Source organism: Thiohalobacter sp. COW1 (assembly GCF_016629505.1).
GTDB lineage: Bacteria > Pseudomonadota > Gammaproteobacteria > Thiohalobacterales > Thiohalobacteraceae > Thiohalobacter > Thiohalobacter thiocyanaticus_A.
Map to the genome: position 1 here is coordinate 3,373,720 of NZ_AP024239.1, position 55,633 is coordinate 3,429,352.

General features: G+C 65.0%; 53 protein-coding genes (2 of these 53 running past the window's edge). 33 read left to right on the forward strand and 20 right to left on the reverse strand.

The window, feature by feature from the left end; genetic code table 11:
• From COW1_RS16015 to COW1_RS16035, 5 genes are all read right to left on the reverse strand, one after another.
• On the reverse strand, nt 1-37 hold the start of the coding sequence (locus COW1_RS16015) for a hypothetical protein (protein WP_201344755.1). 1,937 nt of this gene lie to the left of the window's left edge; 37 of the gene's 1,974 nt are visible here — the first part of the coding sequence; its start codon is at nt 35-37; its stop codon lies off the left edge, out of view.
• A 69-nt stretch (nt 38-106) separates the two neighbouring features.
• Nucleotides 107-532 carry a pilin gene (locus COW1_RS16020; protein ID WP_201344757.1) on the reverse strand — a complete coding sequence of 142 codons (426 nt, stop codon included), beginning with the start codon at nt 530-532 and terminating at the stop codon, nt 107-109.
• A gap of 310 nt (nt 533-842) precedes the next feature.
• The gene (locus COW1_RS16025) at nt 843-2,192 is read right to left on the reverse strand and encodes a sigma-54 dependent transcriptional regulator (protein ID WP_201344759.1); all 1,350 of its coding nucleotides are present in this window, start codon (nt 2,190-2,192) and stop codon (nt 843-845) included.
• Between the two features lie 278 nt (nt 2,193-2,470).
• A complete protein-coding gene (locus tag COW1_RS16030; RefSeq protein ID WP_201344761.1) occupies nt 2,471-4,093 on the reverse strand; it encodes an ATP-binding protein in 1,623 nt (540 codons plus the stop codon).
• On the reverse strand, nt 4,090-4,329 hold the full coding sequence (locus tag COW1_RS16035; RefSeq protein ID WP_201344763.1) for a PP0621 family protein: 240 nt from the start codon (nt 4,327-4,329) through the stop codon (nt 4,090-4,092). The genes COW1_RS16030 and COW1_RS16035 overlap by 4 nt, the downstream gene beginning before the upstream one ends.
• Before the next feature lie 227 nt (nt 4,330-4,556).
• Here COW1_RS16035 and sucC point away from each other — a divergent pair, with 227 nt between their 5' ends.
• From sucC to COW1_RS16055, 4 genes are all read left to right on the forward strand, one after another.
• Nucleotides 4,557-5,741, forward strand: a complete 1,185-nt coding sequence (sucC, locus tag COW1_RS16040) for an ADP-forming succinate--CoA ligase subunit beta (RefSeq protein WP_201344765.1) — start codon at nt 4,557-4,559, stop codon at nt 5,739-5,741.
• A 92-nt stretch (nt 5,742-5,833) separates the two neighbouring features.
• The gene (gene sucD, locus COW1_RS16045; RefSeq protein WP_201344767.1) at nt 5,834-6,703 is read left to right on the forward strand and encodes a succinate--CoA ligase subunit alpha; all 870 of its coding nucleotides are present in this window, start codon (nt 5,834-5,836) and stop codon (nt 6,701-6,703) included.
• 13 nt (nt 6,704-6,716) lie between these two features.
• Complete coding sequence (locus tag COW1_RS16050; protein ID WP_201344769.1) at nt 6,717-8,369, forward strand: NAD+ synthase; 1,653 nt, start codon at nt 6,717-6,719, stop codon at nt 8,367-8,369.
• 284 nt (nt 8,370-8,653) lie between these two features.
• On the forward strand, nt 8,654-8,992 hold the full coding sequence (locus tag COW1_RS16055; protein ID WP_096367034.1) for a P-II family nitrogen regulator: 339 nt from the start codon (nt 8,654-8,656) through the stop codon (nt 8,990-8,992).
• Nucleotides 8,993-9,189: 197 nt separating this feature from the next.
• Here COW1_RS16055 and COW1_RS16060 read toward each other — a convergent pair whose 3' ends face one another.
• Nucleotides 9,190-9,942: an outer membrane protein assembly factor BamD gene (locus COW1_RS16060; RefSeq protein WP_096367033.1), complete on the reverse strand. Its 753-nt coding sequence runs from the start codon at nt 9,940-9,942 to the stop codon at nt 9,190-9,192.
• A 94-nt stretch (nt 9,943-10,036) separates the two neighbouring features.
• Here COW1_RS16060 and rluD point away from each other — a divergent pair, with 94 nt between their 5' ends.
• The 5 genes from rluD to def all read left to right on the forward strand — a co-directional run bounded on the left by rluD (nt 10,037) and on the right by def (nt 14,076).
• Nucleotides 10,037-10,999, forward strand: coding sequence for a 23S rRNA pseudouridine(1911/1915/1917) synthase RluD (gene rluD, locus COW1_RS16065; protein ID WP_370590873.1), 963 nt, complete (start codon nt 10,037-10,039; stop codon nt 10,997-10,999).
• Nucleotides 10,996-11,733 carry a peptidoglycan editing factor PgeF gene (pgeF, locus tag COW1_RS16070; RefSeq protein WP_201344773.1) on the forward strand — a complete coding sequence of 246 codons (738 nt, stop codon included), beginning with the start codon at nt 10,996-10,998 and terminating at the stop codon, nt 11,731-11,733. The genes rluD and pgeF overlap by 4 nt, the downstream gene beginning before the upstream one ends.
• A 287-nt stretch (nt 11,734-12,020) precedes the next feature.
• Nucleotides 12,021-12,815: a ZIP family metal transporter gene (locus tag COW1_RS16075; RefSeq protein WP_096367030.1), complete on the forward strand. Its 795-nt coding sequence runs from the start codon at nt 12,021-12,023 to the stop codon at nt 12,813-12,815.
• 204 nt (nt 12,816-13,019) lie between these two features.
• Nucleotides 13,020-13,541: a glycine cleavage system protein R gene (locus tag COW1_RS16080; protein ID WP_201344775.1), complete on the forward strand. Its 522-nt coding sequence runs from the start codon at nt 13,020-13,022 to the stop codon at nt 13,539-13,541.
• Between the two features lie 25 nt (nt 13,542-13,566).
• Complete coding sequence (def, locus tag COW1_RS16085) at nt 13,567-14,076, forward strand: peptide deformylase (RefSeq protein ID WP_096367028.1); 510 nt, start codon at nt 13,567-13,569, stop codon at nt 14,074-14,076.
• A gap of 138 nt (nt 14,077-14,214) precedes the next feature.
• Here def and COW1_RS16090 read toward each other — a convergent pair whose 3' ends face one another.
• On the reverse strand, nt 14,215-14,808 hold the full coding sequence (locus COW1_RS16090; protein ID WP_157745682.1) for a DUF502 domain-containing protein: 594 nt from the start codon (nt 14,806-14,808) through the stop codon (nt 14,215-14,217).
• 248 nt (nt 14,809-15,056) lie between these two features.
• On the opposite strand from COW1_RS16090, the gene clpB reads away from it, so the two are divergent.
• From clpB to COW1_RS16105, 3 genes are all read left to right on the forward strand, one after another.
• The gene (clpB, locus tag COW1_RS16095) at nt 15,057-17,657 is read left to right on the forward strand and encodes an ATP-dependent chaperone ClpB (protein ID WP_096367026.1); all 2,601 of its coding nucleotides are present in this window, start codon (nt 15,057-15,059) and stop codon (nt 17,655-17,657) included.
• Nucleotides 17,658-18,051: 394 nt separating this feature from the next.
• Nucleotides 18,052-19,215: an alkaline phosphatase family protein gene (locus COW1_RS16100; RefSeq protein WP_201344776.1), complete on the forward strand. Its 1,164-nt coding sequence runs from the start codon at nt 18,052-18,054 to the stop codon at nt 19,213-19,215.
• A gap of 147 nt (nt 19,216-19,362) precedes the next feature.
• Nucleotides 19,363-19,581: a hypothetical protein gene (locus COW1_RS16105; RefSeq protein ID WP_096367024.1), complete on the forward strand. Its 219-nt coding sequence runs from the start codon at nt 19,363-19,365 to the stop codon at nt 19,579-19,581.
• Nucleotides 19,582-19,675: 94 nt separating this feature from the next.
• Here the strand turns inward: COW1_RS16105 and COW1_RS16110 are convergent, their stop codons facing one another.
• The 4 genes from COW1_RS16110 to COW1_RS16125 all read right to left on the reverse strand — a co-directional run bounded on the left by COW1_RS16110 (nt 19,676) and on the right by COW1_RS16125 (nt 24,027).
• On the reverse strand, nt 19,676-20,515 hold the full coding sequence (locus tag COW1_RS16110; protein WP_201344778.1) for an SDR family oxidoreductase: 840 nt from the start codon (nt 20,513-20,515) through the stop codon (nt 19,676-19,678).
• 152 nt (nt 20,516-20,667) lie between these two features.
• Nucleotides 20,668-21,318, reverse strand: a complete 651-nt coding sequence (locus COW1_RS16115; protein ID WP_096367022.1) for a DUF1614 domain-containing protein — start codon at nt 21,316-21,318, stop codon at nt 20,668-20,670.
• Nucleotides 21,318-22,220 carry a ribose-phosphate diphosphokinase gene (locus COW1_RS16120; RefSeq protein ID WP_242466453.1) on the reverse strand — a complete coding sequence of 301 codons (903 nt, stop codon included), beginning with the start codon at nt 22,218-22,220 and terminating at the stop codon, nt 21,318-21,320. Before COW1_RS16120 ends, COW1_RS16115 begins: the two co-directional genes overlap by 1 nt.
• A 241-nt stretch (nt 22,221-22,461) precedes the next feature.
• Nucleotides 22,462-24,027: a thymidine phosphorylase family protein gene (locus tag COW1_RS16125; RefSeq protein ID WP_096367021.1), complete on the reverse strand. Its 1,566-nt coding sequence runs from the start codon at nt 24,025-24,027 to the stop codon at nt 22,462-22,464.
• Nucleotides 24,028-24,348: 321 nt separating this feature from the next.
• Between COW1_RS16125 and pomA the strand changes: the two genes are divergently transcribed.
• From pomA to COW1_RS16140, 3 genes are read left to right on the forward strand one after another with little or no spacing between them, the layout of a single operon-like run.
• Nucleotides 24,349-25,116 (forward strand): flagellar motor protein PomA, encoded by a 768-nt coding sequence (gene pomA, locus COW1_RS16130; protein WP_096367020.1) that lies wholly within the window; start codon nt 24,349-24,351, stop codon nt 25,114-25,116.
• Nucleotides 25,117-25,146: 30 nt separating this feature from the next.
• On the forward strand, nt 25,147-26,262 hold the full coding sequence (locus COW1_RS16135) for a MotB family protein (protein ID WP_201344780.1): 1,116 nt from the start codon (nt 25,147-25,149) through the stop codon (nt 26,260-26,262).
• A 17-nt stretch (nt 26,263-26,279) separates the two neighbouring features.
• A complete protein-coding gene (locus COW1_RS16140) occupies nt 26,280-26,897 on the forward strand; it encodes a PilZ domain-containing protein (RefSeq protein ID WP_096367018.1) in 618 nt (205 codons plus the stop codon).
• A gap of 38 nt (nt 26,898-26,935) precedes the next feature.
• Here the strand turns inward: COW1_RS16140 and COW1_RS16145 are convergent, their stop codons facing one another.
• On the reverse strand, nt 26,936-28,282 hold the full coding sequence (locus COW1_RS16145; protein ID WP_201344782.1) for a porin: 1,347 nt from the start codon (nt 28,280-28,282) through the stop codon (nt 26,936-26,938).
• A 28-nt stretch (nt 28,283-28,310) separates the two neighbouring features.
• On the reverse strand, nt 28,311-28,769 hold the full coding sequence (locus tag COW1_RS16150) for a hypothetical protein (RefSeq protein WP_231971516.1): 459 nt from the start codon (nt 28,767-28,769) through the stop codon (nt 28,311-28,313).
• Between the two features lie 153 nt (nt 28,770-28,922).
• Here COW1_RS16150 and COW1_RS16155 point away from each other — a divergent pair, with 153 nt between their 5' ends.
• Together COW1_RS16155 and COW1_RS16160 are read left to right on the forward strand one after the other, a co-directional pair.
• Nucleotides 28,923-29,474: an RNA polymerase sigma factor gene (locus tag COW1_RS16155; protein ID WP_201344784.1), complete on the forward strand. Its 552-nt coding sequence runs from the start codon at nt 28,923-28,925 to the stop codon at nt 29,472-29,474.
• Nucleotides 29,471-30,175: a hypothetical protein gene (locus tag COW1_RS16160; protein WP_096367015.1), complete on the forward strand. Its 705-nt coding sequence runs from the start codon at nt 29,471-29,473 to the stop codon at nt 30,173-30,175. Before COW1_RS16155 ends, COW1_RS16160 begins: the two co-directional genes overlap by 4 nt.
• A 225-nt stretch (nt 30,176-30,400) precedes the next feature.
• Here the strand turns inward: COW1_RS16160 and COW1_RS16165 are convergent, their stop codons facing one another.
• Entirely contained in the window at nt 30,401-32,215 is a 1,815-nt protein-coding gene (locus COW1_RS16165; RefSeq protein WP_096367014.1) for an ABC transporter ATP-binding protein/permease, read from the reverse strand.
• 115 nt (nt 32,216-32,330) lie between these two features.
• Here COW1_RS16165 and COW1_RS16170 point away from each other — a divergent pair, with 115 nt between their 5' ends.
• From COW1_RS16170 to aspS, 3 genes are all read left to right on the forward strand, one after another.
• The gene (locus tag COW1_RS16170) at nt 32,331-32,612 is read left to right on the forward strand and encodes a hypothetical protein (protein ID WP_201344786.1); all 282 of its coding nucleotides are present in this window, start codon (nt 32,331-32,333) and stop codon (nt 32,610-32,612) included.
• A 120-nt stretch (nt 32,613-32,732) separates the two neighbouring features.
• Nucleotides 32,733-33,020, forward strand: coding sequence for an FmdB family zinc ribbon protein (locus COW1_RS16175; RefSeq protein ID WP_096367012.1), 288 nt, complete (start codon nt 32,733-32,735; stop codon nt 33,018-33,020).
• Between the two features lie 171 nt (nt 33,021-33,191).
• Nucleotides 33,192-34,988, forward strand: coding sequence for an aspartate--tRNA ligase (gene aspS, locus COW1_RS16180; protein ID WP_096367011.1), 1,797 nt, complete (start codon nt 33,192-33,194; stop codon nt 34,986-34,988).
• A gap of 132 nt (nt 34,989-35,120) precedes the next feature.
• Here aspS and COW1_RS16185 read toward each other — a convergent pair whose 3' ends face one another.
• Both COW1_RS16185 and COW1_RS16190 read right to left on the reverse strand, forming a co-directional pair.
• Nucleotides 35,121-36,815 carry a proline--tRNA ligase gene (locus tag COW1_RS16185; RefSeq protein WP_201344788.1) on the reverse strand — a complete coding sequence of 565 codons (1,695 nt, stop codon included), beginning with the start codon at nt 36,813-36,815 and terminating at the stop codon, nt 35,121-35,123.
• Between the two features lie 222 nt (nt 36,816-37,037).
• Nucleotides 37,038-37,487: a DUF4124 domain-containing protein gene (locus COW1_RS16190; RefSeq protein WP_201344790.1), complete on the reverse strand. Its 450-nt coding sequence runs from the start codon at nt 37,485-37,487 to the stop codon at nt 37,038-37,040.
• A 292-nt stretch (nt 37,488-37,779) separates the two neighbouring features.
• Here COW1_RS16190 and COW1_RS16195 point away from each other — a divergent pair, with 292 nt between their 5' ends.
• The 6 genes from COW1_RS16195 (at nt 37,780) to pssA (ending at nt 42,813) form a co-directional block, all read left to right on the forward strand.
• Nucleotides 37,780-39,474: an acetolactate synthase 3 catalytic subunit gene (locus COW1_RS16195; RefSeq protein ID WP_096367008.1), complete on the forward strand. Its 1,695-nt coding sequence runs from the start codon at nt 37,780-37,782 to the stop codon at nt 39,472-39,474.
• A 155-nt stretch (nt 39,475-39,629) separates the two neighbouring features.
• A complete protein-coding gene (gene ilvN, locus COW1_RS16200; RefSeq protein WP_201344792.1) occupies nt 39,630-40,121 on the forward strand; it encodes an acetolactate synthase small subunit in 492 nt (163 codons plus the stop codon).
• Nucleotides 40,122-40,306: 185 nt separating this feature from the next.
• Nucleotides 40,307-41,323 carry a ketol-acid reductoisomerase gene (gene ilvC / locus COW1_RS16205; protein ID WP_096367006.1) on the forward strand — a complete coding sequence of 339 codons (1,017 nt, stop codon included), beginning with the start codon at nt 40,307-40,309 and terminating at the stop codon, nt 41,321-41,323.
• Between the two features lie 44 nt (nt 41,324-41,367).
• Nucleotides 41,368-41,607 carry a hypothetical protein gene (locus tag COW1_RS16210; RefSeq protein WP_201344794.1) on the forward strand — a complete coding sequence of 80 codons (240 nt, stop codon included), beginning with the start codon at nt 41,368-41,370 and terminating at the stop codon, nt 41,605-41,607.
• Nucleotides 41,582-42,013, forward strand: coding sequence for a phosphatidylserine decarboxylase (locus tag COW1_RS16215; RefSeq protein WP_201344796.1), 432 nt, complete (start codon nt 41,582-41,584; stop codon nt 42,011-42,013). The genes COW1_RS16210 and COW1_RS16215 overlap by 26 nt, the downstream gene beginning before the upstream one ends.
• A 14-nt stretch (nt 42,014-42,027) precedes the next feature.
• A complete protein-coding gene (gene pssA / locus COW1_RS16220; RefSeq protein WP_369801208.1) occupies nt 42,028-42,813 on the forward strand; it encodes a phosphatidylcholine/phosphatidylserine synthase in 786 nt (261 codons plus the stop codon).
• 5 nt (nt 42,814-42,818) lie between these two features.
• Here the strand turns inward: pssA and COW1_RS16225 are convergent, their stop codons facing one another.
• Both COW1_RS16225 and COW1_RS16230 read right to left on the reverse strand, forming a co-directional pair.
• On the reverse strand, nt 42,819-44,876 hold the full coding sequence (locus COW1_RS16225) for an HD domain-containing phosphohydrolase (RefSeq protein ID WP_201344798.1): 2,058 nt from the start codon (nt 44,874-44,876) through the stop codon (nt 42,819-42,821).
• Nucleotides 44,877-44,891: 15 nt separating this feature from the next.
• Nucleotides 44,892-45,521: a transglutaminase-like cysteine peptidase gene (locus tag COW1_RS16230; RefSeq protein ID WP_096367003.1), complete on the reverse strand. Its 630-nt coding sequence runs from the start codon at nt 45,519-45,521 to the stop codon at nt 44,892-44,894.
• A 186-nt stretch (nt 45,522-45,707) separates the two neighbouring features.
• On the opposite strand from COW1_RS16230, the gene COW1_RS16235 reads away from it, so the two are divergent.
• The 7 genes from COW1_RS16235 to COW1_RS16265 all read left to right on the forward strand — a co-directional run bounded on the left by COW1_RS16235 (nt 45,708) and on the right by COW1_RS16265 (nt 53,249).
• Nucleotides 45,708-46,982 (forward strand): tetratricopeptide repeat protein, encoded by a 1,275-nt coding sequence (locus COW1_RS16235; protein WP_201344800.1) that lies wholly within the window; start codon nt 45,708-45,710, stop codon nt 46,980-46,982.
• 266 nt (nt 46,983-47,248) lie between these two features.
• Complete coding sequence (locus COW1_RS16240; RefSeq protein WP_157745680.1) at nt 47,249-47,674, forward strand: hypothetical protein; 426 nt, start codon at nt 47,249-47,251, stop codon at nt 47,672-47,674.
• 110 nt (nt 47,675-47,784) lie between these two features.
• The gene (locus COW1_RS16245; RefSeq protein ID WP_096367001.1) at nt 47,785-48,387 is read left to right on the forward strand and encodes a VPLPA-CTERM sorting domain-containing protein; all 603 of its coding nucleotides are present in this window, start codon (nt 47,785-47,787) and stop codon (nt 48,385-48,387) included.
• A gap of 351 nt (nt 48,388-48,738) precedes the next feature.
• Nucleotides 48,739-50,286: a 2-isopropylmalate synthase gene (locus COW1_RS16250; RefSeq protein ID WP_201344802.1), complete on the forward strand. Its 1,548-nt coding sequence runs from the start codon at nt 48,739-48,741 to the stop codon at nt 50,284-50,286.
• Nucleotides 50,286-51,023: a uracil-DNA glycosylase family protein gene (locus tag COW1_RS16255; RefSeq protein ID WP_201344804.1), complete on the forward strand. Its 738-nt coding sequence runs from the start codon at nt 50,286-50,288 to the stop codon at nt 51,021-51,023. Before COW1_RS16250 ends, COW1_RS16255 begins: the two co-directional genes overlap by 1 nt.
• Before the next feature lie 38 nt (nt 51,024-51,061).
• Nucleotides 51,062-51,487 carry a ribosomal protein S18-alanine N-acetyltransferase gene (gene rimI / locus COW1_RS16260; RefSeq protein WP_201344806.1) on the forward strand — a complete coding sequence of 142 codons (426 nt, stop codon included), beginning with the start codon at nt 51,062-51,064 and terminating at the stop codon, nt 51,485-51,487.
• A gap of 181 nt (nt 51,488-51,668) precedes the next feature.
• Entirely contained in the window at nt 51,669-53,249 is a 1,581-nt protein-coding gene (locus COW1_RS16265; RefSeq protein ID WP_096366998.1) for a peptide chain release factor 3, read from the forward strand.
• A gap of 314 nt (nt 53,250-53,563) precedes the next feature.
• Here COW1_RS16265 and glgC read toward each other — a convergent pair whose 3' ends face one another.
• Together glgC and COW1_RS16275 are read right to left on the reverse strand one after the other, a co-directional pair.
• Nucleotides 53,564-54,793: a glucose-1-phosphate adenylyltransferase gene (gene glgC, locus COW1_RS16270; RefSeq protein WP_172844305.1), complete on the reverse strand. Its 1,230-nt coding sequence runs from the start codon at nt 54,791-54,793 to the stop codon at nt 53,564-53,566.
• 289 nt (nt 54,794-55,082) lie between these two features.
• On the reverse strand, nt 55,083-55,633 hold the 3' portion of the coding sequence (locus COW1_RS16275; RefSeq protein ID WP_096366997.1) for a YSC84-related protein. The gene runs 10 nt beyond the window's last position; the window shows 551 of its 561 coding nt (coding positions 11-561); the start codon falls outside the window, past its right edge — the gene reads right to left on this strand; its stop codon occupies nt 55,083-55,085.

Sequence of the window (55,633 nt, forward strand, 5' to 3'; positions counted from 1 at the left end):
TGGTCAGGTCTCGTAGATTGATTGTTTTGTGGTTCATGTTGGTTACGGGTAAAGCGAGAAAAGCCCCCGTTTGGAGGCTTTTCTCTGTGTGACTTATCCGCTGTGCTTAGCGGCAGTTTGCCGGCAGATATTTTGCGTCGACAGTGCCCGTATTACAGGTCCAGCTAACGCCTGTTGACGCTCCGGTTCCTACAAATACGATGGTGCCAGTTGCTGCGCCGAGGTTAGTAACAGTGTATGTGAGTTGGCCCTCGGTCGTGCTATTTTGAGCATATGCGATGTTCGACACATACGTGCTCTGACCTGCGTCTGTGCTGACACCCGACTGCGCAACAGTGGGCATCTGTCCCATGGAGATGTAATATTCCGAAACGCTCGACTTGTCCTTGGCAGCCAGGCCCATGATTTCTGAGACTTTCGCCCGGATGGTGTAATCCTGATAGGCCGGGATTGCGATGGCGGCCAGGATGCCGATGATCGCGACCACGATCATGAGTTCGATAAGGGTAAAACCCTGCTGTGTCTTCTTCATGGTGAATCTCCCAAAATTTATGTGTCGGTGGCGACGGCGGGGCCATGCTGGCGCCGGTCGTGGTCTCAGGGAAGCATGAGGTGTGCCATGTGGCTGGCCACTCTTTCCGGCATAGAATTAATATTATTAAAAACAGATAGATAATTATTTAAAGCGTTGTGGGTTGGGGCTGTTCTGGGCCTGCGCATGTGACGCCGGTCACAAAATTCCGTGGGTCCAGGTGACAAATTTTGTCACCTGGGTGACGTGTTGTGTCGCTGCGCTGAAGGGGGTGCAGTTGTGGGCATTCTGGGGATGACGGGCAGGGGACTCAGTCCAGTCCCAGCTTCTTAAGGCGGTAGCGCAGGGCGCGGAAACTCAGGCCCAGCAGTTCGGCGGCGGCGGTCTTGTTCTGATGGGTCTGTTCCAGGGCATCCAGTATCGCCTGTTTCTCGATCTCGCCCAGGTAGTCCTCCAGCGGGACGCTGCCGGGCGGCGGTGGATTACCGGCCGTGGTCGGTTGCTCGCTTGCCGTGTTCGTCTGCAGGTGCAGGTCTTCGACCTCGATCACCTCGCCTTCGGCCATGGTGACAGCGCGTTCCAGGATGTTTTCCAGCTCGCGCACGTTGCCGGCGAAGTCGTAGGCCTGCAGGGCCTGCACTGCGGTGTCGCTCAGCCGGTGCCGGGCGTCGTGGCCGAGCTTGTTCAGCAGGTGCTCGACCAGCCGGGGGATGTCTTCGCGCCGCTCGCGCAGGGGCGGGACCTTGAGTTCGATCACGTTGATGCGGAAGTACAGGTCCTGGCGGAAGTGGCCGTCGCGCACCAGCTGCTCCAGGTTCTTGTGGGTGGCGGTCAGCACCCGTACATCCACCGGCGCCTCGCGCTGCTCGCCCACCGGGCGCACGGCCTTCTCCTGGATGGCGCGCAGCAGCTTGACCTGCATGTGCAGGGGCAGTTCGGCGACCTCGTCCAGGAACAGGGTGCCGCCGCTGGCAGCCTGGAACAGCCCTTCCTTGTCGCCGGCCGCGCCGGTGAAGCTGCCTTTTTTGTGACCGAAGAACTCGCTTTCCATCAACTCGGCCGGGATGGCGCCGCAGTTCACGGCGATGAAGGGCTGTTCGGCGCGCGGGCCCTTGTCGTGGATCAGCCGGGCGACCAGTTCTTTGCCGGTGCCGGATTCGCCGCTGATGTAGACCGGCGCCTGGCTGCGGGCCAGCTTGGCGATCAGGGCGCGGATGCGCTGCATGGGGGCAGAGTCGCCGATCAGTTCGTCGCGGGAGCGACGGTCGCGCGCGGGAAAGCTGCGGGTATCGGAGAGTTTCAGTGCGGTGCCCACCAGGTTGCGCAGCACCTGCAGGTCCACCGGCTTGGAGACGAAGTCGAAGGCACCGGCCTTGAGCGCCTGCACAGCGGTGTCCATGTTGCCGTAGGCGGTGATCACGGCCACCGGCAGGTCGGGGCGGCCGGCCTGGATCTCGGCGACCAGGTCCAGGCCTGAGCCGTCGGGCAGGCGCATGTCGGTCAGGCACAGGTCGAAGCGTTCACCGTTGCCGAGTTGCGCGCGCGCCGCGGCCAGATCGGCGGCGGCGGTGGTGTCGATGCCCATGCGCCCGAGCGTGATCTCGATCAGCTCGAGGATGTCGGGTTCGTCATCGACAACGAGTGCGCGGTAGCGGGGCATGCGGGTTCCTGCGGTTGTGAGAATGCGCCACGAAATCCACTAAATCATAACATGTCTGATACGCAGCGCAGGATGGGTAGAGGCGTTGTGTGCCGTAACCCATCACAGGCGCGATGGGTTGCGCTTCGCTTCACCCATCCTACGGTACTTCAAAGAGCACCACGGAACACACGGAAAACACGAAAGGTTGAAAGCAATGCCGCCGGCGCGCAGCGCGCCGGCTAAGATAATGGATTTGTCCGTGCTTTCCGTGTATTCCGTGGCGCTCTTTCAGAATCTTAATCCACCCTCGCGAAGGTGATGCGGAAACAGCTGCCGCCTTCTTCACGCTCGATGTAGTTCAGCCGGGCGCGGTTGATTTCGGCCAGTTCGCGCGCCAGGTACAGTCCCAGGCCGGTGCCGTTGGCCGAGGTGGTGAAGAAGGGCTCGAAGATGCTGCCAAGGGCCTCGCTGTCGATGCCCGGGCCGTTGTCGATCACATCCAGGCAGGGCGCGCCGGATTCGGCGATCCGCCCGACCAGTTTCACCTCAAGTGTCTGGCCGCTGCGGCTGCCGTGGTTGAGCGCGTTCTGGATCAGGTTGCATACGAGCTGATTGAGCTGGCCCGGGTCGAACTCGATCTGCAGGTCGACCGGGTCGATGTCCACCGTGACGGTGTCGCTGTCCAGGTTCTGGTAGTTGATCATGTCGTCGACGAACTCGTTCAGCCAGTCGGCCAGCAGCAGTCGCTGCGGCTGGGTGGTGCCGCGGCGGGAGAGCTGCAGCACGTTCTCGACTATCCCGTTGACCCGGTCGGCGTGACTGGCAATGATCTCGACCAGCCGCCGGTCGGCGTCCCCGAGGTTCGGGCTCTCGCCCAGGAGTTGATCGGCGTGGCTGATCGCCCCGAGCGGATTGCGGATCTCGTGGGCGATGCTGGCGGTGAGCCGGCCCAGGGCCGCGAGCTTCATCTGCTGGGCCTGCTGGGCCATGAGTGCGGTGTCCTCCAGATAGATCAGGGTGGCCGCATCGGTGCCGCTGCCCAGGCGGGTGAAGCGCGGCTGCAGCACCGCCTCCGAGCGCGGCGGCTGGAAGACCTCCGGTTCCCGGCCGGGATTCTGCTGCCAGGTCCGCAGGGCCGCGGCCAGTTCCGGTGACAGGGCGGCCAGGCTTTCGGGCCGGGCTTCGGTGGGGATCTGCAGCATCACCCAGGCCGCGTCATTGATCAGTCGTATCCGTTCGCGGTGGTCCACCACCACAATGCCTGACTGCAGCCGTTGAACGATATATTCGTTAAGCCGGGCCAGGTTGGCCAGGTCCACGCCGCGCTGTTCGGCCAGGGCCTCGCTCTCGCGGATCCTTTTGGCCAGCAGCCAGGCCAGGCTGGCGGCGGTGAACAGGGTGATGCCGAGCAGGCCGACACGGGTGAACTGGGACGAGTCCAGGCCGGCATAGGTCAGGTAGCGGTAGGCGAATTCGGCCATCAGGGCCAGGGTGGCGACGGCGGCGAAGAAGAAGGCCATGCGCCCCGGCATCAGCATGGCGCCGGCGATCACGGCCAGCACCAGCAGGATGCCCAGTCCGCTGTCCAGCCCGCCGCTGGCATACATCAACAGCACGATGGCGAGGATATCCACCGTGATCTGCAGCAGCACCTGCAGCTGGAAACCCGGGCGGCGCAGCCGGGTGCTGAAGCCGACCACCAGGGCGAACAGGAAGTAGCCCAGGCTGACTACGGCGTAGAGCCAGGGGTTGTCGCTGCCCAGGTTGCGTGCGCCGGGGAGCAGGAAGAACAGCAGCACCAGCAGTGCGGCCAGCACCAGACGGTAGAGGGTGAGAAAGCGCAGCGGCTTCCAGGTCAGTGAATCCTGCCGGTCGGCGTTGCGCAGGGCGGAGGGGACGGCGTAGCCGGTCCGCTTCATTGATCCCTGCCGTCGGCCAGGCGGTGCGCCTCGGAACAGTAGTGGCGGCCGTTCGCCTCGATGGCCTCGTCCTTCGGCACGAACAGACCACAGTAGTCACAGCGCGCCATGCTGCCGTCGATACGCTTGTCCCGGGTGTGTGAAACCCGGCTGGACGGCTTGTTCTGCCAGCGCTTGATCAGCTGCCAGACGAGGTAGACGACGATGCCGAGGATGATGAGGCGGATGAGTCCCATCGCGCTAGTTTCCCGTGTCTGGGCGTTGCAGGCAAGCGTGGGTGGTGCGCAGAAACGCCCCTTCCCCTCAATCCTCTCCCACGAGGGGGAGGGGAAGCTGTCTTCCTCCCCCTTGACGGGGGAGGATTGAGCAGGGGGCGACAGGGTATACCAGCAGACGTCGCTTTTGCGCCCGAAGCCGGAATGTTCCAGAATAGCCGCCACAATAACAGTCAGGACGCCTCGCGATGAATCTGCACGAATACCAGGCCAAGCAGCTGTTCGCCGAATACGGCATCCCGGTGCCGCCGGGGTTGATCGTGCGCAGCGCCGACGAGGCCGCCCAGGCCGCGGACAAGCTCGGCGGCAGCCGCTGGGTGGTCAAGGCCCAGGTGCATGCCGGCGGCCGCGGCAAGGCCGGCGGGATTCACATCGTCGACAGCCCGGCGGCGGTGGGCGAGGCCGCGGATTCCCTGCTCGGCAGTCGGCTGGTCACCCACCAGACCGGCCCCGGGGGACTGCCCATCGAGACCCTGCTGGTCGAGCAGCCCAGCGCGGTGGCGCGCGAACTCTATGTCGGTGCCCTGGTCGACCGCGCCGCCGAGCGTTTGGTGGTCATGGCCTCGGCCAGCGGCGGCATGGACATCGAGCAGGTCGCCGCCACCGATCCCGCCGCCATCCTGACCGAGCACGCCGATCCGGCCGCCGGCCTGCAGCCCTACCAGTGCCGCAAGCTGGCCTTCGCGCTGGGACTGGAAGGCAAACAGATCGGCGCCTTCACCCGCATCCTGCTGGGCCTGGCGCGGCTGTTCCAGGACCGCGATCTCAGCCTGGTCGAGATCAACCCGCTGATCGTCACCGAGGCCGGCGAACTGGTCGCGCTGGATGCCAAGATCAATGTCGACGACAACGCCCTCTACCGGCAGACGGCGCTGGGCGAGATGTACGACCCCAGCCAGGAGGACGAGAAGGAGCGCCGTGCCCGCGAGCACGACCTCAACTACATCACCCTGGACGGCAACATTGCCTGCATGGTCAACGGCGCCGGTCTGGCCATGGCTACCATGGACCTGATCAAGCTGCACGGCGGCGAGCCGGCGAACTTCCTGGATGTGGGCGGCGGCGCGACGGCCGAGCGGGTGGCCGAGGCCTTCAAGCTGATCCTGTCCGATCCCAAGGTCGAGGCCATCCTGGTCAATATCTTCGGCGGCATCGTGCGCTGCGATCTCATCGCCGAAGGGATCATCCAGGCGGTGCGCGAAGTCCATGTGCAGCTGCCGGTGGTGGTGCGGCTGGAGGGCACCAATGTCGAGCGCGGCCTCGAACTGCTGGCCGAGTCCGGGTTCAATATCACGACAGCAGAACACCTGACCGATGCGGCCGACAAGGTCGTTGCGGCCGCCGCACGGGGGGAAGCGAGTAGGTCGGGTTAGCGCAGCGTAACCCGACGATGTGCGGCCAAGGTGTCGGATTACGCCCTTCGGGCTAATCCGACCTACGGGAGTTACAACCTGGAACTATATTCATGAGTATTCTGGTCGACAGCAGCACCCGCGTCATCTGCCAGGGCTTCACCGGCAAGCAGGGGACCTTTCACTCCGAACAGGCCATCGCTTATGGAACAAACCTGGTCGGCGGCGTCACCCCCGGCAAGGGCGGCCAGACCCACCTGGACCGGCCGGTGTTCGACACCGTCAGCCAGGCCGTGGCCGAGACCGGTGCCGACGCCAGCATGATCTATGTGCCGCCGGCCTTCGCCGCCGATGCCATCCTGGAGGCGGCCGACGCCGGCATCCGCGTGATCGTCTGCATCACCGAAGGCATCCCGGTGCAGGACATGCTGAAGGTGAAGGCCGCCCTGCGTGGTAGCGGGGTGGATCTGATCGGTCCGAACTGCCCCGGCGTGATCACGCCCGGCGCCTGCAAGATCGGCATCATGCCCGGCTTCATCCATAAGCCGGGCGGCATCGGCATCGTCTCCCGCTCCGGCACGCTCACCTACGAGGCCGTCTACCAGACCACCCTGGCCGGGCTGGGCCAGACCACCTGTGTGGGCATCGGCGGCGATCCCGTCCACGGGCTGGAGTTCATCGACTGCCTGCAGCGTTTCGAGGCCGACCCCGATACCCGCGGCATCATCCTGGTCGGTGAGATCGGCGGCAGCGCCGAGGAGCAGGCCGCCGAGTTCATCCAGGCGCAGGTGAGCAAGCCGGTGGTGGCCTACATCGCCGGTGTGACGGCGCCGAAAGGCAAGCGCATGGGCCACGCCGGGGCCATCATCAGCGGCGGCAGCGGCACGGCCGAAGCCAAGATCGCTGCGCTCGAGGGCGCCGGCGTCACCGTGGTGCGCTCCCCGGCGCAGATGGGCCAGGCCATGGCCGGTCTGCTCGGTTAGCGGGACGCAATCCATGAGCCGCAGCCTGCGTCTGGTGATGGCCCAGATGGACTTCCTGGTCGGGGACGTCCACGGCAATGCGCGCGAGGTGGTCGCCGCCGCCCTGCGTGCCCGCGACGAGTTCCAGGCCGATGCGGTGCTGTTCCCGGAACTGGCCCTGACCGGCTATCCGCCCGAAGATCTGCTGCTGCGCCCGGGGCTGCACATCCATGTGCTGGAGGCGCTGGAGTATATAAAGAAGCGGGTCGAAGGCATCCATGTCATCGTCGGCCATCCCCAGCAGAGCCCGGCCGGGCTGCACAACGCGGCTTCGGTCATCCGTGACGGGCGCATCCTGGCCACCTGCTTCAAGCAGCACCTGCCCAACTATCTGGTCTTCGACGAGGTGCGCTACTTCGCCCCGGGCGAGGGCGGCTGCGTGGTCGGGATCAATGGCGCGAAGCTGGGCGTGACCATCTGCGAGGACATCTGGAGCCCCGGCCCCTGCGCCCGACTCCGGGAGCAGGGCGCGGATCTGATCGTCAACATCAATGCCTCCCCCTTCCATGTCGGCAAGAGCGCCGAGCGCGAGGCGGTGGTGCGCGACCGGGTCAGGGAAACCGGTCTGCCGGTGGTCTACGCCAACCTGGTCGGCGGCCAGGACGAACTGGTGTTCGACGGCGAGTCCTTCGTCATGGACGGGGCCGGCACCATCACCCAGCGCGCGCCGGCCTGCACGGCCGGGCTGTATCCGGTCGAGTTGCGCGACGAGGGCGAGGGCTGGCGGCCGGTGCCGGGCGAGGTCACGCCGCTGCCCTCGGTGATCGAGAGCGTCTACAGGACCCTGGTGCTGGGCGTGCGCGACTATGCGCACAAGAACAGCTTCCGCGGCGCGGTGCTGGGCCTGTCGGGCGGCATCGACTCGGCCGTGACCCTGGCCGTGGCGGTGGATGCGCTCGGCCCGGATCAGGTCGAGGCGGTGCTGATGCCCTCGCGCTTTACCGCCGACATGAGCATCGAGGACGCCCGCGCCGAGGCCGATACCCTGGGTGTGACCCACCGCACCATCCCTATCGAGCAGCCCTTTGCCGCCTTCCTCGGGGTGCTGGAAAAGGAGTTCGCCGGACGCGAACCGGACGTGACCGAGGAGAACATCCAGGCCCGCTGCCGCGGCATCATCCTGATGGCTATCTCCAACAAGTTCGGGAAGATCCTGCTGTCCACCGGCAACAAGAGCGAGGTGGCGGTGGGCTATTCCACCCTCTATGGCGACATGGCCGGCGGCTTCGCCCCGATCAAGGACGTGCCCAAGACCCGGGTCTATGAACTGGCCGAATACATCAACCGCGAACGCGAGATCATTCCGCACCGGGTCCTGGTGCGCCCGCCCTCGGCCGAGCTGGCCCCCGACCAGCAGGACCAGGACAGCCTGCCGCCCTACCCGGTGCTGGATGCCATCCTGGAGCGCTATGTCGAGCGCGACCAGGGCATCGGCGACATCGTCGCCGAGGGCTACGACGAGGCAATAGTGCGCCGGGTGGTGTGGCTGGTGGACAAGAACGAGTACAAGCGCCGCCAGGCCCCGCCCGGGGTGCGCATCACCGGGCGCGCCTTCGGCCGCGACCGACGCTATCCCATCACCTCGGGCTATCTCGCTACCCAGCTGCAGGACAAGCAGGATGTGTGACAAGAGCGCCACGGAATACACGGAAGGCACGGAAAATCCCACAAAAATAAAAATTGGCTCCGTCATTGCGAGGCGCACAGCGCCGTGGCAATCTCTTGCCGACTGGTGCTTCATTACGAGATTGCCACGCTGCGCTCGCAATGACGTGGATGATTTTTTTATTTGTCCGTGCTTTCCGTGCCTTCCGTGTATTCCGTGGCGCTCTTGATTGTATGCCGGGCGCTTTTCCCGCAACCCGCTTTGCGGTATCGTGCCCGGATTCCCGCATCCGCCGGAGATGAGTAATGAAAAAAGTCGAAGCCATCATCAAGCCGTTCAAGCTCGACGACGTGCGCGAGGCCCTGTCGGAGATCGGTATCGCCGGCATGACCGCCATCGAGGTCAAGGGCTTCGGGCGCCAGAAGGGACACACGGAGTTGTACCGGGGGGCGGAGTACGTAGTCGACTTCCTGCCCAAGGTGAAGCTCGAGATCGTGGTCAACGAGGACCAGGTCGAGCGCTGCATCGAGGCGGTCACCAACGCCGCGCGCACCGGCAAGATCGGCGACGGCAAGATCTTCGTCACCGAGGTCGAAAAGGTCGTGCGCATCCGCACCGGGGAAGAGGATCAGGAAGCGATCTGAAGGAAGTTCAAGAGCGCCACGGAATACACGGACAAAGTGATCAGGATGCATCCGTAGGTCGGGTTAGCCCGAAGGGCGTAACCCGACGTAGCTGCCAGGCCTGTCGGGTTACGCTGCGCTAACCCGACCTACATGTCCCGAAACGGGCAACATGAAATCTTCCGTGCCTTCCGTGTATTCCGTGGCGCTCTTGCTCTTTACAGCTCCGCCGCCCGCTCCGGATAGTTCAGGCGATAGATGCGCAGGGTATCCGCGGCCAGTTCGTCCAGCCCCAGCTTGCGATAGCCCCGTACCATGATCTCCAGCGCCCCGGGGATTGCCGGGGTGTTCTGGAAATTCCTGATCACCCGTTCGGCGCGGTTGACCGCGGCGACATAGGCCCCCCGGCGCATGTAGTAATCGGCCACATTCACTTCGTGCTGGGCCAGGTTGTTGCGCAGGTGACGCATGCGCAGGGTGGCATCCTCGGCGTAGCGGCTGTCGGGGAAGCGCCGGACCAGTTCCTGGAAGTCGAAGAAGGAATCCCGCGCCGCGCCCGGGTCGCGTTCGGATTCGTCCTGCGGCAGTATCCGGTCGATGATGTTGCGGCCGCGGTTGAAGTTCGCCAGTCCCTTCAGATAGTAGGCATAATCCAGGTGCGGATGGCGTGGGTAGGTCTTGATGAAGCGGTCCAGGGTGGCGATGGCCGAGTCCGGCTCGTCATACTTGTAATAGGCGTAGGCCGACTCCAGCAGCGCCTGCTGGGCGTAGCGGCCGAAGGGGTAGCGGGCCTCGAGCTTCTCGTACAGGTCGATGGCCTGCTCGTAATTCTTGCTCTGCAGCGAGTCCCGGGCCTCGGTGTAGAGCTTCTGCGCCGACCAGTCCCGGGTCTTGTCGATCTTGTCGGGCAGCAGGCCGCAGCCGGCCGTCAGACTGATCAGGACGAGGAGGCAGAGGATTTTTCGCAGCATGGATGTCGGACTCGCTGGCCTGCTGGGTGACGAACCGGCAGTATAACTGAATCGGTATCGCCTCGTCGCCCGTGGGCGGGAAATGGAAGCAACGGTGAACGAACGTATACAGCTGCAGGCGACCCTGCCGCCGGAGGCGGCCGGCAAGCGCCTGGACCAGATCCTGAGCGAGGTCTTCGCTGACTACTCGCGCAGCCGCATCCAGCAGTGGATCCGTGCCGGCGAGGTGCGGCTGGACGGAACCGTATGCGCGCTGCCGCGCCAGCGTCTTGCGGGCGGCGAGCGGGTTGAGATCGCCGCCGAGCTGCCCCGGGCCGGGCCGGTCGAGGCCCAGGCCATCCCGCTGGAGATCGTGCACGAGGATGCGGCCCTGCTGGTGATCAACAAGCCGCCCGGCCTGGTGGTGCACCCGGCCGCCGGCAATCCCGACCGGACCCTGCAGAATGCCCTGCTGCACCATGACCCGGCGCTGGCGCACCTGCCGCGGGCCGGTATCGTGCACCGGCTGGACAAGGACACCAGCGGCCTGATGGTGGTCGCCCGTACCCTGCCGGCGCATCACGCCCTGGTCGCGCAATTGCAGGCGCGCAGCGTGACCCGCGAATACCTGGCCCTGGTGCAGGGCATGCTGACGGCCGGCGGCACGGTGGAGGCCAACATCGGCCGCCACCCGGTGGACCGCAAGCGCATGGCGGTGCGCCGCAACGGCGGCAAGCCGGCCGTGACCCACTACCGGGTCGAGCGGCGTTTCCGCGGTCACACCCTGCTGCGGGTGCGGCTGGAGACCGGGCGCACCCATCAGATCCGGGTGCATATGGCGCATCTCCGCCATCCCATCGTCGGTGACCCGGTCTATGGCGGGCGGATGAAACTGCCGGCCGGTGCCGGTGAGGCGGCGCGCGCCGCGCTGCAGGGCTTTCGCCGCCAGGCCCTGCACGCCGAACGCCTGGCCCTGGTGCACCCGGCAACCGGTGAGGCCTGCGCCTGGGAGGCCCCGATGCCCGCGGACATGCAGCGTCTGATCGAGGTGCTGGACGCGGACCGGGAGGCCTCATGACGCGCGGTCATGACTGGATCGTCCCCGACTGGCCGGCCCCGGCCGGCGTGCAGGCAGTGAGCACCACCCGTGCCGGCGGTGTGAGCACCGGGCCCTATGCCAGTCTGAACCTGGCCGGGCATGTCGGGGACGATCCGGCGGCGGTTGCCGCCAATCGCGCCCGCCTGCGCGAAGCCCTCTCACTTCCGACGGAGCCGGCCTGGCTGGAACAGGTACACGGTACCGGCATCCTCGACCTGGACAGTGCCGCACCCGGTCCGGCCGACGGGGCCGTGGCCGGGGGGGCGGGACGGGTCTGTGTGGTGATGACGGCCGACTGTCTGCCGTTGCTGCTGTGCGCGCGCGACGCTGACCGGGTCGGGGCGGTCCATGCCGGCTGGCGCGGCCTCGCCGCCGGAGTGATCGAGGCCGGGCTGGACCGGCTGGGCGTTCCCGGCGGATCGGTGCTGGCCTGGCTGGGGCCGGCCATCGGTCCGGCGGCCTTCGCCGTGGGTGAAGAGGTGCGGGAGGCCTTCGTCAGCCAGGATCCCCATGCCGCGCAGGCGTTTCAGCACCGGGATGGTGAACTGTATGCCGATCTCTATGCGCTGGCACGTCAGCGCCTGGAGGCGCGCGGCGTAACGGCTATCTACGGCGGCGGCCGCTGCACCTGGAGCGAGCCGGAACACTTCTATTCCTACCGCCGCGACGGTGCCACCGGGCGCATGGCCAGCCTGATCTGGCTGGGTGGATGAGCCGGGCAGCGGTGACAATAACGCTGAGGATGCAGAGGCGCGGAGACGCAGAGATTTTTTATATTCATGAAGGCCCTGATTTCTCCGTCATGCCGGCGAAGGCCGGTATCTGTATGTCTTAACCCTCTGGATCCCGGCCTTCGCCGGGATGACGAAATGGAAATGGATCATAGTTCCTCTGCGTCTCTGCGCCTCCGCGTCCTCTGCGTTCACGCCGCCACCCCGGGATTACTCCGCACGCCCGCTGCGGTATGATCCCGGTTTCGCCGTAGAATAATGTCGATGCCATGCCGTTACTGAGTTGGATCCTGCTGTTCTGCCTGCTGGGCGGCGCGCTGAGCGTGATTGCCGCCGGCGCCTACCTGCTGTTCCCCGAGCGGGTCAGAACGGCCCTGCTGCCGCACCTGGTCAGCTTCGCCATCGGCGCCCTGCTGGGCGCGGCCTTCCTGGCCCTGCTGCCGCATGCCCTGGCCTCGCCCGGGATCGACGATTACCACATCATCTCCGGCACTGTGCTGCTGGGCGTGCTGGGCTTTTTCCTGCTGGAGAAACTGGTGCTGTGGCGCCACTGCCACGAGGCCCACTGCGAGGTCCATGCCGTCGACGAGCCCGAGGCGCACGACCACGGCCACAGCCCGGCCGCCGGCACCCTGATACTGGTCGGCGATGCCGTGCACAACCTGGTCGATGGCGTGTTGATCGGCGCGGCCTTCCTGACCGATATTCATCTGGGAATCGTGACCAGCCTGGCGGTGGCCGCCCACGAGATCCCGCAGGAGGTGGGTGATTTCGCCATCCTGCTCAACAACGGCTACAGCCGCCTGCGGGCCTTCGTCTTCAATATCATTTCCAGCCTGGCGACCCTGGTCGGCGGCGTGATCGCCTATGTCAGCCTCAAGCAGGCCGAGGCCGCACTGCCCTTTGTGCTGGCCATTGCCGCCTCCAGCTTCATCTATGTCGCCGTGGCCGACCTGATCCCGGGCCTGCACAAGCGGGTGCACGCTGCCGCCACCGCCCAGCAGGTGGTCCTGATCGCCGCCGGCGTGCTGGTCATCTACGCCGCCCACGCGACGTTGCATTGAGGAGAAAAAGCGCCACGGAAAACACGGAAAGCACGGACAATTGCATGTTCCTTGCTGCAGCATCTGTAGGTCGGGTTAGCGAAGCGTAACCCGACGCAGTCCGCGGTTCGTGTGTCGGGTTATGCCCTGCGGGCTGATCCGACCTACGCATCATTGACTTCATATTTTCCGTGCTTTCCGTGGCCATTTTTTACGGAGAAACTTATGAGCGGATGGTTCATGGTGACGCTGGTCGGCGCGGACCGGCCCGGGATCGTGGCCAAGGTGGCCTCGGCCCTGTTCGAGGGCGGGGCCAACCTCGGCGAGGCCTCGATGATGCGCCTGGGCGGCAACTTCACCATCATGCTGATGGTGAGGTTCGGCGGCAGTGTGAAGCAGCTGCAGTCGCTGCTGGACAACGAGGCCGAATCACTCGGTCTGCGTCTGCATGTGGACCGGATCGAGGGCGGTCTGCATCGGCACCATATTCCGGATGTGCGGGTGACCGTCTACGGCGCCGACCGCGCCGGGATCGTTGCCCAGGTCACTTCGGCCCTGGCCGAGGCGGGCCTGGATATCACCGATCTGCAGTCCGACGTCGGCGGCAGCGAGACCGAACCGCTCTATGTCATGACCATCGAGGGTCGGGCCCGCGAGGGCATCGAGGCCCTGCGCTCGGCGCTGGAGATCGTGCATCGCGAGGGCATGGACGTGGACATCGAGCCGATCGAGACGCTGATCGGGTGAGGCAGCGTTTACCCGGAACCCAAGCATGGCTGTTTTTGACATCCTGACCTATCCCGACGAGCGCCTGAAGCAGGTCTCCGAACCGGTGGCCGCGTTCGATCAGTCGCTGCGTGATTTCATCGCCGATCTGGAACAGACCCGCCGCACCGGTCCCGGGGCGGTGGGCATCGCCGCGCCGCAGGTGGGACAGTTCATCCGGGTGGTGATCGTGGATGTGTCGCAGATGAAAAAGCCGGTGCCGAATCACGGCTACCTGGTGCTGGTCAATCCCGAAATCACCGAGTGGGAGGGCTATGCCCTGGGGCGGGAAGGCTGCCTGTCGGTGCCGGACTACACCGGCAACGTGATCCGGGCCGAACGCGTCCACCTGGAGGCGTGCGATCCCGACGGCAATCCGCTGACCTTCGACATGGAGGGGTTCGAGGCACGCGCCGTGCAGCACGAGATGGACCACCTGGACGGGCTGCTGTTCCTCGACCGGCTGGTCAGCCGGCGCAACGACCTGTTCCGGCGCAAGGTGTACAAAAAATCCTGAGAGCGCCACGGAATACACGGAAAATTGCGTGTAGACAATGCCGGCCTGTTGCCCGGCGCGCAGCGTCGGGGCAACATATTGATATTCTCATGTCCGTGTTTTCCGTGTTTTCCGTGTATTCCGTGGCGCTCTTGAACTTCATTTCTCCCCACCCTTCACCCCCGCGGTGATGACGAACCGCAGCGCATCCTCCATCGGCATGTCCACCGGCTCCAGCCGGTCGCGGTTGATCAGCAGCGTGTAGCCACCGAGCTGGTAGCTCATGGGCAGGTAGACCAGCACCCGCTGGCTGTCGCCGCCCTCCGCGTTGTTTGCCAGCTTCGGATCCGGGTCCGTGACCAGGCCGATCACTTCGGTATCATCCCAGAGCCTGACCTTCACCGGTCGCCCGGTGTCCTGACGGTCCTGCATATGGGCAACGAAATCGGTGAAGTCGCTGATGGTGGAGTAGAGCGTCTTGATGATGGGAATTCGGCGGAACACGGCGTCGTTGAGCCGCAGCAGCAGCTTCATCAGCGGCAGCCGCACCACCAGGCCGATGATCGTGATGACGATCAGGGCCAGCACCAGTCCGGTGCCCGGCCAGTACCAGCCCTCCGGCAGCAGCAGCCGTACTGCCCGCCCCATGATGCGTTCCGCGCCCATGGCGAGCAGCCAGGCCAGGTAGAGGGTCAGGGTCACCGGCAGCACGGTCGCCAGGCCCTGCAGGAATGCCTTGCCGATCTGATTCATAAGCCGTTCCTCCGCTTGCCGGCGATGCCCGGTCGAGCCGCCCGTGGGGCCGATCATACCCATCCCGCCGCCCGCGAGACAGCCGCCGGGGTCACGTTCTGCTGAGTTGAATCAATGCGTTTCCGCCGCTATCTGCTATATCTGACAGAAAACAGGCCGCCGGGAGCCGCCAGCATGGCTTGAAATGTTCCCGTTGCCGCCCCATCTGTAGGGTAATCAGAAATCAGGCGAGTGGAGAGACGAAAATCATGCGGATGGACAAGCTGACCAGCAAGTTCCAGATGGCGCTGGCCGACGCCCAGAGCCTGGCCGTGGGCCAGGATCACCAGTTCATCGAACCGGTGCATGTGCTGATCGCGCTGCTGGACCAGGAGGGCGGTTCGGTCCGCCACCTGCTGACCCAGGCCGACGTCAATGTCAACCTGCTGCGCTCGCAGCTGGGCGAGGCACTGGAGAAACTGCCCCGGGTCGAGGGCAGCGCCGGCGAGGTGCACATCTCCAACGATCTGGGCCGGCTGCTCAATATCACCGACAAACTGGCCCAGCAGCGCAAGGATCAGTACATCTCCAGCGAGCTGTTCGTGCTGGCCGCGGTCGAGGACAAGGGCGCGGTCGGCGAACTGCTGCGCAAGGCCGGTGCCAGTAAGGGACTGCTCGAGCAGGCCGTCGACAACATGCGCGGTGGCGCCAGGGTCGACGACCCGAATGCCGAGGACCAGCGCCAGGCGCTGGAGAAATACACCATCGACATGACCGAGCGGGCCGAGCAGGGCAAGCTGGATCCGGTCATCGGCCGCGACGACGAGATCCGCCGCACCATCCAGGTGCTGCAGCGCCGCACCAAGAACAACCCGGTGCTGATCGGCGAGCCCGGCGTGGGCAAGACCGCCATTGTCGAGGGCCTGGCCCAGCGCATCGTCAATGGCGAGGTGCCGGACGGCATCAAGGGCAAGCGCCTGCTGTCCCTGGACATGGGCGCGCTGATCGCCGGGGCCAAGTTCCGCGGCGAGTTCGAGGAACGCCTCAAGGGCGTGCTCAACGACCTGGCCAAGCAGGAAGGCCAGGTCATCCTGTTCATCGATGAGCTGCACACCATGGTCGGCGCCGGCAAGGCCGAGGGCGCGATGGACGCCGGCAATATGCTCAAGCCCGCGCTGGCTCGCGGCGAGCTGCACTGCGTGGGTGCGACCACCCTGGATGAATACCGCAAGTACATCGAAAAGGACGCCGCCCTGGAACGTCGGTTCCAGAAGGTGCTGGTCGATGAACCCAGCGAGGAGGACACCATCGCCATCCTGCGCGGGCTGAAGGAGAAGTACGAGGTCCACCACGGGGTGGAGATCACCGATCCGGCCATCGTCGCCGCGGCCACCCTGTCGCACCGCTACATCACCGATCGCCAGCTGCCCGACAAGGCCATCGACCTGGTCGACGAGGCCGCCTCGCGCATCCGCATGGAGATCGACTCCAAACCCGAGGAGATGGATCGTCTGGAGCGGCGCATGATCCAGCTCAAGATCGAGCGCGAGGCGCTGAAGAAGGAAAGCGACGAGGCGTCCAGGAAGCGCCTGACCACGCTGGAGGAGGAGTTGGTTCGGCTGGAGCGCGAGTTCTCCGACCTGGAGGAGATCTGGAAGGCCGAGAAGGCCTCGGTCCAGGGCACCCATCATGTCAAGGAGGAACTGGAGCGCGCCCGCAAGGAACTGGAGACCGCCCAGCGTGCCGGGGATCTCACCCGCGCCGGCGAACTGCAGTACGGCAGGATCCCGGAGCTGCAGAAGCAGCTGGACCTGGCCACTCAGGCCGAGATGCAGGAGATGAAACTGCTGCGCAACCGCGTCACCGACGAGGAGATCGCCGAGGTGGTCTCCAAGTGGACCGGCATCCCGGTGTCCAAGATGCTGGAGGGCGAGCGCGAGAAGCTGCTGCGTATGGAGGAAGCCATCCGCGACCGCGTGGTGGGCCAGGACGAGGCGGTCAAGGCCGTCTCCGACGCCATCCGCCGCTCGCGCGCCGGCCTGTCGGATCCCAACCGGCCCAACGGCTCGTTCCTGTTCCTGGGTCCGACCGGTGTCGGCAAGACCGAGTTGACCAAGGCACTGGCCAATTTTCTGTTCGACACCGAAGAGGCCATGGTGCGCATCGACATGTCCGAGTTCATGGAGAAGCATTCGGTCGCGCGCCTGATCGGCGCCCCGCCCGGCTATGTCGGCTACGAGGAGGGCGGCTACCTGACCGAGGCGGTGCGCCGCAAGCCCTACTCGGTGATCCTGCTCGACGAGGTCGAGAAGGCGCATCCGGACGTGTTCAACGTGCTGCTGCAGGTGCTGGACGACGGGCGCCTGACCGACGGCCAGGGCCGGACCGTGGATTTCCGCAACACCGTGATCGTGATGACCTCCAACCTGGGCTCCGAGCAGATCCAGCAGCTGTCCGGCGAGGAGAACTACGACCGGATGAAGTCCGCCGTGATGGAGGTCGTGGGCGGCTACTTCCGGCCCGAGTTCATCAACCGCGTCGACGAGGTGGTGGTGTTCCATCCGCTGGGGCGCGAGCAGATCCGCGAGATCGCCAACATCCAGATCGATTACCTGCGCGCGCGCCTGGCCGACCGCGACATGGAGCTTGCGCTCAGCGATGCCGCGCTGGACAAGCTGGGCGAGGCCGGTTTCGATCCGGTCTACGGCGCCCGGCCGCTCAAGCGCGCTATCCAGCATCAGCTGGAGAACCCGCTGGCCCAGCATATCCTGGCCGGCGAGTTCGGTCCCGGGACCCGTATCGAGGTCGATGTGCGCGACGGCGAACTGGACTTCCACAAGACCGACAAGCAGGCCGCTTCGGCGGCCTGATGGCCGGATGTGTGCGGCATAGGTGAAAACTGCTTATGCGGCGGGTCCGACGCGCATTTGCGTCATTGCCGTAGGATGGGTGAAGCGCAGCGGAACCCATCATTGCCTGAGAAGCGATGGGTTACGCTGCGCTTCACCCATCCTACGGCGTCGGATTGTTTCAATAGATTTACCTGTCCGGACTTGATTTAGATCAGCGCAGGGTCTATCTAATATCTATACAGTTTGAACCTGGAAATGGTTGGAACTGTGAGACTCCTCCACCTGATACTGGTGACATTACCTCGCCAAGTCAGGCGTGCCCCGTGTCCCCCGCGGGGCTTTTTTTGTCTTGAGTGAGGAGTGAGGGGGGGGTGTCTTGAACCCGTTGCTGTCCCCGGCGTAAGGTGCCGGTATGATCAAGCCGGACTATCATGGCGGCAGCCTGGTGAACCTGATGCAGAGCCTGCGCGCCGCGCTGGGGACGGGCGGGTCGGATGCATGCCTGCCGCTGACCGGGCTGGACCTGAAGGAACTGGCGGCGGCCCGTCACATCCTGCTGGTCGTCATCGATGGCCTGGGCGAGAACGTACTGCGGCAGTTCCCCGATTCCAGCCTGGCCCGGGCCTCGCGCCGTATTCTGACCTCGGTGTTTCCCACCACTACCGCCAGCGCCATCACCAGCCTGCTCACCGGCCGGCCGCCGCGTCAGCATGCTGTGACCGGCTGGTTCCAGTGGCTGCGCGAGGCCGGGGTCGTCGCGACCATTCTGCCCTTCGTAACCCGGGCCGGCGGCGTGGATCTGCGCAAGCTGGGACTGTCGGTGCCGCAGGTGATCGACACCCGTCCCTTCCTGGCCGATGTCGAGCGGACCTGCCGTGCCTGGCTGCCCGAGGCCATTGTCAATTCCCCCTACAGTACCACCCTGACCGCGCCGGCCGTCCGCACCGGCTATGCCTCGCTGGAACGACTGGGCGAAGGCCTGGTGCAGCAGCTGCGCCTGCAGCCGGAACCGAGCCTGACCTGGATCTACTGGCCGGAACTCGACAGCTGTATGCATCATGAGGGCGTGGCCAGTCCCGCGACGGCGGTGCTGTTCGAGGCGCTTGATGAGTGGTGGGTCGGGTTGACGCGGGAGTTGGCCGGCACCGATAGCCTGGTGCTGTTGACCGCGGATCATGGCCACATCGATACGGCTGCGGATCGTCATGTGCGCCTGGAGCAGCATCCCGAACTGCGCGACTGCCTGACCCTGCCGTTGTGCGGTGAGCCGCGTGCGGCCAGTTGTTATGTGCGCCCGCGTGCCCGGCAGCGTTTCGAGGACTATGTCACCACCCAACTGGCCGGGTATTGCACCCTGCTGCCGGCCGCCGACCTGGTGGCGCAGGGCTGGCTGGGGCCGGGCGAGTCGCATCCGGAACTCGACAGCCGCCTGGGCGATTATGTGCTGCTGATGAAGGACAACTATGTCATCAAGGATACCCTGGGCGATGAAAGGCCTTTCAGCTTCGCCGGTGTGCACAGTGGTGCGAGTCGGGAGGAGATGGAGGTTCCGCTGATCGTTCAGCCGTGCGGGTGATGTGGGCAGCGGGCCTGATCCGGGTCGGTCCTCCTCAATGAAGTCATTGTGTTATACAGTCCTGCGGCAGCAATCCCAGCCGCCGTTAAAGCCTGCGGCCGGCCGGCCGTTAAACTCGGTAGACCCGCAGACCGCAGAGTAATCGCAATGGATATCAATGGCAGTGGCAGCAGCGTGATCGAATCCGTCATGCGCACGGCGGCTCCCGACACGGCCAGTGCCGTGAAGACGCTGAACAAGGCCGGCGAACTCCAGGCGCAGAGTGCCCGACAGCCGGTCGAGTCCGCACCGGAACCCGTCGCCCCGGAGCGCCCGGCCCCGGATCCCGAGGCCCGGGTCGGTCGCAATCTCGACGTCAGGGCCTGACCGTAGGATGGGTGGAGCGAAGCGCAACCCATCTTTTCCCGAGTGATTGAGGGGTTGCAGCGTCAGCGCCTGCCCCCATCCTGCATTTCCGTATTCATTCAATCCTTGCCAGCACCCGGTCCAGCATCCGGGCCGACAGCAGCCGTTTCAGATACCCGAACAGATATGTCGGCACGGTCACGTAATAACGCGGCCGCGGGCGTGGCTGTTCCAGAGCCAGGACCAGCTTGTCCAGCACCGCTTCGGGGCCCAGGGTGAAGGGTGCCGCCGGCCCCGCCCGGGTCAGGCGCTCCAGCACGGCGGCATAGGCCGCCCGGTGGGCGCTGTGCTCGCTGTCGATATGCTCGCGAAAGCGGGCCAGGGCGTTGGCCCGGAAGTTCGAGCGGATCGGGCCCGGTTCGATCAGTACGCAGTGGATGCCGCTGCCCTGCAGCTCCAGCCGCAGGGTGTCGTAGAAGCCTTCCAGCGCAAACTTGCTGGCGTTGTAGGCGCCGCGCCAGCGCAGCGCGACCAGCCCCAGTACCGAACTGTTCTGGATGATGCGGCCTTCACCGTGGCGGCGCATGGCGGGAATCAGGGCATTGGTCAGTTCCAGGGTGCCGAAGACATTGGTCTCGAACTGCCGGCGCAGTGCCTCCCGCGACAGATCCTCGACCGCGCCGGGCTGGCCGTAGCCGGCATTGTTGAACAGGCCGTAGAGACGACCGTCCGTGCGCGACAGCACCTCCTCTGCTGCTGCCCGGATGGAGGTGCTGTCGTCCAGATCCAGCTGCAGCGCCTCCAGGCCCTGAGCCTCCAGGCGTGCTGCATCTTCCGGTTTGCGCGCTGTCGCGAACACCCGGTAGCCGCGTGCCTGCAGCCCGGATGCGCAGTGTTCGCCGATGCCGCTGGAACAGCCGGTGATGAGGATGGGGCGGTTGCTGTTGTCTTTCATAGGTTATCCAGTGTCGGTCGGGGCGCGATCCGGTTTTCCGTCATCCCGGCGAAAGCCGGGATCCAGACACCGCTGTGGTCACTGGATTCCCGCCTTCGCGGGAATGACGGCTTTTTCGGTACTGTCGTCAATTCTTCCCGATCGTTGTGAGATTACGTCAGCAACACTGCAATGATGCCGGTAATGAAGATGCCGTCAAAGGTGCCGGCGCCGCCGATCGAGGCGATGGGAGTGGCGAGCCGGCGAATATCCCCCAGCCGCAGCAGGTCGGCGCCGACCAGCACCCCGAGGGTGCCGCCGATGTAGGCCAGCGGCGCGGCCTGTTCCAGGTCGATCAGCAGGGCGACCAGTGCAGCCGTGACCGGGGCGATGAAGATGGGCATGCCGATGCCCAGTCCGGCCACCGGCCGGCTGAAGGCGAAACTGATCAGGCTGACGGCGGCCACGGCCAGCAGGGCAGCGCCGAGGCTGACCGGCTGGGTCAGCAGCAGATAGAGCGAGAAGGCGACCGGGATCAGGCCGCCGCCCACATTGACTGCGACCAGGGTGGTGCCGGTGAAGGCCGGCGGGTGACGCAGAAAGCCGTGCGCCCACCAGCTGCGCGGCAGCGGTTCCACCCGGCCGGTGTCGATGCGCGCCAGGGGCAGATTGATCAGGCTGCCCAGGATGGAGGCGGTGAGCAGGATGAAACCGCCGGCAGGCGACAGGCCCAGTTTGTCGAAGGCGAGCGTGAGCGCGCCGACCTGGACCACCGCCAGCAGCAGCAGGAGCAGGAACAGAAAGGGCAGCAGGTGCAGCGGCATCAGGCCAGCCGGCGTTCGCGCAGGGCCGTGGCCAGCAGCGGTGCAAGCGGAATCACGTTGCTCGGGTGCGGGATGCTGTCAGTGCTCCAGACCCGGTGGATGCCGGCGGCCCGCAGCCGCTCCAGGGCATCGCCGGCGAACAGCGCATGGGTGAGGGCGGCATCCACCGAGCGCGCGCCGCGGGCCAGTATTGCGGCAGCGGTCTCGGCCAGGGTGTGGCCGGTACTGGCGATATCGTCGATCAGCACCACCTCGCGGCCGCTGAAGTCCCGCTCCGGCAGGGTGATGCGGACCTCCCGGTCGCCGCGACGCAGCTTGTGTGCCAGCGCCGCCTCGGCGCCGGCGGCCTGGGCGGCCTGGTCCAGCCACTGGGCGGATTCCTCGTCCGGTCCCAGCAGCAGCGGGTTCTCGCACCGGCCGGCGATGTAGGCGCCCAGCAGACCGGCGGCCGACAGGCTCAGCGCGGGTTCGACCGGTACGGCGTCGGCCAGATGATGCACCCGGTGCAGGTGCGGATCGACCGTGATCAGGGCGTTGATCTGGCCGGCCAGCCAGCGGCCGATGTGGGTCTGGCTGATGATCTCGCCGGGCTGGAAGGCCGTGTCCTGGCGCATGTAGCACAGGTAGGGCGCGACCAGGGTGATGTGCTGCACGCCGGCGGCGCGGGCGGCGGCGGTGACCAGCTGCAGCTCGACCAGCTTGTCATTCGGATAGTGCAGGCTGCGGTAGAGGAGCAGCCGCCGCGGCAGTTCCGCCGGCAGCCGCAGCCGGGATTCGCCGTCGGGAAAGACGTGGCGGTCGATGGCCGCGTGTTCGAGGCCGAGCGTTTCGGCCAGTGCTTGTGCCTGAGTTTGGCTGTCGGGGAAGCTCAGCAGCAGGGGTGTGCTCAACATCAGCTCCATTGCGAAATTTCATTGGCCACGGAAAACACGGAAAGCACGGACACTCCAATGATCAGCAACGTAGGTCGGGTTAGCCCGACAGGGCGTAACCCGACACTGGGCCGCGGTTGTGTCGGGTTACGCTGCGCTAACCCGACCTACATCTGGATTCCCGCCTTGGCGGGAATGACGGGAAGAAGGATAACCACAGTTTCCTTGATTATTGAAGTGTCCGTGCTTTCCGTGTATTCCGTGGCCGAAGTCAATTGAACGGCTCGATCTGGGCCGGCGGCGGATGATCGCCAAGGCTGTAGCCCGAGTCCCGTTCGCACAGCTGGCGGGCGAACTCGAAATCGGCCTTGACCTCGGCGTGGACGCGATACAGCGGCTCGCCCGCGCGCACCCGATCACCGACCTTGACCAGCAGATCCACGCCGGCACCCTTGCCCATGGGCGCGCCGGCCAGGCGGGCGATGCGGCCCAGGCGGTAGTTGTCGATGGCGGTGACGATGCCGTCCTCCCGCGCCTTGATCTCGAAATTCAGCGGCCCGGGTTCCAGGTCGGCCTCGCGGGCGCCCTGGGCGGCGATAATGGCCTGAAGCTTTTCCAGCGCCCGGCCCGATTCCAGGATGTCGCGGGCAATGGCGTAGCCGAAGCCGCCGCGCACGTCGGGGTCGAATTCCAGGATGCGCCCGGCCAGGTGCAGGGACTTCTGACGCAGATCGGCCGGGGCGTCGGGATCGTTCTCCAGCACCTGCAGCACGTCGCGTACCTCCAGCACCGGGCCGATGCCGCGCCCGACCGGCTGGCGGCCGTCGGTGATGACCACCTCCAGGTGGATGCCCAGGTGATCGCCGACGAATTCGAACAGCTTGCGCAGCGCCAGGGCCTGGCGCATGTGCCGGACCTTGGCGGTGGGGCCGACCGGGATGTCGATCAGCAGGTGGGTGGAGCCGGCGGCCAGTTTCTTGGACAGGATGGAGGCCACCATCAGGCCCTGCGAGTCCAGTCCCAGCGGGCGTTCCACCGAGATCAGGATGTCATCGACCGGCGCCAGGTGCGCGGTGCCGCCCCAGGCCAGGCAGCCGCGGTGCTGGTGGCCCAGGTGGTACAGCGCCTCGGGCGAGAGCTCGACGTTGGCCAGCACCTCCATGGTGTCGGCGGTGCCCGAGGGCGAGGTGATGGCGCGGCTGGAGGTCTTGGGGATGAGCATGCCGTGGGCGGCGATGATGGGTACGACCAGCATCGAGGTGCGGTTGCCGGGAATGCCACCGATGCAGTGCTTGTCGGCGACCAGCGGCTCCTCCCAGTTCAGCCGCTCGCCGGTCTCGAACATGGCGCGGGTCAGATACAGGATCTCGTCGCGGTCCAGTCCGGTCTGGCCGGAGGCGACCAGGAAGGCGGCCAGTTCGGTCTTGGAGTAGAGATGGTCGTTGATGTCGCGGGCGATGGCGGTGAAGTCCGCTTCGCCCAGGATCTCGCCGTTCATCTTGCGCCGTACGGCCTCCATCGAGCGCGGCGGCTCGGCATGGGCGGCGCTGACCCGGGCGCCGGCCTCGGCGCCGAACTGGGCGAAGGCCTGCTCCGACAGCCCCAGTTCGCCCGGATCGACGATGGCCTCGTCATCGACCACGTTGAGCACGGCCAGGATGCGGTGCTCGCCATGGCGGATCTGGATCTTGGACAGGGCCTGGAAACCCTCGGCCCGGTAGACGTGGCAGTCGCGGTGCAGATAGGCGACGTTCTCCCGGTAGGTGTCGATGGCGACCCGTTTCAGGGCCAGTTCGCCATTGTGCACCGGGCTGGCTTCAACCTTCTGTTTATTCATGCGTCCTTCCCGCTTGCGCCGGCACACATTGTAACCGATCCGCCCCGGCTCGGGTGCTGCGCCGCCCGCGTACGGCACGCATTTCCGCGCTCAAGAATACCCGGCGGGGGGCGATACAGGGTCAGGGACCGATGGATTTGTGGGTAAATCAATAAATTCATCGAATTCATATAGTTGAAGGGACCCAGGGAGACGGCCGCATGGGCCTGTCCAGGCTGGACACAGGGAACTGCCCGAATAATCCGGTCCACTGGCCCGCCCGCATGGGCGCGGGCCCCGTCCTGCTGTGCTTGATTTGACGCTACCCCGGAGAAACAGACAGTGGATCTCGCGACACTCATCGGTCTGATCGGCGCCATCGGCGTGATCACGGCGGCGATCTTCGTCGGCGGCAGCGCGCTGATCTTTCTCAATGTGCCGTCCTTCCTGATTGTGATGGGCGGCACCATGATGGCCGTGCTGGTGAAATTCCCCCTGGCGCATTTTCTGGGCGCCTTCAAGGTGGCGCTGAAGGCCTTCGTGCACAAGAGCGAGGACCCTGCCGATCTGATCCGTGAGGGCGTAGCCCTGGCCAATGTGGCGCGCAAGGAAGGCGTGCTGGGCCTGGAGAACCAGGAGATCAACAACCGCTTCCTGCGCCGCGGCATCAACTTCTGCGTCGACGGTCACGAGCCTGAGTTCGTGCGCAGTATGCTGAACAAGGACATCGACCTGACCATCGAGCGCCACGAGCGCGGTCAGGCCATCTTCAAGGCGATCGGCGATGTCGCGCCGGCCATGGGCATGATCGGCACCCTGATCGGCCTGGTGCAGATGCTCTCCTCCATGGACGATCCGAAGAAGATCGGTCCGGCCATGGCCATCGCTCTGCTTACCACGCTCTACGGTGCCATCATCGCCAATGCCATCGCCCTGCCCATCGCCGACAAGCTCGAGCACCGCACCATGGAGGAGCGGTTGAACAAGCAGCTGATCCTGGAGGCGATCAACGGCATTCAGGAAGGTATCAATCCCCGGGTCATGGAAGAACTGCTCAAGACCTATCTCCCGCCGAGTCAGCGGGAAGAGGAAGAGCAGGAAGCGGCCTGACAGGCGATTTGAGGCCAGGGGGCAGGTTGGATGGATACGGCAACGTCAAGGAAGAAGAAGAGCGCAGGCGCACCCGGCTGGGTGATGACCTTCGCCGACCTGATGTCGATCCTGCTGTCCTTCTTCGTGCTGCTGCTGTCGTTTTCCGAGATGGACGTGGCCAAGTACAAGCAGATCGCCGGCTCCATGCGCGAGGCCTTCGGCGTACAGCGCAAGTACCGGGTCAAGGAGCCGCCCAAGGGCATCAACGTCATCGCCAAGGAATTCAGCGCCGGTCGGCCGGACCCGACGCCCTTCAACGTCATGGAGCAGATGACCACCGACGAGATGAAGCGCAATCTCGATACCGGTGACAAACGGCTCAAGAAGAGCGACGGCGCCGAACAGCACAGCGACAGCGGCAAGGACGCTGCCGACCGCCACCGTGACGACGCGCTCAAGGCACTCGATGACCAGCTGGTGGTGATGCCGAAGGCGGAAGCCGAGGAAATCATCAAGGCGCGCGAGCGCGCCGAGCGTCGGCAGCGGCTGGAGCAGACAGCGGCGCAGATGCGCGCTGCGTTGGCAAAGGAGATCGAAGGCGGTCAGATCGACATCGAGACCGAAGACGAGAAGATCGTCATCCGCATCCGCGAGAAGGCTTCCTTCGCCTCCGGCGGGGTGGACCTGCGCGACAGCTTCCGGCCGGTGCTGGTGCGGGTGGCGCAGATTCTGCAGGAAACCCCGGGCCGGATCGCCATCGTGGGGCATACCGACAATGTGCCCATGGCCGAGGGTCTGTTCCGATCCAACTGGGATCTGTCGGCGGCGCGGGCGGTCTCGGTGCTGCACGGCATGCTGGAATCGGTACAACTGGATCCGGCGCGCTTCTCGGTGCAGGGCGCAGGCGAGACCCAGCCGCTGGTGGACAACGACACACCCGCCAACCGGGCCCGCAACCGCCGGGTGGAGATCATCCTCAGGCAGGGCGATGACCTGGAGGCCAGGAGCGGCATCAGCAGCGGGCTGATACCAGAGGCGGACTCCGGCCCCTTCACCGCGCCGCAGCCGACGGATGCGCCGGCCGCTGGAGCGAGCCCGGATGTTCCCGGGGAGGCGCCGGATGCGTCCTCGCCGGAGGACTCCTTCGTGCAACCGTCAGGCTGAATGCCGGAGCCAGTGCCATGGAACATGAAACCATAAAATCCGACGACCGCCGCGAGTACTTCCGGCTCGATGACGAGGTCCTGCTGGATTATGCGCGGGTCGACGAGACGCAGATCGCCGCGCTGCGGGAGCGGATCTTCGACCGGATCGTGGATCGCTTCACCGTGGCAGCGACCTTCGCCACCAGTTCGCGTACCATGTCGCGGATACTCAGCAGCTTCTCCGCCGGGCAGCCGGACCTGGCGCGATACCTCAAAATGATGGATCAGAAGCTCAATCAGCTGGCACGCCTGTTCGTCATCGAGGAGATGAACGCCGGTGAACACTCGGTCACCCAGGTCAATCTGAGCGCGGGGGGGTTGGTTTTCCCTTCGACCACCGAATTCAGTCCGGACGACATGCTGCAACTGCGCCTGGCCCTGCTGCCGGCCATGACGGGTATCCTGGCAATAGTGCGCGTGATCTATTGTGAACGCAGCGCCCAAGGCAACGGCCTGCCCTGGCAGGTGGCGGTGGAGTACGAATATATCCGGGAAAGTGATCGTGACCTGATCGCCAGCCACATCATGGCGCGTGAGGCGGAACGGCTGCGCGAACGTCGCGAGCAGGAACAGGAAGGCGGTAACGGAGAATGAAACTGCCCGGCGACATCCCTGTCGCCGGGTGAACCATCTCAGAATATGGCCAGGATCTGGGCCGAGATGCGGTCATCCATGCCGTCCAGGATCTGGTTGGCAGGATGCGATGAGGGCAGGTTCGGGGCCTCCGCCTCGCGGAACTCATAGTTCAAGATGAGGCGGGTCTTCTTGTTGAAGAAGTACTGCGCCCCCAGAGTGAGGGTGTCGAAGCGGCGTTCGGCCGGATCCGTGTCCGTGGCCCGGTTGAAGCGGTCGTAGCGGATGTCCAGTTCGATGTCCGGCCGGATCTTGTAGCCGAAATCCAGATACCAGCCGTCGGCCTCGTCTTCCGGCAGTACGTTCAGGCTGGCGCGGGACAGGCCGTTGTTCGACAGGGCGCCGACCACGGCGCCGCCGTCGCTGCCGTTGCGGATCATGCCGTCGGCCACGATGTATTCCGCTGCCGCCCGGTATTTGCCGTTCAGGTAGGTGGTGCCCACACCCCAGCGCTTGCGCTCGAAATCCTCCTCGACGTCATCGGCGGTGCTGTCCGTGCCCTGGGCCAGGGTAAGGGTGCGATCACCCTGCTGGTACCAGACAAAGCCCTTCCAACCCTGCCGGCGCGGGCCCTTGCCGCCGAAGACCTTCTCCGTGGACAGGTACAGGTAGATGTCCTTCTCGTTGTTGTTGTCGGATCGGGCCAGGCCGTTGCCGTTGCCGACCATCACGGCATAGGAGTGCTCCCAGTCGTTCTGACGGAAGGACTGGAACAGCTGGATGCCGATGTCGCGGAAGGCCCCCACCGGGCCGTTGGGGCCGTTGGGGTCATTGGGGGCGCTGCCGTCGGCGTCGATATAGCGTTCCAGCAGTACGCCGTCGGTGACACTGGTGAAGTTGACATAGTCGAACACATGGATCGCCTTCAGGCCTTCTTCCGATCCCGGTGTCTTGAACTGGCCCACCCGGACCCGCGCGGCATCGAAGTGATTGAAGGTCACGCTGGCGTCGGTCAGCTTCAGGCTGCCCAGGCCCCCGCCGGGCTTGGTGATGCCATTGTTGCCGGCCTCGACCAGGAAGAAGTAGTTGGTGTTGCTGTCCAGCGGAAAGCCCTGGCCGCGCAGGCCCAGACGGGCACGGCGGATGTTGAACTGGGAACTGGCGTCCCGGTCCGGGCCGATGGTGTTGAAGATGGCGTCCTGGCCGCTGAACGGGCCGGCCTCGAGTTTGGTGCCCTCGGTGTACTGGAACTCCGGTTGGATGAAACCCCAGATGCGGGCACGTTCGGCCGCGCCGGCCGGTTCGGTGCCCTGGAGCATGAGCCAGTTGGCGGCCTGTGACGGCAGGGCGGCAGCAAGTCCGGTCGCTGCGAGCATGACGGCAAGGCGCAGTTTTGTGTTAGACATGTGAATCCTCCCTCTGGATAGTTATACCTTATGGCTTGATCAGGGTGTAACCCTGGTCGATCAGATCGAGAATACGCACTACGCCGGCGGAGACATGCGTGGCATGCGCATTGAGTGCAGGTTCGTGCCCCAGGTTCTGGGTGTACTTGGCCAGGGTGTTTTCGCAGGCACTGAATCTGACCTGCGCGGATTCGACCAGATTGTCGATGCGTCCGGCATTGACGTTGTCATCCAACAGCAGCCGCAGGCCTGGTCCGAAGGCGACGATCTCGACGTCCACCTTGTCAGGTCCATAGTGCTTGACCAGATTGCCGGCCACATTCAGCACCAGGGTCTGCTTGAACGGGTCAGGGTCGCTGATCTGCAGCACCACGTGCTTTTCGGCGAAGGGTTTGTCCGGATTGCCTGCGGCCAGGGCGCCGGTGGACAGCAGGCCGAGGAGCAGGGCGGCCCACAGTCTGAGATGCCAGGGTTGTTTGGATATCACGGTAGCCTCCTGATGTGTGATGGGTGATGGGCAGCGTGGCTACCCGTTTTCCTAGAGCGGTGCCGGTGAGGCTTTATTCCATCCGCCGGGTCTGCCAGGTGACGGTGAAAAAAAATTGAATAAAACGGCCGCGCGGTGCATCTACGGGTAAGGATGAAGATTGTCAGCAGAATCTGTACCACCCTGGCCGTGCGCGAGCGCGTGGGCGGCAGCCGTGGCCGGCTCTACAAGGTCGCCCTGGCCTGGACCGGGGACCGCATGCTGGCCGACGACCTGGTGCAGGAGGCCATCGCCATCGGCCTGAGCAAGGGGCATCAGCTGCGCGATCTGGAGAAACTCTATCCCTGGCTCTACAGTATCCTGAACAATTGCTGGCGCCGGCATCTGCGCAGCCAGCAGCCCGATTCTGGCTGCGAACCCGATTCCCTGGCCTGCGAAACGACGCTGGAGCAGCAGGTCGAGCGTCAGCGGATCGTGCAGGACGTGCGCCAGGCCGTGTTCCGCCTGCCGGTCGGGCAGCGCGAGGTGATCTCGCTGGTTGACCTGGAAGGCTTCAGCTATGCCGATGTCGCGGAAATACTGGAGATCCCGATCGGCACGGTCATGAGTCGGCTCAATCGGGCGCGCAAGGCGCTGCAGCAGACGCTGCGGCGCATGAATCCCGAGGTCGAGCCGGACGTGGCGTTGTTGCGGAGAGTACGATGAAGTCCGAGCGTTTTACCGATTTTGATCTGCACGCCTATATCGACGGCGAGTTGGCCGCCGATCGCAAGCAGGCGCTGCTGGAAGCCATGGAATGCGATGGGGCGCTGGCCTCCCGGGTGTGCGAACTGCAGCGGACCAAGCAGTGGATGCAGTCCGCTTTCGAGGATGCCGAGCCGCCTGCCGAGCGTTGCGAGGTCAGTGCGAAGCACTCGCGCTGGGTGTCGCGATGCGGAATGGCAGCGTCGGTGCTGCTGCTGCTGGCCGCCTTCGCTGCCGGCTGGCTGGCGCGCCCGGTGCAGATGCCGGATCTGTACAGCGCCATGATCGAGAACATCGAAACCAGCGGCTATCGGGTGGTGCTGCACATCGACGAGGCCGACCCGCGCAAGTTCGAACAGGTGCTGCTGCAGTCGGAGCGGCTGCTGGGTGAATACCGGGACCGGGGTATCCAGGTCGAGATACTGGCCAACAGTTCCGGGCTGGATCTGCTGCGGGCGGATACCTCGCCCTATGCGCAGCGCATCGCCAGTATTCTCAATCGGTATGAGAATTTCCGCCTGGTTGCCTGCAATAACGCCGTTGATCGGCTGCGTGAGTCCGGTATCACGCCGGTGTTCTTCGAAGGGACGCGCACGGACGAGAGTGCGGTCGAACACGCCGTGCGCCGTCTGCGTGAGGGCTGGTCCTACATCAAGGTCTGATCCCGGGTTTTCCCTGCAGTTCGTCCTGCAGGGCATCGGTTGGGCTGAACGCGGTGAAGCCCGACCTGTATAGCATCTAAGGAACCTCTGATTAATTCACTTAACCTCGTCATTGCGAGCGAAGCGAAGCAATCTCGTACAGCAGGATCAATCGCTTGGAGATTGCCACGGCGCTACGCGCCTCGCAATGACGGATAAATCAGAGGTTCCCTAAGGGCTGCAGGCTCAAACCTCCACCGCGGCCAGCTGTTCCTGCCGCTTCTCCTCCTGCTGCAACGCCCACAGCCGGGCATAGACGCCGTCCTGCCCGAGCAGTTCGGTATGGGTGCCGCTTTCCACGATCCGCCCCTGCTCCATGACCAGGATGGTGTCGGCGTCCATGATGGTGGACAGCCGGTGAGCGATCACCAGGGTCGTATGCTCGGCCGCCAGCTGGCGCAGCGAGTCTAGAATCACCTGCTCCGATTGCGAATCCAGGCTGGAGGTGGCCTCGTCGAAGATCAGGATGCGCGGGCCCTTGAGGATGGCGCGGGCGATCGCCACCCGCTGCTTCTCGCCGCCCGACAGCTTCAGGCCGCGCTCGCCCACCAGGGTGTCGTAGCCCCTGGGCAGCTGGGCGATGAAGTCATGGATGTTGGCGTGGCGGGCCGCTGCAATGATCTCCTCGCGGCTGGCCTCGGGCCGGGCATAGGCGATGTTGTAGTAGAGGGTGTCATTGAACAGCACCGTGTCCTGCGGGACGATGCCGATGGCCCGGCGCAGGCTGTCCTGGGTGACGCGGCGGATATCGGTGCCGTTGACGAGCACGCGGCCGCTGTCGACCTCGTAGAAGCGCAGCAGCAACCGTGCCAGGGTGGACTTGCCGGCCCCGCTCGGGCCGACCACCGCGACCTTGCGTCCGGGCGGCACCTCGAAGCTGACCTGGTGCAGGATCGGCCGCTCAGGGTCGTAGCCGAAGCTGACCTGCTCGAAGCGCACGCCGCCCTGGCCGGGGTCCAGTTCGACGGCGTCGTCGGCATCGCGGATTTCCGGCTCGGTATGCAGCACATCGAAGATGCGGCGCAGATCGGTCAGGGCATGCTTGAGCTGACTGTAGACGATGCCGAGAAAGTTCAGCGGGATGAACAGCTGCAGCAGAAAGGCGTTGACCAGCACCAGGTCGCCGATGCTCATGCTGCCGGCGACCACGCCGCGTGCGGCCATCACCATGATGACGGTCACGCCGACGGCGATGATGCCCGACTGGACCACGTTCAGCGCCGACAGCGAGGTCTGGCTCTTGACCGCGGACTCCTCCCAGTCGGCCAGGCTGTGGTCGTAGCGCGTGAGCTCATGGCGCTCGTTGCCGAAGTATTTCACCGTCTCGTAGTTGATCAGGCTGTCCACGGCCTGGGTGTTGGCCATGGAGTCCATCTCGTTCATGCGCACCCGGAACTGCATGCGCCACTCGGTGATCCAGAAGGTGAACAGGATGTAGATCACCACCGCGCCCAGGGTCACCACGGCGAACCAGGGGCTGTACTTGCCCAGCAGGATGGCGGTGATCATCAGCACCTCCACCAGGGTGGGGATGATGTTGAACACCATGTAGTTGAGCAGCGAACTGACCGCCCGCGTGCCGCGATCCAGGTCGCGTGACACGCCGCCGGTCTTGCGCTCCAGGTGATAGCGCAGGGACAGCCGGTGCAGATGCTCCAGCACCCGCACCGAAACGCTGCGCATGGCGCCGTGGCGGACCCGGGCATAGACCGAGTCGCGCAACTCGTTGAACAGGGCGGTGCTCAGGCGCAGCAGACCGTAGCCGACCAGCAGGGCCAGCGGCAGGGTCAGTTCGGTCGTGGTGCCCGCGTCCAGGCTGTCGACAATGCCCTTGAGCACCAGCGGCACGGCCACGTTGGCACCCTTGGCCAGAATCAGGAAGCCCAGCGCCAGCGCCACCCGCCCCCGGTACTGCCACAGGAAGGGCAGCAGGGACTTGAGGGTCTTCAGGTCGCTGCGCCGGGTCTCGGGCAGCTCGGTGGCGCGGGCGTAGGTGCGCATACGTTCAACCGGTTGGGAGCAATCCCGCCATTGTTGCAAAAACCGGCTTCAGACAACAGTTTGCCCGGCCGATCAAAGGGGTATACCGGTAGCACAGATTCCGACGGAGACAGCAATGAAACCCACCCCCGAACAGATCCGCAGCGCGCTCGCCGCCGCCGAAGCCATGCGCGAGCGCGGCGAGGACCCGGACGCCCTGGCGCTGACCCTGCTGTATCTCAAGCGTCACTGTGAGCGCCTGGAACCGGTGTTCCTGCATGCCGAGCGCTATGTCGGCTTCGGCCAGGACGAGGGCGAGCACCGCCAGCTGGTGCGGGCCATCGAGGCGGCCCGACGCGGCGAGGCGAAGGAGGCGGGCGCGGACACCCAGGACTTCGGCCTGACCTCCTCGGCCTGATCCGCTCCCCCTAGCCCCCGGAATGCTTGACTTTTCGTGGAACAGGCCCCATGTTTCACGCCAGCGCTGTCCCGGCGCGAGCCGGTTTTAACTTGTTGATTTTGTTTGGGGTGACTCAAGATGCCGATCTATGAATATCAGTGCACCAAGTGCGGGCACGAACTGGAGAATCTGCAGAAGATCAGTGATCCGCCATTGACCGACTGCCCGGAATGCGGCGAAGCGGCCCTGCAGAAGCTGGTCTCCGCGGCCGGCTTCCGGCTCAAGGGCGGCGGCTGGTACGAAACCGACTTCAAGAGCGGCAGCAGGAAGAACGTTGCCGAATCCTCGTCCAACTCCGAGTCCTCGTCCAAGCCCGAGAAGAAGGCCGCCGGCGGCTGCGGCTCCGGCGGCTGCGGCTGTCACTGAACCCCTTCGCCAGACCGGTCCGGTTCTGGTCCGGACCGGTCCGTTTCCTCCCGTATCTCCCTGAATTGTCCGTCCCGCTCCGGGGCCGCGGCTCGGTTGCGTCCCTTCCGGGGAGGCCGTAACATTGCCGCCTTTCACGCATCTGTCAGAGGTTTGCCACCCATGAGTGCCATGCGTTCCCACATGTGCGGGGAGCTGAACGAGACCCATATCGACCAGGAGATCCGGCTGTGCGGCTGGGTCCATCGCCGGCGTGACCATGGCGGGGTCATCTTCATCGATCTGCGCGATCGCAGCGGCATTACCCAGGTGGTATTCGACCCGGACACGCCGGATTCCTTCCAGGTGGCCGAGCGGGTGCGCGGCGAATACGTGCTCCAGCTCGCCGGCCGGGTGCGGCGCCGGCCCGAGGGGACCGAGAATCCCGACATGCCCACCGGGCAGATTGAGGTGCTGGGGCAGACGCTGACCATCCTGAACGCGGCCGAGACGCCGCCGTTCCAGGTCGACGAGGACGAGATCAGCGAGGAGTTGCGGCTGCGCTATCGTTATATCGATCTGCGCCGGCCGGAGATGTTCGAGCGCCTGCGTCTGCGCAGCGAGATCACCCGGCGGCTGCGCTACTTCCTCGACGAGCACGGTTTCCTGGACGTGGAAACGCCCATGCTGACCAAGACCACGCCCGAGGGGGCGCGCGACTACCTGGTGCCCAGCCGCACCCATCCCGGCCACTTCTTCGCCCTGCCGCAATCGCCGCAGCTGTTCAAGCAGCTGCTGATGATGAGCGGCATTGACCGCTACTACCAGATCGTGCGCTGCTTCCGTGACGAGGACCTGCGGGCCGACCGTCAGCCCGAGTTCACCCAGCTCGATATCGAGACCTCGTTCCTCGACGAGGACGACATCATGGGCCTGATGGAGGCGATGATCCGCCAGCTGTTCGCCCAGGTGCTGGAGGTCGCGCTGCCCGATCCCTTCCCGCGCATGACCTATGCCGAGGCCATGCAGCGTTTCGGTTCGGACAAACCGGACCTGCGCATCGGGCTGGAGCTGGTCGACGTGGCCGATCTCATGAGTGAGGTGGAATTCAAGGTCTTTGCCGGTCCGGCGAGTGATCCCATGGGGCGGGTGGCTGCGTTGCGCCTGCCGCAGGGCGGTGAACTGACCCGCAAGGAGATCGACGACTATACGAAATTCGTCGGCCGCTACGGGGCGAAGGGCCTGGCCTATATCAAGGTCAACGATGTCGCCCAGGGCCGCGAGGGTCTGCAGTCCCCGATTCTCAAGTTCCTGCCCGACAGTGCCGTGCAGGGCATCCTCGAGCGCACCAATGCCGAAAACGGGGATCTCATCTTCTTCGGTGCCGACAAAGCCACCGTTGTCAACGAAGCCCTGGGCGCGCTGCGGGTGAAGCTCGGCCATGACCGCGGCCTGGTCGAGCACGGCTGGCGACCGCTGTGGGTGGTGGACTTCCCCATGTTCGAGTGGGACGAGAAGGAGGGCCGCTGGTTCTCCCTGCACCACCCCTTCACCTCGCCCAAGGAAGCGCATCTGGAACTGCTGGAGTCCGACCCCGGCAGCTGCCACTCGCGCGCCTACGACATGGTGCTCAACGGTACCGAACTGGGCGGCGGCTCCATGCGTATCTACCGTCCGCAGGTCCAGGCCGAGGTGCTGCGCATCCTCGGCATCGGTGAGGAGGAGGCGCGCGAGAAGTTCGGCTTCCTGCTGGACGCGCTCAAGTACGGCTGCCCGCCGCACGGGGGGCTCGCCTTCGGCCTGGACCGGCTGGTGATGCTGATGACCGGTTCGCCCTCGATCCGCGATGTCATGGCCTTCCCCAAGACCCAGACCGCCAGCTGCCCGCTGACCCAGGCCCCGGGCGAGGCCGGCGAGCGCCAACTGAAGGAACTCGGCATCCGCCTGCGCAAGCCGCCGGCGGCCGCGGGCGGCGAAGCGGCCGGGTAGTGGTTCTGTCGGATAGTTTCAAGGATTAACGCAGAGGCGCAGAGACGCGAAGGTCGCAAAGACAGCATTCAATATCTGAATATTGAAGTGCTCTGCGTTCTCTGCGTCTCTGCGCCTCTGCGTTGACAGCACTCAGGCAAACCGCTCCACCACCTCGTCCACCGGGATCAGTTCCGCGTCCCTGCTGCGTCCCGCCTTGTACTCGACCATCCCGTTCTCCAGATTGCGGTCGCCGACGATGATGCGGTGCGGGATGCCGATCAGTTCCATGTCGGCGAACATCACCCCGGCGCGGATGTCGCGGTCGTCGAACAGTACGTCGATGCCGGCGTTGAACATGTCCAGATACAGCTTCTCGGCGGCTTCGCGCACCGCCTCCGACTTCTTCATGTTCATCGGGCACAGGGCCACCCGGAAGGGGGCGATGGGTTCGGGCCAGAGGATGCCGGCCTCGTCGTGATTCTGCTCGATGGCGGCGGCGACCACGCGCGAGACGCCGATGCCGTAGCAGCCCATCAGCATGACGGTCTCCTTTCCGGCCTCGTCCAGCACGGTGGCGTTCAGCGCCTGGCTGTACTTGGTGCCGAGCTGGAAGATGTGACCGACCTCGATGCCGCGGACGATGGCAAGCGTGCCCTTGCCGTCCGGGCTGGGATCCCCGGCAACCACATTGCGCAGGTCGGCGGTCTCCGGCTCCGGCAGGTCGCGGCCCCAGTTCACCCCGGTGAGGTGTCGGTCGTCCTGGTTGGCGCCGCAGACGAAGTCGGCCAGCTGTGCGGCGGCATGGTCGACCAGGGTCCTGATCCTCAGCCCGACCGGACCGATGGAGCCCGGGCTGGCCCCGGTGGCGGCCCGGATCGCCTCATCGGCGGCGAAGGCCAGGGGGGCGGCGATGCCGGGCAGCTTCTCCGCCTTGATGGTGTTGAGTTCGTGGTCGCCGCGCAGGACCAGGGCGATGACCTCGTCCGCCTCGCCCTGGACCAGCAGCGTCTTGACCGTCCGGGCCGGCTCCACCCCCAGGAACCGGCTGACGTCCTCGATGGTGTGCTGGCCCGGCGTGTCGACCGTCTGCATCTCCTGCGTCGGCGCCGGGCGGCCGCCGGCCGGCGGCAGCGCTTCGGCCAGTTCCACGTTGGCGGCGTAGTCGCTGGTGTCGGAGAAGGCAATGGCATCCTCGCCGGATTCGGCCAGGACGTGGAACTCATGCGATACCGCGCCGCCGATCGAGCCGGTATCGGCCTGCACCGGGCGGAAGTCCAGGCCCAGGCGCTGGAAGATGCGTGAGTAGGTCTCGAACATGACCTGGTAGGTCTCGGCGAGCGAGGCCGCGTCCAGGTGAAAGGAATAGGCGTCCTTCATCAGGAACTCGCGTGCCCGCATCACGCCGAAGCGCGGGCGGATCTCGTCGCGGAACTTGGTCTGGATCTGGTAGAAGTTCACCGGCAGCTGCTTGTAGCTGCGCAGTTCGCGCCGGGCGATGTCGGTGATGACCTCCTCATGGGTGGGACCGAAGCAGAACTCGCGCTGGTGGCGGTCATGCAGGCGCAGCAGTTCCGGGCCGTACTGGTCCCAGCGCCCGGACTCCTGCCACAACTCGGCCGGCTGCACCGCCGGCATCAGCAGTTCCAGCGCGCCCGCGCGATCCATCTCCTCGCGCACGACGCCTTCCGCCTTGCGCAGCACCCGCAACCCCAGCGGCAGCCAGTTGTAGACCCCGGCGGCGAGCTTGCGGATCATGCCGGCGCGCAGCATCAGCTGATGGCTGACGATCTCGGCATCGGCGGGGACTTCCTTCAGGGTGGAAAGCGGAAAGCGGGAGGTGCGCATGTCGGTGTCCGGGCTGGTGGAGAAAGGCCGGATTGTAACGGCTGGGGCGGGGGGCGTGAAGCGTGAGGAGTGAGGAGTCAGGAGTGAGGAGGTAAGGGCATTCCGTTTCAGCCGTCATCCCCGCCCAGGCGGGGATCCAGATACCGCTGCGGCCACTGGATCCCGGCCTGCGCCGGGATGACGTCTGGGGTGAAATGAGGGTCCATCGGTTACATTCCCCATTCAGTCACAGTATTCCTCGATCTGCTGCTGCGCATCGGCGATCTTCGCCTGGCGTTCCTCCTCGGGCAGGTAACGGGCCACTCCGTCGGGGCCGGTGATGCGTGCGCGGCCAGTGGTGGTCAGGATCCGCAGGTTGTGGCGGGCGGCCGCGCAGGCCTTCTGGCGCTGCTCGGCCTGCTGTTCGGCGGCGGCGGCTTCCTGCTCGGCCTGCTCCCGGGCCTGGCGCTGCTCGTCCTGACGCTGGAGCAGCTGTTCGAGTTCCTGCTGGGCCTGGCCGGCATCACTGGCGGGCGGCGGGGGCGGGGTCAGCGCCTCGTATTCGCGGTCCGGCGGCGGGTACTGGGAATAATGGGTCTGGCCGTTTTCGTCCACCCACTTGTACATGGCCGCAGGCAGGCCGGTGCTGAACAGCAGGGTCAGCGGGAGCAGGGCACGCAGAAGCGATTTCATATTCAATCCCCTTTATTCTGTCAGGTCTACGGTAGGGGGTTTGGCCGGCGGGAACAAGCCCGCCGGCGTGGCGGTGGTCACATTCGGGGCGTTCGACTTGACCTGTCTGCATAATATAAGTAGTTTCTAACCCTTTCCGTCTCCACCGGCCCCGCAGGGGCATGGGAACCTCTGGGCAGGCCGCGCGCCCGCGTTGGTCCGGCCCAGGGGTTCGTTGGTTTGGTGGCGGTCATTCAACGGCACTGGCCATGTGGCGCCAGTGCACGGGCAGGGCAATCGCAGGAGACATTTCGTGGAACTGACCGGCGCCGAGATCTTCGTTCGCTGCCTGCAGGATGAGGGTGTGGAGCTTCTGTTCGGGTATCCGGGCGGTGCCGTGCTGCACATCTATGACGCCCTGTACCAGCAGGACAAGGTCCAGCACATCCTGGTGCGGCACGAGCAGGCGGCCACCCATGCCGCCGACGGCTATGCCCGGGCCACCGGCAAGCCGGGGTGCGTGCTGGTCACCTCCGGTCCCGGCGCGACCAATGCCGTTACCGGCATCGCCACCGCCTACATGGATTCCATCCCCCTGGTGGTGTTCACCGGTCAGGTGCCGACCAGTCTGATCGGCAACGACGCCTTCCAGGAGGTCGACAACATCGGTATCACCCGGCCCTGCGTGAAGCACAATTTCCTGGTCAAGGACGTGCGCGATCTGGCCGTGACCATCAAGAAGGCCTTCTATGTCGCCACCACCGGCCGGCCCGGCCCGGTGGTGGTGGACATTCCCAAGGACGTGAGTGCGGCGCGCTGCGAATACAGCTACCCCAGGAAGGTCCGGATGCGCTCCTACAATCCGACCGTCAAGGGCCATGCCGGTCAGATCAAGCGGGCCGTGGACCTGTTGCTGCAGGCCCGCCGGCCCATGCTCTATACCGGCGGCGGCGTGATCCTGGACAATGCCTCCGAGCAGCTTATCGAGCTGACCCGGATGCTCGGGTTCCCCATCACCAACACCCTGATGGGCCTGGGCGCCTATCCGGCCACCGACCGCCAGTTCGTGGGCATGCTCGGCATGCACGGCACCTACGAGGCCAATATGGCCATGCACAACTGCGACGTGCTCGTTGCCGTGGGTGCGCGCTTTGACGACCGGGTGACGGGCAACATCGAGAAATTCTGCCCCTCGGCGAAGATCATTCACATCGATGTCGATCCGGCCAGCATTTCCAAGAACGTCAAGGTCGACGTGCCCATCGTCGGCTCGGTGGGCAACGTGCTGGAACAGTTGATCAAGCTGATCAAGGCCGGCAAGGAACGCCCCGACCCCGAGGCGCTGGCCGCGTGGTGGGAACAGATCGAGGAATGGCGCGGCCTGGACTGTCTGAAGTACGACCGCGACAGTGAACTGGTCAAGCCGCAGTACGTACTGGAGACGCTGTACAAGGTCACCAATGGCGATGCCTTCGTCACCTCCGACGTGGGCCAGCACCAGATGTGGGCCGCTCAGTTCTACAAGTTCGACCAGCCGCGGCGCTGGATCAATTCCGGCGGGCTCGGCACCATGGGCTTCGGTTTCCCGGCCGCCATGGGCGTGCAGCTGGCCTACCCGGACGAGACCGTGTGCTGCATCACCGGCGAGGGCAGCATCCAGATGTGCATTCAGGAACTGTCCACCTGTCTGCAGTACGGGCTGCCGGTCAAGATCATCAATCTGAACAACCGCTATCTGGGCATGGTGCGCCAGTGGCAGGAGTTCTTCTATCAGAAGCGCTACGCCATGTCCTACATGGAATCCCTGCCGGATTTCGTAAAGCTGGCCGAGAGCTATGGCCACGTCGGCATGCAGATCGACAAGCCGCAGGACGTGGAGGGCGCTCTGAAGGAGGCGATGCAGCTCAAGGACCGGCTGGTGTTCCTGGACTTCATCACCGACCAGAACGAGAACGTCTACCCGATGATCCCGGCGGGTGCGGGTCAGAACGAGATGATTTTGATTTGAGTTTAAAACCTCAACGCAGAGGCGCAGAGACGCAGAGAATGAATAAAGTAAAAATGATAAGCGGTAGTGAAATGCAGAGCAGCTCTGTGCTTTTCGCATTATTTGTCTCTGCGGCCTCTGCGTCTTTGCGCCGCTGCATTAAGGGTTGATCGATCATGCGACATATCATATCGATTCTGATGGAGAACGAGGCCGGTGCCCTGTCACGGGTGGCGGGGCTGTTCTCCGCGCGTGCCTACAACATCGAATCGCTGACCGTGGCGCCGACCGAGGATCCCTCGCTGTCGCGCATGACCATCGTGACCACGGGCACCGAGGAGATCATCGAACAGATCACCAAGCAGCTGAACAAGCTGGTCGATGTGGTGCGGCTGATGGACATGACCGACGGTCCGCACATCGAGCGCGAGATGATGATGGCCAAGGTGCGGGCCGAGGCCGGACAGCGTGAGGAGTTCAAGCGCCTGGCCGACATCTTCCGCGGCCGCATCATCGACGTGACCGAGTCCACCTATGTCATCGAACTGACCGGGGATTCGGCCAAGCTCGACGCCTTCCTGCAGGCGGTGGATACCGGCAAGATCATCGAGGTGGTGCGCTCGGGCGTGTCCGGCATCGCCCGCGGCGAGAAGGCGCTGAATATTTGATACAGGTAATCGCCAGGGCGCTGATGATCAGCGTCATTGCGAGGCGCGTAGCGCCGCGGCAATCTCTAGCCGACTGCATTCTTCCGTACGAGATTGCTTCGCTGCGCTCGCAATGACGGGAAATTGATCATAGAGAATCCCAGGTTTTCAACAAAAATCGTTAGTGGAGTGATCCAGACATGGCATTGAACATCTATTACGACAAGGACTGCGACCTGTCCCTGATCAAGGCGAGCAAGGTGACCATCATCGGCTACGGTTCGCAGGGCCACGCCCACGCGCTGAACCTCAAGGACTCCGGCGTCGATGTGACCGTCGGCCTGCGTCCGGGGTCGGCTTCGGCGGCCAAGGCCGAGAACGAGGGCCTGACCGTCAAGCCAATCGAGGAGGCGGTCAAGGGGGCCGACGTGGTGATGGTGCTCGCTCCCGACGAGTACCAGGCGCGCCTGTACAGCGACCAGATCGAGCCCAACATCAAGCAGGACGCCACCCTGGCCTTCGCCCACGGCTTTGCCATCCACTACAACCAGATCGTGCCGCGGGCGGACCTGGACGTGATCATGATCGCGCCCAAGGCCCCGGGGCATACCGTGCGCAGCGAGTTCGTGCGCGGCGGCGGCGTGCCGGACCTGGTGGCCATTCACCAGGACGCCTCCGGCAAGGCCCGGGACCTGGCGCTGTCCTATGCCTCCGCTGTCGGCGGCGGGCGTACCGGCATCATCGAAACCAGCTTCAAGGACGAGACCGAGACCGATCTGTTCGGCGAACAGGCAGTGCTGTGCGGCGGTGCGGTGGAACTGGTCAAGGCCGGCTTCGAAACCCTGGTCGAGGCGGGTTACGCCCCCGAGATGGCCTACTTCGAGTGTCTGCACGAACTCAAGCTGATCGTGGACCTGATGTTCGAAGGCGGCATCGCCAACATGAATTACTCGATCTCCAACAACGCCGAGTACGGTGAGTACGTCACCGGACCGAAGGTGATCAACGAGGAAAGCCGCAAGGCCATGCGCGAGGCGCTGCACAACATCCAGAACGGCGAGTACGCCAAGCGTTTCATCCTGGAGGGCATGAGCAACTATCCGCAGATGACCGCCATGCGCCGGCTGAACGCGGCCCATGAAATCGAGCAGGTCGGCGGGCGGCTGCGCGGCATGATGCCCTGGATCGCCGCCAACAAGCTGGTCGACAAGGCCAAGAACTGAGACAATCACAAGCGCCCCACGGGGCGCTTTTTACATTCGCAAGCATGGCCCGTTCCCGTTATCCCCTTGTTGCCCGCCAGGCCTGGCTGCCCATCGCAGTCACGCTCGTCGTGGCCGGCCTGATCTGGTATTTCCTCGCCCTGCTGTGGGCGCTGCCGCTGCTGGTGCTGGCCACGCTCATCGCCTGGCTGTTCCGCGACCCCTACCGCCAGATCCCGTCCACGCCCGCTGGGCGTGGTCAGTCCCGCCGATGGGCTTGTGGAGAGTGTCGATACCGTTCATGATCCCTTTCTACAGCGCGATGCCGTTCGGATCGTGCTGGCCATGCGCGGCGGTGACGTCTACACCACCCGCAGCCCGGTCGAGGGCAAGGTCATGGACATGCTGCAGGCCGCGGGCGAGGGTGAGGACGAGTCTGCCGCGCACGGTGTCTGGATCAAGACCGACGAGGGCGACGATATCGTTATCGTGATGGGGCGCGGCCGGCTGGGTAATCCGCCACGCTGCTTCGTGCAATGCGGCGAGCGGGTCGGCCAGGGCCAGCGCTGCGGCTTCATCAATTTCGGCTCGCGGCTGGAGGTCTACCTGCCGGCCAACAGTCGCATCGAGATCAGGCCGGGCAGCCATATCCATGCCGGCGCCGACCTGCTGGGGGTGCTGGTGCACAAGACCGACCGGGCGATCTCCTGAACGGACAGCGTGGCATGATGAACGATCAGCACTCGCATTCGACTCCATCCAACCGCCGCCCGCGGGGTATCTACCTGCTGCCCAACCTGTTTACCACGGCGGCCCTGTTCGCCGGCTTCTATGCGATCGTCTCCGCCACCACGGACCGCTTCGAGGCCGCTGCCATCGCCATCTTCGTGGCCATGCTGATGGACGGCGTCGACGGCCGGGTGGCGCGTCTGACCAACACCCAGAGTGACTTCGGCGTCCAGTACGACAGCCTCTCGGACATGGTCAGCTTCGGCTTGGCGCCGGCGCTGGTGATGTACGAGTGGTCGCTGCACGGCATGCTGGAACATGGCTGGGTCTGGGCCAAGCTCGGCTGGCTGGGGGCCTTCATCTACACCGCCGCGGCCGCACTGCGGCTGGCGCGTTTCAACTCCCAGGTGGAAGTGGCGGACAAGCGCTATTTCCAGGGCCTGCCCAGCCCCTCGGCGGCCGCCCTGGTGGCCGGCATGGTCTGGCTGGGAGCGGATGCCGGCATCGAGGGCGCCGACATCTGGCCCCTGGCCCTGCTGATCACCGCCGCAGCCGGGCTGCTCATGGTCAGCAATCTGCGTTATTACAGCTTCAAGGAAGTCGACTTCAAGAACCGGGTTCCGTTCGTGGTGCTGCTGATCGTGGTACTGCTGTTCGTGTTCGTCTCCATCGATCCGCCCACCTTCCTGTTTACGGGCTTCATGCTCTATGTGCTGTCCGGGCCGGTGATTACCATCTGGCGACTGCGCCAGCGCCGGCGGACCCGCAAGGGGACCTCCTGAGCGGCTCACTCCCCTGGCGCTGCCTCCAGGGCCTCGTCGTTTTCCACCACGTGAAACAGGGCCGCGATCACCTGGCGGTCGTAGCTGCTGCCGGCGCCTTTCAATAACTGGTCCAGCGCGGCTTCCGGTGTCAGCCGTTCGCGCCAGGCGCGGGGACTGACCAGGGCGACAAAGGCGTTGGCCACGGCCAGGATGCGGGCGCTGAGGCGGATCTGCTCCCCCTGCAACCCGTTGGGATAGCCTGAGCCGTCCAGGTGCTCCTGTTTCTGGGCGATGATCTCCAGCACCGGGCCGTCGAATTCCAGGTTCGACAGGATATCCAGTGAATACTGCACGTGCTGCCTGAGCTGTGCCTGTTCCGCCTCGCTCAGGGGGCCGGTCTTGGTCAGGATTTCCCTGGGCAGGAAGATCTTGCCCACGTTGGCGAGATTCGCTGCCATGTCCAGGGCCCGCCGCTCCTCCTCGGGCAGTTGCATCGCCCGGGCGACGGCAGCTGTCACCGCCGCGGTGCGGGCGGAGTGATCGGCGGAGTGGGGATCGTGGGTGTCCACCGCGCGCATCAACGCCTGGATGGTCTGCTGCAGTGTCTGTGCCCGCTGTTGCTGGGCCCGGTGCAGGGCAGTGACGTCATGCAGGACCACCAGCGTGGTGCGTTCCAGTCCGGCCCGCTCCGGCAACTCCAGCACCCGGCATTCGAATCGGCGCTGGTGCCCGGCGATCTGCAGGTCCAGCAGGCGGCTGGCCGGGTTGTCGGTGCGTGACTGCAGAAATCCACTCAGGGCCCCGGCCATGTCGGTACCCAGCACGCTGGCCAGGCTTTTGCCCGGGATGTCCTCGACCGAAATCGCCATGGTATTGGCCAGCGGCCGGTTGGCGAACAGGAATTTCAGTTCCGGATCGAGCAGGAACAGGAAATCGGTGACATTGTCGGTCACCGCATGCAGCAGCCGGCCCTGTTCCTCCAGCTCCCGCCGCCGTGCGGCCAGCTCGGCGGCCATGCGCTGGGCGCGCAGGCTGGTGCCGTGCCGCCAGGCCGCCACCAGGGCGGCGCTGACCAGGAACAGGGTCAGCAGAAATACGCTCAGCAGGAAGCGGCGATGTTCGCGTGACTCGCTCAGGGCGGTGTCGGCGTCGACCTTGTGCAGCATGACCCAGGGCGCGTGCTCCAGGGCGCGGCTGGTCATGAGTACCTCCTCGCCGCGATAGTCCGGCACCCGGCGGAATTCGCCGGGCGCGTGCAGCGCCTCGGTCGCGGCGAGCTGCTGGATCTGCAGGGTCAGGCGGCGCTGGGTGGGCGGGGTGTCGTCACGCAGGGGCGAGAGATAGACGGCCAGGCCGTCCTGCTCGGCGACCAGCAGGGTCTCGCCCTGCGCCTGCGGTTCCCGTGACGCCAGCAGGGGGAAGAGTTCGGCTTCGGCGTCGCGCACGCCATATAGCACGCCGACCGGGTGTGGCTGGCGGGCCGCTTCCATGCCCTGGACGGCGAACACCGGCACGGCGAAGCCGACCAGGGCATGCCGGTCCGCCCCCAGGAAGATGTCCTGCAGCCGGCGTTCACCGCTGGCAAGCACCGCCTCGATCTGTTCCCGGGTCCGGTCATCGGCGGCGGGCATGTGCGGGGTGCTCACCAGTGTCTGTCCGCTGCGATCGTACAGCGCCAGGCCGGCGTGCCCGCTGCGCGGCAGGTTGGCGGGGATGTTGCCCCCCGGGGATTTGCCCTGGAAGCCGCTGCGCTGGGCCGCGGCCAGGATCAGATTGCGCAGATAACCCAGCGTGGCCTGCCGTGCCTCGGTCTCGCCCTCGGCCGTGCCGACCTGGGTCAGATACATCTGCAGCGAGGCGTTGCCGGCCAGTTCCTCCAGATCGGCGAAACGCTCACCCAGCCAGCCGTCGACGGTCTCGGCGCGGGTTTCGGCCACCACGCCCAGGCGCAGCTGCCACTGGCGCAGATCCCGCTGCTGCTCGAGCGCGAGATACTGGAAGATCAGCACCAGACCGATGGCTATGATCAGGGTCAGGACGCCCAGCCCCAGCCAGAGCGGGTGTTTCAATGCCTTGAACAAGTGTTCGTCCCCATGTCAGCCGGCGGGCGAGTACAGCCACCAGCCGGTTTCGTTGATGGAGTAGACCGGCACGTAGTGCACGATGCTGCGATGGTCCACCACCTGGTCGATCTGATTGTCGAGAATGAGAATGCGCTCGTCCTGATACACCGCCAGTACGGCATGGGGGACACGCAGATTGGTGTCCTGCAGGATCACCAGGCGCATCCGTTCCACCGGCCAGCCCAGCCATTTGAGCGAGAACAGTTTGGTCAGGGCGTAGTCCTCGCAGTCGCCGTGATTGGCCAGAAACTCGCGCGCGATCGCCCAGTAGTCCTCCACCCCGTAGTTGTCGATGTCGAGTACATAGTCCTTGCGGTTGGCATAGCGGTTGACGGCGCTGATCTGTTCGGCGCGCGGCAGGTCGCGCAGCGATGCCAGGAATTCCCGCCATTCATGCAGGTGACAGGCGTTGAACGCGGGACTGCCGCAATCCTCCGTCTCGGGCCGGTCCTGCAGCAGATGCCGCTCCATCACACTGACCCACTGTCCGAACTGGCTGACGTCCGCCTGCGGCACTTCCCGGTAGCCGAACAGCCCCGTGCCGGATGCTGCAGCCGGCAGGCACAACAGCAGCAGAAGACTCGGAAGGATATGGCGCGGCATGGGATATCTGTCTGTAATTGCTGGGCAAAACAAGATACAAGCCTATCAGTTCAACAGCATGTACGCCAATGCCATCCGGCGGCCCGGATTGTATGGGCGGGCATTTTTCCAGTAACATCGGCGGACTTTTGCGCAGCCGTCCGGCTGCGGCTCCAGCGGAACAAGCATTGGGGAGGCGATATGGGGATGCGCGGCTGCACCGCTGTGCGGGCAGGATTACTGCTGCTGGCAGGCCAGCTGGGTTTCATGCCGCCGGGGGCGGCGCAGGAGACGGATGTCGAGGCCCTGTTCCAGGAAGGTATGCAGGCACTGGAGGACGAGCGACTGCAGAGTGCGCGTGAGGCCTTTCAGACCATCCTCAGTATCGAGCCCACGCTGCATCGTGCCCGCCTGGAACTGGCCGTGGCCTACTACCGCATGCTCGATTACCAGCAGGCGGAGGAACTGGCCCGCCAGGTACTGGAGGATCCGGCGACGCCGCCCCAGGTGCGCGTGACCATTACTGCCTTCCTGGCCCAGGTTGCGGCCGACCGCGCCCGCTTCAATCGACGCCATACCTGGCGCGCCTCGCTCGCCTTCGGCGCAATGCACGACTCCAATGTCAATGTGGGCCCGTCTTCGGAGCTCCTGGCGGACAACATCCGCCTGCTGCCCGGGGCGACCGAACGCAGCAATAATGCCCTGTTCCTGCAGCCCGGTCTCAGCCACACCTACAATCCCGGTGTACGTCTCGACCTGGGCGAGCAGGTGGCCAGCCTGCTGTGGCAATCGCAACTGTCCCTGTACCACCGTGAGTATCACGACGAGGACGATTTCAACCTGGGCGTGACCACCTTCAGTACCGGGCCGGCGCTGGTGGTGCTGCAGCGGTGGCGGGCCGGACTCAACCTGACTCTGGATCACATCCGTCTGGGCGGCGATGACCTCGCCCTGTTCAGCACCCTCCAGCCTTACGTGACCTGGCAGTTCGATGGCGGCGAGTTCACCCTGGACGCCGCCTGGAGCCACCGCCGTTATGAGCAGGCCATCGACGCGGACCGCGAAGGTGACTACGCCGCCTTCGGTGCGACCCTGGCGCGCTTCTTCCTCAACCGGCGCCTGTCGCTGCAGGCCGGCCTGCATTACCTGGATTTCGATGCCGATGCGCCGCGCTGGGCCTATGACGGCCCCGAGTTCATGCTGGCTGCCGCCTACCGGGCCTGGCCGCGGGGCCGGCTGTATGCCCGTGCGGTGCAGCGCAACCTCGATTATGACGGGACCTTCCCGCCTTTCGGCGAGGCCCGCGACGAACGCGAGCGGCGGCTGGTGCTCGGCTTCACCCACCGGTTCGCCCGCGGCTGGCTGGACGACTGGCGGATGACCGGCGAGTACAACCGGGTGCTTAACCGGTCCAACGTGGGGCTGTTCGAATACAGCCGCAGCCAGGTCAGCCTGACCTTCCGGCGGGACTTCGAATTGTGATCTAATGTCGAAAAAGTTTACGTATTGGCGAGCGCATTTCAGAGGTAGTGAAAATATAGATTTTTACTTATCTATAAAAAACAAATAGTTAAGTATAATCCGCCTCTGTGCGAATGTCGAAATATATTACATAGCCGCAGATGCTGGTCCGGTCGTTATTTCCAACTTATTGAAATCACTTATTATAATTTCGATGGCATGCCAGTTGCTGATGTTTGGCAGATAACACGCAGGACCGCAGCCCGCGGTCCCCGGAGGATATGTCCATGCGGCGGTACTTGAAGCTTGTCACCCTTTGTTCCGGCCTGTTGCCGGCCCTGACCGGAGCGGTTCAGGCCGCCGGATCCGGGCAGGAAGAGGATTCCGTGTATTCCTGGGGACGCTGGGAAGTGCTGGCCCCGGCGGCTGGCGGCATGCCGGCGCTCACGGCCGTGCAGGTCGAATCCGGCGTGGAATTGCGGCCCGGCGATGCCGCGACCCTGACGCCGCGATTCCAGGCAGTCGATCCGACCGGGGGCGGTGGAGGCAATGAGCCGCCGACGCAGATAGAGGAGCCAGTGGTGGTGCCGAATCCGCCGGGTTCGCCGCCGCCGGTGGGGGATCCGCGTACGAGTCCTCAGGGAGATGGCGAACCCGTTGTGGTGCCGAATCCTCCCGGCGCGCCGCCGCCATCCGGTGGGCCCAGGGGTTGAGGCGGCTTGCAGGCAGGAGACAGAAAGCACGCAACCGGGTATGGCGTCGTGACAATCCAGCGTTGCGTCCCGACGTTTCGATCTCAAAGGGGTACGTGAGGAGGGGTTCCATGAAGCAATTGCTGATAATTATATTTGCGCTGTGTTTTGGTCAGCAGGCCTTTGCGGCGAGCACGGTGGCCGGCATCGATTTTGTCGATATCGCTGATGTGCTGGACGCCTCTACAGGCAGCTTCAATTCCAACTCGGTGAGTGGTACGGGTTCGATCGTGGATGGAAACGCAGCTTCCTATATCTGGAGCAATGACGCCCCGGCCAGTGTTGACGTCTCCTTCGGTGGCGACATGTTCGATGTCAGTGAAGTCGATCTCACCGTGCTTTTCGTCGGCGACGGCGGTCATGCCGGTACCGTCACTCTGCTCGGGGGCAGTAGCGGGGGCAGTTCCGCCGGTTTCAGCATTGCCGATGGCGAGAACTATACCGGACATAATTCGGAGCAGGGCGAAACCCTCTACGGTATCTATGCGGCGACCATTGATCTGAGTGGTTTCAGCGGTACCTTCAGCGGAGTCAGGCTCGATATCAGTGGTGCCAGCGCCGTGCCTTCGTTGCTGGGGACCACGGCGCCGGTGCCGGTTCCCGCTGCTGTCTGGCTGTTCGGTTCCGGCCTGTTGGGGCTGGTCGGGGTTGCCCGCAGGCGCGCTACCGCCTGAATTCAACCCGCTGACGGGGGAGCAGGGGCTCCCTGCCGCGATCGCCCGGCCCGACTTGTCAGGCCGGAGCGCTTGGGATATATTCGAGGCTCACAGTCGAGAAAGCGTACCGATCCTTCGAGATGCACACAGCCGCCATCCACAATCTGAACGGCTTCAACCGGGCCCCCGCTGCGGACCTGGTTCTTGTGCTGCGTCTGCTGCTGCCGTCAGGCAGCTAATCTCACTTCCCACAGATCACTGAACACCCTCACCTGGCCCCCGCGGCGGGCAGAGTCCATAATGCTCTGCTATAGTGCGCGTTCGCCACGCGGGGGGGGCGATATACAGCATGATTCCCGGTGAACAGACATGAGCCAAGACAAGTTAATCATATTCGACACGACCTTGCGCGACGGCGAGCAGAGCCCCGGCGCGTCCATGACCAGGGAAGAGAAGATCCGCATCGCCAAGGCGCTGGAGAAGATGCGCGTGGACGTGATCGAGGCCGGCTTCCCCATCGCCAGCCCCGGCGACTTCGAGGCGGTCAGGGCCGTCGCCGAGTCGGTGAAGGACAGCACCGTATGCGGCCTGGCCCGCGCCCTGGACAAGGATATCGACCGTGCCGGCGAGGCCCTCAGGGGCGCCAACAGCGCGCGCATCCATACCTTCATCGCCACCTCGCCGATTCACATGAAGATGAAGCTGCGCATGGAGCCCGACCAGGTGGTCGAGCAGGCCGTGCGTGCGGTAAAGCGTGCGCGTCAGCACACCGACAATGTGGAATTCTCCCCCGAGGACGCCGGCCGTTCCGAGATCGATTTCCTCTGCCGGGTGATCGAGGCGGTGATCGATGCCGGCGCCGGCACCATCAACATCCCGGATACGGTCGGCTACAACGTCCCGGCCCAGTTCGGCGAGTTGATCCGTACCCTGATCGAGCGCGTCCCCAACGCCGACAAGGCGGTGTTCTCGGTGCACTGCCACAATGACCTCGGACTGGCCGTGGCCAACTCGCTGTCTGCGGTCATGAACGGTGCCCGCCAGGTCGAGTGCACCATCAACGGCCTCGGCGAGCGCGCCGGCAACGCCGCGCTGGAGGAGATTGTGATGGCGGTGCGCACCCGCCAGGACATCTTTCCCTGCAACGTGGACCTGGATACCACTCAGATCGTGCCCTGTTCGCGGCTGGTCTCCGGCATCACCGGCTTCGTGGTCCAGCCCAACAAGGCCATCGTCGGCGCCAACGCCTTCGCCCACGAGTCCGGCATCCATCAGGACGGCGTGCTCAAGAGCCGCGAAACCTACGAGATCATGCAGGCCCAGGACGTGGGCTGGTCGGCCAACCGCATCGTGCTGGGCAAGCACTCGGGCCGCAATGCCTTCCGCAGCCGCATGCACGAGCTGGGCATGGAGTTCGAATCCGAAGAGGCGCTCAACGAGGCCTTCGCCCGGTTCAAGGACCTGGCCGACAAGAAGCACGAAATCTATGACGAGGACCTGCAGGCCATCGTCACCGAGGCCAACCTGGAGGCGATCAACGAGCGTTACAAGCTGGTCGCCCTGCGGGTGTGCTCGGAAACGGGCGAGACGCCCCGGGCCGACATCGCCCTGTCCATCGACGGCAAGGAGTACAAGGCCAGCGAGACCGGCGGCGGTCCGGTGGACGCGGCCTTCCGTGCCATCGAGTCCATTGTGAACAGCGGCACCGAGCTGCAGCTGTATTCGGTGAACAATATCACCAGCGGCACCGATGCCCAGGGCGAGGTCACGGTGCGGCTGGAGCGGGCCGGGCGCATCGTCAACGGCCAGGGTGCCGACACCGATATCGTCATCGCCTCGGCCAAGGCCTATCTGAATGCGCTCAACAAGGTAATGGAGCCGGGCGAGCGCGAGCATCCGCAGCTGGGCGATGTCTGATGCCTGAACGGGCACGGCAGCTGGCCTACCTGCAGCGCATGGGCATCGAGGCCTGGGTGCGGCGGGTACCGCCGACAGCCGAAGCGCCGATGGAGCCGGCGCCGCCTGCCGGGGCCATGTCCTCGCCCGCACCGCAATCGGTGGCAGACGATGCTGTGGCGGCACTGGACTGGACGGCGTTGCGCGAGCGGGTGCTGGGCTGCACCGCCTGCCAGCTCCACGCCACACGCACCCAGGCGGTGTTCGGGGTGGGCAACCCGGACGCCGACTGGCTGATCGTGGGCGAGGCGCCCGGCGCCGAGGAGGACCGGCGCGGCGAGCCCTTCGTCGGCCGTGCCGGCCAGCTGCTCGATGCCATCCTCCGGGCCGCCGGCCAGGACCGCAGAAGTGCCTATATCGCCAATATCCTGAAATGCCGTCCGCCCAATAACCGTGACCCGGAGCCGGAGGAGATCGGCTGCTGCCAGGACTATCTGGCCCGCCAGATCGCGCTGATCCGGCCGCGCCTGATCCTGGCCGTGGGCCGCATCGCCGCCCAGCACCTGCTGGCCACGGACCAGCCCATCGGCCGGCTGCGCGGGCGGGTGCATCGCTGGGGCGAGGCCGGCATCCCGCTGGTGGTGACCTACCACCCGGCCTACCTGCTGCGCTCGCCCGGCGAGAAGCGCAAGGCCTGGGAGGATCTGCAACTGGCCATGCAGAGCGCCCGCCAGCCGGTGGAGGCGGCGGAGCAGTGAGCGCCGTCCCCTGTTTCGAGTCCGGGCGGATCCGGCCCATGACCTCGGACGACCTGATGGCGGTGATGGAGATCGAGCGGCGGTGCTATCCGCATCCCTGGACCGCCGGCATCATGCGCGACTGCCTGCGCGTGGGTTACAGCTGCTGGGTCTATGAGCGCGATCAGATCATCCAGGCCTATGCGATCCTGTCCGTGGCGGCGGGCGAGGCCCACCTGCTCAACCTGTGCGTGCGCCCCGAGGTCCGCAGTCAGGGGGTCGGCCGCCGCCTGCTGCAGCATGTGATCATCACCGCCGGTCGCCTGGGGGGCGATACCCTGTTCCTGGAGGTGCGCCCGTCCAACAAGCCGGCCCTGGCCCTGTACGAGAAGCTCGACTTCAGCGAGGTCGGGCTGCGCAGGGCCTACTATCCCGGCCACCAGGGGCGGGAGGACGCCATCGTGATGGCCCGCCCGCTGAACTGATCCTGCATCGGGTAGTACGGGTAGGATGGGTGGAGCAAAGCGTAACCCATCAGCGGGCATCCGCGATGGGTTGCGGCGCCCGCGCCTTCACGCATCCTACCCGTTCTCCTCTTGGGTGGCGTCGGCCGCACCGGTACAATAGATATCTTTCCGCACCAGCATCGAGAAGACCCCGAATCATATGTCGAATATCGCCCAGGAGGCGGCCCGCCGCCGTACCTTCGCCATCATCTCCCACCCTGACGCAGGCAAGACCACCCTGACCGAGAAGCTGCTGCTGTTCGGCGGCGCCATTCAGCTCGCCGGTACCGTCAAGGGGCGCAAGTCCACCCGCCACGCCACCTCCGACTGGATGGCGATGGAACAGCAGCGCGGCATCTCGGTGACCTCCTCGGTCATGCAGTTCCCCTACAAGGACCGTATCGTCAACCTGCTGGACACGCCGGGACACGAGGACTTCTCCGAGGACACCTACCGCACCCTGACCGCGGTCGATTCGGCCATGATGGTGATCGACGTGGCCAAGGGCGTGGAGGCGCGCACCATCAAGCTGATGGAGGTGTGCCGGCTGCGCACCACGCCCATCTTCACCTTCATCAACAAGCTTGACCGCGAGGGCCGCGAACCGATCGAACTGATGGACGAGGTGGAGGAGGTGCTGGGCATCCGCTGCGCCCCGGTGACCTGGCCCATCGGCATGGGCCGGCGCTTCAAGGGCGTGTATCACCTGCTCGAGGATACGGTGCACCTGTACCAGCCGGGCAAGGGCAGCACCCGCCAGGATGTGACCGAGATCCCCGGGCTGGACAATCCCGAACTGGATGCCGTGCTCGGGTCCCAGGCTGCGGAGTTGCGCGACGAGATCGAACTGGTCAAGGGCGCGAGCAATGAATTCGATGTCGCGGCCTACCTGCGAGGCGAGCTCACGCCGGTATTCTTCGGCTCGGCCATCAATAATTTCGGGGTGCAGGAACTGCTGGATTATTTCGTCGAGTACGCCCCTGCACCGCAGCCGCATGTGACTGATGCGCGGGTGGTGGAGCCGGAGGAGGAGAAGTTCAGCGGTTTCGTATTCAAGATCCAGGCGAACATGGATCCGCAGCACCGTGACCGCATCGCCTTCCTGCGCGTATGCTCGGGCCGCTATACCCGCAACATGAAGATGCGCCAGGTACGCATCGGCCGCGATGTGCAGGTGGCCAATGCCATGACCTTCATGGCCGCCGAGCGCGGCCAGGTGGAGGAGGCGTATCCGGGTGACATCATCGGACTGCACAATCACGGCACCATCCGCATCGGCGACACCTTCACCCAGGGCGAAGAGTTGAAATTCACCGGTATCCCCAACTTCGCCCCGGAACTGTTCCGCCGCGCCGTGCTCAGGGACCCGATGCGCATGAAGGCATTGCAGAAGGGGCTGGATCAGCTGTGCGAGGAGGGCGCGACCCAGTTGTTCCGCCCGCTGCGCAACAACGACCTGATCCTGGGGGCGGTCGGCGTGCTGCAATTTGAGGTGGTCGCCCAGCGCCTGCGCGACGAATACAAGGTGGAATGCGCCTTCGAGCCGATCTCGGTGGCAACCGCGCGCTGGGTCGCGTGCGAAGACGACAAGCTGATGCAGAAATTCCGCGACAAGGCCTACGAGAACCTGGCCCTGGATCAGAGCGATGAACTGGTCTATATCGCACCCACCCGGGTCAATCTGCAGATGGCCCAGGAGCGCTTCCCCGAGGTGGAGTTTCACGCCACCCGCGAGCACTGAGACAGCCCGTAGGTCGGGTTAGCCCGTCAGGGCGTAACCCGAAAGCCACTGCGGTCATGTGGGGTTACGCTCCGCTAACCCGACCTGCATGCACCTTGAACTGGCACAGATGAGCGCCGCTGGTGCGAAGCCGTGGCAGCGTCTGCCGGTGCGCTTATCCCAACCTCATGTTTTTGCTTGATACCCAAAGCTGGCACGAAACCTGAAAGAGGCTGACTGTCTGCAGGTGCAGTCACGCGCATGCAGCCATTGTCTCTCCTCTACTACTGACTTGAGGGATGCCATGCATCCCTCTTTTTTATTTCCGGTCCGGATCAGGGCAGATCCTCGAAGCGATAGCCCTTGGGTACCACTACAATGCCGCCGGGCGAGACGCTGAAGCGCCTGCGATCGGCTTCGGCGTCATAGCCGATGCGCTCCTGCGGCGGAATGCGCACATCCTTGTCGACGATGCAGTTGCGCAGCTGCGCCCCTTCACCGACGCGGACCCGGTCGAACAGGATGGCGCCCTGGATCTGGACCTCGTCGTCAATGAAGACGTGCGGGAACAGAATGGAGTGTTGCACGCTGCCGCCGGCAATGACTGCGCCGCCGGCGACGATGGAGTTGATGAAGATTCCCTCGTTGCCGGAACTGCCCGGAACGGTGCGTGCCGGCGGTGTCTGCGGCTGGTAGCTGCGAATGGTCCAGTCGTCCTGGTACAGGTTCAAGGCCGGCAGCGGCTTGAGCAGTTCCATGTTGGCCTCGTAGTAGGCGTCGATGGTGCCCACGTCGCGCCAGTAGCGGTCCGGCAGTACCCGCCCCGTTTCGCCGCCGAAGGGGTAGGCCTGCACCCGGTGCTCCGCCAGCAACCGCGGCAGGATGTCCTTGCCGAAATCGTGACTGGAATCCTCCCGTTGATGATCCTCCTGCAGTGTGCGCTGCAGCAGTTCCATGGAAAAGACATAGATGCCCATGGAGGCCAGGGCAAGATCCGGGTGCCCGGGGACGGCTGCGGGCTGTGCCGGCTTTTCCTGAAAATCCGTGATGCGCTGCCCCGCATCCACCCTGACCACGCCGAAACTGCCCGCCTCGGCCAGCGGCACCTGCATGCAGGCGATGCTGACATCGGCATTGGTTTCCCGGTGCCGGCGCAGCATGGCGGCATAGTCCATGCGGTAGATATGATCTCCGGACAGGATCAGGACCTGCTCGGCGCCGCTGCGTTCCAGCAGATACAGATTCTGGTAGATGGCATCGGCCGTGCCGGCGTACCAGCGTTCGCCGGTGCGCATCTGCGGCGGTACGGCCGTGACATATTCGCCCAGTTCGGGATTGAAGATGGACCAGCCGTCGCGCAGATGCTTGTTCAGCGAATGCGACTTGTACTGGGTCAGCACCAGGATGCGGCGCAGGCCCGAGTGCAGGCAGTTGCTGAGCGAGAAGTCGATGATCCGGTATTTGCCGCCGAAGGGGACGGCGGGCTTGGCCCGGTCCGAGGTCAGGGGCTGAAGGCGTGAACCGACGCCGCCGGCGAGGAGTATGGTCAGGGTCTGTTCCAGCATCTGGCAAGGTCCTGCATGTATGCGTGATTGAAGTGCACCGGGCTGTATCCGTGCCCGCGCACAGATCGCAAGCATCGGTAGCTGAAGCTTAGCAAGCCCCATGCCGGTGCGAAGGGGGTTTTTTCAACCCCATGAAGGGAAGAGCAATTTCGCTGTTGCCGGGAGCGGGGGGTGCAGGAGAGGCGCCAGTGATGCGGTTTTGACCCGCGCGGCGCACCGAACCCGTGCGTGAATCAATCTTCACAGGTTGTTCTGGTGCGCCCGGACGGTTGCCAGCGTCGTGACAGGGTCACTGTGCCGGCGTGAAGCTGAATTTCTGGCCGCCGATGGACGCCTCGTACATCAGCCCGCCCTTGGCCAGGGTGAACACGGCCACTCCGTTGTTGTAGTCGGCATCGGCCGATGCGCCCGCGGTGGCGGCCACTGCGGAAGCCTGGGCGCTGAACTCGAAGTTGCCCGAGGTGAAGTCATCCAGCATGGCCTTGTCCTTGAAGAAGATGATCTCGCGGTAGGCCTGGCCGCCCAGCTGAAAGCCGAGGGTGACCTGGGTCAGGGTGACGCTGCCGATGGCGCCGCCCTGCCGGAATACCCGGCCCTTGCCGTAGGCGCCCCCGATACCCATGCCGCCCTTGCCGACGGTGGGGAAGACGGCATAGCCATGGGCCTGGTCGAAGAAGACCTGCATGCTCGGGTCCCTGTTCTTGAAGGCGGCGATGGCTTCGTGCACCCCGGCGTCATCACCCGGCTGGTCCGCATCCTTCTCCTTTGCCAGCGGATTCCAGCCGGACTGGGCCGGCAGGGCCGGCAGCAGGCAGATGAGCAGCAGTAAGGGTCTGAGCA

What these genes read in the sequence shown, in the direction of transcription:
- COW1_RS16020 (WP_201344757.1), bottom strand. Translation starts at nt 532, where the DNA reads ATGAAGAAGACACAGCAGGGTTTTACCCTTATCGAACTCATGATCGTG.
- COW1_RS16025 (WP_201344759.1), bottom strand. Translation starts at nt 2,192, where the DNA reads ATGCCCCGCTACCGCGCACTCGTTGTCGATGACGAACCCGACATCCTC.
- COW1_RS16030 (WP_201344761.1), bottom strand. Translation starts at nt 4,093, where the DNA reads ATGAAGCGGACCGGCTACGCCGTCCCCTCCGCCCTGCGCAACGCCGAC.
- COW1_RS16035 (WP_201344763.1), bottom strand. Translation starts at nt 4,329, where the DNA reads ATGGGACTCATCCGCCTCATCATCCTCGGCATCGTCGTCTACCTCGTC.
- sucC (WP_201344765.1), top strand. Translation starts at nt 4,557, where the DNA reads ATGAATCTGCACGAATACCAGGCCAAGCAGCTGTTCGCCGAATACGGC.
- sucD (WP_201344767.1), top strand. Translation starts at nt 5,834, where the DNA reads ATGAGTATTCTGGTCGACAGCAGCACCCGCGTCATCTGCCAGGGCTTC.
- COW1_RS16050 (WP_201344769.1), top strand. Translation starts at nt 6,717, where the DNA reads ATGAGCCGCAGCCTGCGTCTGGTGATGGCCCAGATGGACTTCCTGGTC.
- COW1_RS16055 (WP_096367034.1), top strand. Translation starts at nt 8,654, where the DNA reads ATGAAAAAAGTCGAAGCCATCATCAAGCCGTTCAAGCTCGACGACGTG.
- COW1_RS16060 (WP_096367033.1), bottom strand. Translation starts at nt 9,942, where the DNA reads ATGCTGCGAAAAATCCTCTGCCTCCTCGTCCTGATCAGTCTGACGGCC.
- pgeF (WP_201344773.1), top strand. Translation starts at nt 10,996, where the DNA reads ATGACGCGCGGTCATGACTGGATCGTCCCCGACTGGCCGGCCCCGGCC.
- COW1_RS16075 (WP_096367030.1), top strand. Translation starts at nt 12,021, where the DNA reads ATGCCGTTACTGAGTTGGATCCTGCTGTTCTGCCTGCTGGGCGGCGCG.
- COW1_RS16080 (WP_201344775.1), top strand. Translation starts at nt 13,020, where the DNA reads ATGAGCGGATGGTTCATGGTGACGCTGGTCGGCGCGGACCGGCCCGGG.
- def (WP_096367028.1), top strand. Translation starts at nt 13,567, where the DNA reads ATGGCTGTTTTTGACATCCTGACCTATCCCGACGAGCGCCTGAAGCAG.
- COW1_RS16090 (WP_157745682.1), bottom strand. Translation starts at nt 14,808, where the DNA reads ATGAATCAGATCGGCAAGGCATTCCTGCAGGGCCTGGCGACCGTGCTG.
- clpB (WP_096367026.1), top strand. Translation starts at nt 15,057, where the DNA reads ATGCGGATGGACAAGCTGACCAGCAAGTTCCAGATGGCGCTGGCCGAC.
- COW1_RS16100 (WP_201344776.1), top strand. Translation starts at nt 18,052, where the DNA reads ATGATCAAGCCGGACTATCATGGCGGCAGCCTGGTGAACCTGATGCAG.
- COW1_RS16105 (WP_096367024.1), top strand. Translation starts at nt 19,363, where the DNA reads ATGGATATCAATGGCAGTGGCAGCAGCGTGATCGAATCCGTCATGCGC.
- COW1_RS16110 (WP_201344778.1), bottom strand. Translation starts at nt 20,515, where the DNA reads ATGAAAGACAACAGCAACCGCCCCATCCTCATCACCGGCTGTTCCAGC.
- COW1_RS16115 (WP_096367022.1), bottom strand. Translation starts at nt 21,318, where the DNA reads ATGCCGCTGCACCTGCTGCCCTTTCTGTTCCTGCTCCTGCTGCTGCTG.
- COW1_RS16120 (WP_242466453.1), bottom strand. Translation starts at nt 22,220, where the DNA reads ATGGAGCTGATGTTGAGCACACCCCTGCTGCTGAGCTTCCCCGACAGC.
- COW1_RS16125 (WP_096367021.1), bottom strand. Translation starts at nt 24,027, where the DNA reads ATGAATAAACAGAAGGTTGAAGCCAGCCCGGTGCACAATGGCGAACTG.
- COW1_RS16135 (WP_201344780.1), top strand. Translation starts at nt 25,147, where the DNA reads ATGGATACGGCAACGTCAAGGAAGAAGAAGAGCGCAGGCGCACCCGGC.
- COW1_RS16140 (WP_096367018.1), top strand. Translation starts at nt 26,280, where the DNA reads ATGGAACATGAAACCATAAAATCCGACGACCGCCGCGAGTACTTCCGG.
- COW1_RS16145 (WP_201344782.1), bottom strand. Translation starts at nt 28,282, where the DNA reads ATGTCTAACACAAAACTGCGCCTTGCCGTCATGCTCGCAGCGACCGGA.
- COW1_RS16155 (WP_201344784.1), top strand. Translation starts at nt 28,923, where the DNA reads ATGAAGATTGTCAGCAGAATCTGTACCACCCTGGCCGTGCGCGAGCGC.
- COW1_RS16160 (WP_096367015.1), top strand. Translation starts at nt 29,471, where the DNA reads ATGAAGTCCGAGCGTTTTACCGATTTTGATCTGCACGCCTATATCGAC.
- COW1_RS16165 (WP_096367014.1), bottom strand. Translation starts at nt 32,215, where the DNA reads ATGCGCACCTACGCCCGCGCCACCGAGCTGCCCGAGACCCGGCGCAGC.
- COW1_RS16170 (WP_201344786.1), top strand. Translation starts at nt 32,331, where the DNA reads ATGAAACCCACCCCCGAACAGATCCGCAGCGCGCTCGCCGCCGCCGAA.
- COW1_RS16175 (WP_096367012.1), top strand. Translation starts at nt 32,733, where the DNA reads ATGCCGATCTATGAATATCAGTGCACCAAGTGCGGGCACGAACTGGAG.
- aspS (WP_096367011.1), top strand. Translation starts at nt 33,192, where the DNA reads ATGCGTTCCCACATGTGCGGGGAGCTGAACGAGACCCATATCGACCAG.
- COW1_RS16185 (WP_201344788.1), bottom strand. Translation starts at nt 36,815, where the DNA reads ATGCGCACCTCCCGCTTTCCGCTTTCCACCCTGAAGGAAGTCCCCGCC.
- COW1_RS16190 (WP_201344790.1), bottom strand. Translation starts at nt 37,487, where the DNA reads ATGAAATCGCTTCTGCGTGCCCTGCTCCCGCTGACCCTGCTGTTCAGC.
- ilvN (WP_201344792.1), top strand. Translation starts at nt 39,630, where the DNA reads ATGCGACATATCATATCGATTCTGATGGAGAACGAGGCCGGTGCCCTG.
- COW1_RS16210 (WP_201344794.1), top strand. Translation starts at nt 41,368, where the DNA reads ATGGCCCGTTCCCGTTATCCCCTTGTTGCCCGCCAGGCCTGGCTGCCC.
- pssA (WP_369801208.1), top strand. Translation starts at nt 42,028, where the DNA reads ATGATGAACGATCAGCACTCGCATTCGACTCCATCCAACCGCCGCCCG.
- COW1_RS16230 (WP_096367003.1), bottom strand. Translation starts at nt 45,521, where the DNA reads ATGCCGCGCCATATCCTTCCGAGTCTTCTGCTGCTGTTGTGCCTGCCG.
- COW1_RS16235 (WP_201344800.1), top strand. Translation starts at nt 45,708, where the DNA reads ATGCGCGGCTGCACCGCTGTGCGGGCAGGATTACTGCTGCTGGCAGGC.
- COW1_RS16240 (WP_157745680.1), top strand. Translation starts at nt 47,249, where the DNA reads ATGCGGCGGTACTTGAAGCTTGTCACCCTTTGTTCCGGCCTGTTGCCG.
- COW1_RS16245 (WP_096367001.1), top strand. Translation starts at nt 47,785, where the DNA reads ATGAAGCAATTGCTGATAATTATATTTGCGCTGTGTTTTGGTCAGCAG.
- COW1_RS16250 (WP_201344802.1), top strand. Translation starts at nt 48,739, where the DNA reads ATGAGCCAAGACAAGTTAATCATATTCGACACGACCTTGCGCGACGGC.
- COW1_RS16255 (WP_201344804.1), top strand. Translation starts at nt 50,286, where the DNA reads ATGCCTGAACGGGCACGGCAGCTGGCCTACCTGCAGCGCATGGGCATC.
- rimI (WP_201344806.1), top strand. Translation starts at nt 51,062, where the DNA reads ATGACCTCGGACGACCTGATGGCGGTGATGGAGATCGAGCGGCGGTGC.
- COW1_RS16265 (WP_096366998.1), top strand. Translation starts at nt 51,669, where the DNA reads ATGTCGAATATCGCCCAGGAGGCGGCCCGCCGCCGTACCTTCGCCATC.
- glgC (WP_172844305.1), bottom strand. Translation starts at nt 54,793, where the DNA reads ATGCTGGAACAGACCCTGACCATACTCCTCGCCGGCGGCGTCGGTTCA.